Origin of the sequence: Streptomyces asoensis (assembly GCF_013085465.1) — a bacterium.
GTDB lineage: Bacteria > Actinomycetota > Actinomycetes > Streptomycetales > Streptomycetaceae > Streptomyces > Streptomyces cacaoi_A.
On sequence record NZ_CP049838.1, the window covers coordinates 1,768,435 to 1,825,098 of the forward strand.

Here is a 56,664-nt window from a genome sequence, read left to right on the forward strand (position 1 = left end):
TGGGAGGGGTTCTCGATGGACTGGCACAGCTGGTCGCTGACGTGCCCGGGGACGGACGCGACCTGGTTGCAGAGCTGCTCGTACGCCTCGAGGAACTGCTGCTGGGCCCCGTCGTAGACGTCGACCAGAAGGACGACGCGGAGCCGGGAACCGTCGAACACGGACTGGGAGACACGTTGCGACGCCTGTCGCGCCCGCGAACCTGCAACACGTTCGGACGTGGTGGTCATCCTGCGCACATCTCCTTCGCGGAGGGGATAAGTGAACGTCGGCCGCGGTGATGCGACGTCAGCGTTCCTCGATCCTGTGCCCGTCCCCGCAAGCGCGCGACTCGGATGAACTACGTGGGTGACTGGGCGGCCGGCCGTCAGACCAGATGAGCGAAGACGACCAGGTTCTCGGTGTAGTCCTTGACCCGCCGGTCGTAGGCCCCCGCGCAGGTGATGAGCCGCACCTGCGCCTCGGAGGTGTCGCTGTACACCCGTTCGCTGGGGAAGTCGGCCTTCTCGAAGGTCTCCACGCTGTCGACCCGGAAGGACGCCTTGCTGCCGTCGGCCCGCAGGACCTGGAAGCCGTCGCCCTTCGCCAGTGCGCTGAGCCCCGCGAAGACGGCCGGGGAGGTCTTGGTGTCGACGTGCCCGGCGATGATCGCGGTGCCCGTCTCTCCGGGTGAGGCTCCCTTGGCGTGCCAGCCGACGAGATTGACGTCTTTCGCGGGGGGCGGCTCCAGCTGGCCGGTGGGGGTGATGGCGAGGTCGACGAAGGGCGCGTCGACCGCGATCTTCGGGATGAACAGCCGCACGGGCCGGGAGCGCGGCAGGTGCTTGCCCACCGGGTGCCGGGTGTCCGGCTCTCCCGCGTTCGCCGCGCCCGGTGCACGGGCCGCCGGGACCGACCCGGCGGCGGGCGGGGCGTGCGGCGGGCCGGCGATGCCGGTCGACGTGTCGATGCCGCCGCCGAACAGGTTCAGCGCCAGGAGCACCGCGACCGCGGCGCAGATCATCATCACGCCGGCGCGGGAAGTTCCCTCTTCGGTGGACGCCGGCTCGTTGCCGGAGGGTTTGGCGGGGGCGGGGGCGGGGGCGGAGGGAGGAGGGGCGGAAGAAGTGGGAACTGCCATCGGGGACCACCTCATTCGGGCGCGGCAGCGGGGCGGACAGAGCACGGGGAGCGAGCCGGGCCGCCACGCGGGGGTACCGGTGGCGGCCGCGGCTTCGCTATCGCGTCCGGCATGGGTCAGGCCACACCCCCCACCGTCTTCTTGCGGCGCAGGGCGTAGAGGCCGGTGCCGGCGACGGCGAGGACGCCGAGTCCGGCCGCGGTCGCCGAGGGGGTGGCGAGGGCGCCGCCGCCGGTGTGGACGCCGCCGCTGGGCTTGTCGTGCTCCTTGCTCCAGCCGCCGGACTCCTCTTCCTTCCCGCCGTTCCAGGAGTCCTTGCCGTGCTCGTCCTTGTCCTTGTACGTCTCGGGGTCGTACTTGGGGTCCTTGGCCGCGCTGTGGTCGCCGCTGTCGCTCACCGAGGCGAGGGCGCCGCCGCCGGTGTGGATGCCGCCGTGCGGGGAGTCGTGGTCCTCCTTGCCGTGCTCCTCCTTGCCGTGCTCCTCCTTGTCGTGCTCCTTGCTGTACGAGGAGCTGTCCTCCTTGCTCCAGGACGAGTCGTCGTGGTCCGTGTCACCGGCGGCGTAGGCGCCGGAGGCGCCGGAGGCGCCGATGGCGAGGGCGGCCGAAGCCGCCGCGGTGGCCAGGATCATGCGAGCTGAACGCATCTGATGGTCCTTCCGTCACGACCGGGCAGCCGACACCTCGTCAGCTCACCTGACCCGACCGGGACGTGATCCACCGTCAGCCGCCCGTCGCCGCGGCACCACTCGGGGCGTTCACACGGGTGAAGCCCGCGGGGTCAGGCGAGCCCCAGCCCGGTCTTCAGGACCCGGCGCAGCGCCGCCTCGGCGTCCGCGTCCGGACCCGGCGACCGCCATACGACGAACCCGTCGGGCCGGACGAGTACGGCGCCTCCGCGTGCCGTGCCGTGGCGCTCCGCCCAGTCGGCGTCGCCCTCCGGCACCAGGTCCGCGTCGGCTCCCGTGCCCACCCGGTACGACTTGAGCGGGAGGACCAGTTCCTCGGCGAGGCGGGTGGCGGCCCCGTGCCATCCGCTCGGCTCACCGGCGTCGCTGAGCAGGACCAGGGACCGCTCGTACAGGTCGAGGGTCGAGAGCCGTTCGTTCCCGCGGCGGACCCACAGGTGAGGTGCCCTGCTGCCGGGTGCGCCGGTCAGGTCGAGGTTCTCCGGCACGACCGGGACCTCGGGATCGGCGCCGACGACAGCGCCCTGCGGGTAGCGGTAGCCGAGGGCCACGCTGAGGATGCCTCGCTGGGGGCCGCCGCCGCCCGCTCCGGGCGGCGCGGCGAACCCGGGGTGGCTGTGCTCGGCCGACCGGGCGGCGGCCCGGGCGCTGGTGGCCTCGGCCACGGGGCGGCGCTCGGCGTCGTAGGTGTCCAGCAGCGCCTCCCCCGCCCAGCCGTCGAGGACCGCGGCCAGCTTCCAGGCGAGGTTGTGCGCGTCCTGGATACCGGTATTGGAACCGAAGGCACCGGTGGGGGACATCTCGTGGGCCGAGTCGCCGGCCAGGAACACCCGTCCCGACCGGTAGCTGCGGGCCACCCGCTGGGCGGCGTGCCAGGGCGCCTTGCCGGTGATCTCCACGTCGAGGTCGGCGACCCCGACCGCCCGGCGGATGTGCTCGACACACCGCTCGTCGGTGAACTCCTCGAGGGTTTCGCCGTGTTCGGGGTGCCAGGGGGCGTGGAAGACCCACTTCTCGCGGTTGTCCACCGGCAGCAGGGCGCCGTCGGCCTCCGGGTTGGTCAGGTAGCAGACGATGAAGTGGCGGTCGCCCACGACGTCGGCGAGGCGGCGGGAGCGGAAGGTGAGGCTGACGTTGTGGAACAGGTCGCCGGGTCCGCTCTGGCCGATGCCGAGCTGCTCCCGGACAGGGCTGCGGGGGCCGTCGGCGGCGACGAGGTAGTCCGCGCGGATGGTGGTGTGCTCACCCGTCTCACGGCTCTTGACCACCGCGGTGACACCGGTGGCGTCGCTGTCGAACGACATCATCTCGGTGTGGAAGCGCAGGTCACCGCCGTGCTGCTTGGCGTGGTCGAGGAGGACCGGCTCGAGGTCGTTCTGGCTGCACAGGCACCAGGAGCTGGGACTGAAGCGGGCCAGGCCGCCGCCCGGGTCGATGTCCCGGAACAGCCACTCGCCCGCGTCGCCGACCAGGGTGGGTGTCTGGAGGATGCCGTGGTTGTCGGCCAGGGTGGCGGCGGCCTCCTGGATCGCCTGCTCGACACCCGCCACCCGGAACAGCTCCATCGTGCGGACGTTGTTCCCGCGGCCGCGCGGATGGATGGAGGTGCCCGCGTGGCGCTCCACCAGTACGTGCGGTACTCCCAGCCGTCCCAGGAACAACGAGGTCGCCAGGCCGACCAGGGAGCCGCCGACGATGAGGACCGGGACCCTGATGGTGTGGGGGCCGGTCTCTTCGGCTCGTTCTTTCGTCACTCTCGCCTCCAGCGCGTCGATTCCGCCGACCCGGCCGGATACGGCGGAGATCCTCATGCATGCCCCGTGGAGGTGACGGCGGCTCAGGCTTCACCCGCCTGCGTCGCGGCGCCGGACGGGCCCGCCCGGTGCCTCTTGAACCGTCGGACCCCGCACACCTTCGGGTGCACGGGGAACGGTTCGGATCGGCCGGGGTCCCGGACGGACTCCCGGACGAGGTCTCGGACGGGCTCTCAGCGGCCGAGGTAGAAGCGGACGGTGGTGCCCTCGTCGGAGGTGTGCAGACGGACCAGGTCGGACACGTAGTGGACCAGCATGAGACCGCGGCCGCCGATCTGACCGCGCTCGGGCGGTCTGCGGCCGGCCAGCGGATCGGACAGTCGGCCCGCGTCCCGGACCTCGCACACGACCTGTCCCGCCTCGGCCCAGACGGCGAGCGTTCCCCGTCCGGCGCCGTGCACCACGCTGTTGGTGGTCAGCTCCGCCACCGCCAGCTCGGTGTCGTCCAGCCGCTGCCCGGCGAGGCCCAGCCGTTCGGCCTCTCCGACCGCGAAGGCGCGCGCCGCGTAGAGCTCGTCGGCGCCGAACGAGAACACGGCGGCGTCCGGCGCGGGCACCAGCGCCTCGTTGTAACGGACGACGACGGAACGCCAGTCGTAGACGTCGCTGGTCCCCTCCTTGTCGCGGGTCACGATCGTCGGGTGGGTGATCCTCGCGTCGGCCAGGACCTCCTCGTCCAGGCGTACCTCGTCGTACGGGCAGAGGATGGTCACCGCACGACCCTCGAAGGCCGCGTTGATCAACGCCTCGTGCTGCGCGCACGCCGGGTACTCGACCGCGCTGCGGCCCGCCCAGATCGGCTCGCCGATGATCCGTACCCGCCCCCGCTGATGGGCGTCGGCGAACGCGCGTAGCACTCCGGGAATGATCCTGCCCGGGTTGCGGCCCGCCACCGTCATGTCCAGCAGGCGAACGGCCTGGGCGTCCGGGCCCAGTCCGGCCCTGATCAGCTCCAGGTTGGGTCCTGGCACCGCCACCGCCACCGGCTCGCCGAGGTCCAGGCCCTCCTGCACGAAGGACACCGTCTGCTCCACGTACTCCTGTTCGGTGCGGTAGAACAGCGCGGGGTGCTCGAACGCCTCGTGGGTCGCCACCGTGTTCATCGCGGCGCCACCTCGATCCTGCCGAGGCCCGGCCAGAACAGGCTCAGTACGCGGGGCACCTGTGGTGGCGGATGCTCGACCACCACCCGGCCCCCGGGCAGGCCCAGTGCCGTGACGGCGAGCGCCGCGACCCCTGCCACGTCGACGAACGCCACTTCCGACAGCTCCACATAGGACACGTCGGCGTGCTGCCGGGCCAAGCCCGCCAAGGCCTCTTCCCAGGGCGAGCGAGTGATCTCGCTGATCTCGCCCCGGGCACGAATGCCGGGCCGACCGGACAACGGGCCCACCTCCAGCACGGCCGGGCCGTGCACCAGGCCGAGTCCGTCGTCTCCCTGCGAGACGTCCACCACCCGCGGTCTCCTTCGCTGTCTGCCGCTCACCGGGACCAGCGTAACGCGGCCCCTCACACCGTCGGTGCGCTACTCGAACAGAGGCGTCGGCCCGGCGGCCGGTGGATTTCCGGAGGCAGGACGTAACCTGACGCGCACCGCACGACGAGGCGGATGCGGACGACGGCCGAACCCATGGTGACGTGATGTGTTGGAGTGCGACGGCCGACCTGGTGGCGGGCGCCGGTGTGGCGGCCGTCGGCGTGGCCTGTGTGACGCACGTGCGCGACCGCCGGGATCTTCCCCTCGCCGCACTGCCGCTGCTGCTCGGGGCTCATCAGGCCGTGGAGTCGGTGGTCTGGGCCTCGGGCGGGGGCAGCGGGCCCGCCACCGTCGTCTGGGCCGTGATCGCGCTGCCGCTGCTGGCGGTGTGGGTGCCGGCGGCGGTGCGGTGCGCCGCCCCGCCGGCCGCCCGGCGCAGACTGACGTTCCTTCTCGCGCTCGGCGTCGCGACCGCCGGGGCGCTCGCGGCCGCTGTCGCCACCGGGCCGGTGACGGCCGAGATCCGCGGCCACACGGTCGGGTACTCGGTCCACCTTTCCCACCCGGCCGTGCTCGTCGCGGGCTATCTCCTGGCCACCGTCGGTTCCCTGCTGCTGTCCGGCGACCGGCGACTGCTGGTCCTCGGGGTGCTGGTCGGCGTGGGCGCGGCGGCCTGCTTCGCGCTGTGGCGGCTGGAGTTCGTCTCGACCTGGTGCGCGTTCGCGGCGCTGTGGTCGGTGCTGCTGCTCGACCGGGTACGCCACCGACCGGACTCCGCACAGCTGTCCCCGGGCCGGACGCGCGACTCCGGCGCCCGCCGGTGAGCGTGCGCACGGCCACCGGACCTCTTGCGTCGAGGCCGCCCCGCCTGACGCGTCGGTCCACGCGTCGGCGCACGATGACGTTGTGCCGGCCGGTGACCGTGCCGGGCTAAGCCTCGCGCCTGCCGCCGAGCGCTGTCAGCAGCATCGCGGCGAAGGCGAAGGCGCCGGCCGCGAGCATCACGGGGCGCGGGCCGGAGGAGTCGACGATCAGGCCGCCGATGAACGAACCCACGCCGATGGCTCCGTTGAAGGCGACCACGTACAGCTGCCCTCCTCGAACGGCTCGTCGGTGGCGTACACCCACATGCGGTCGACGCCGCCGCTGTAGGCGTGCCGGTCGCCGAGGTCGAGGTTCCAGGGCTTCTGCCAGCCGTACGTGAACGCTCAAGCTCCGGCACGGCCTCACCGGCACCCTCACCGTGCTGCTGGACGACGGCACCCGCGCCCGCACCCACGACCTGGGCGACGGCGTGCTCTCCATCGACCTCCCCCGGGGACGCGAGGTGCTCGTCCATTCCGGCTCCCGGCCCGACCTCGTCATCGCGCCCGTCGCCGTGAGCGAACCGGGTGCGGCCTGGGGACTGCCGTAGCAACCGTCCGTCCGCCCGCACCACCGGAAGGGTTCCCATGGCTGTTCCGATCAGAACGGCGGTCGCCGCGCTCTGCGCCGGGCTGGTGGCCGCACTCCTCACGACCGTTCCCGCACGCGCCGAGCAGCAAGAGCGGGTCTGGGCCGTCTCGACAGCGGCCCACGCACCCCGGGCGCGGATATCCCTGGACGACACCACCGGCACGGTGCACCTCGCGGTGTCCCGGGACGGCCGTAAGGTCGTCGAGCCGTCGTCCGTCGGCATCGTCACCGAACAGGCCGACCTCTCCCAGGGGTTGCGCTTCCTGCACCGCAAGGACCGGACGGTGGACGAGCGTTACCTGACCAGGTCCGGAAAGCGCCTGGACCGCAGGGTTCATATGAAGGAGACCCGGCTGTCGTTCGCCACCGCCGCCGGTGCCCGGCTCGACCTCGTCGTCCGCGCCTCCGCCGACGGCGTCGCCTACCGGTACGTCCTGCCCGCCGGGCACGGCGACGTGCTCGGCGAGACCTCCGCCTTCACCCTGCCGCCGGACGCGAGCGCGTGGCTCAGCACCTACCGGGTGGACAACGAGGGCCGGTTCGCCCGGTACACCGCCGCGACCGCTCCCACCGGCGCCTACTCCGACCAGGCGCTCTTCGCCACCCCCGGCGGCTACGCCCTGCTCGCCGAGTCCGACCTCACCGGCAGCTGCTCCGGCGCCCGGCTCGACCACACCCAGGGCACCGGCACCTACCGGATCCAGCTCGCCGACGAACGGGTCCGCGCCGACGGACCCCTCGCCACGCCCTGGCGGGCGATGGTGACCGGCGACCTCGCCACCGTCACCCGGTCCACCTTCACCGACGACCTCGCCCCCGCCTCCGAGGTCGCCGACCCCGCGTGGATCCGGCCCGGCACCGTCCTGTGGACCTGGCTCGCCGGCGGCCGCGCGGCCGGCCAGAGCCTCGCGGCGCAGAAGGCCTACGTCGACTACGCCGCCGAACGGAACTGGCCCTACGAGGCAGTCGATTCGGGCTGGTACTTCAAGAAGGACGAGTGGGACGTCACCGACCCCGACTGGCAGACCAACAGCTGGATGCCGGAACTCGTCGCGTACGCCCGGGCCAAGGGCGTCGGGATCGTCGTCTGGATCCACCGGCGCGACCTCGACACACCCGAGGAACGCGACCGGTGGCTGCCCACCCTGGAGCGGTGGGGCGTCAAGGGCGTGAAGATCGACTTCATGAACTCCGAGGCGCAGGCCATGCTCCGGTGGTACGACACCATCCTGTCGGAGACCGCCGCGCACCATCTCATGGTCGACTTCCACGGCTCCACGATCCCCAAGGGCATCCAGCGCACCTGGCCGCAGGTGATGACCCTGGAAGGCGTCGGCGGTGAGGAGAAGCGGACGAACACCGCCGCCCACCTCACCACCCTGCCGTTCACCCGCAATGTCATCGGCTCCATGGACTTCACCCCGGGCGCCTTCCAACGCGTCGGCCTGCGCCCCAACTCCGACGCGGCCGAGGTCGGACTGGCCGTCGCCTACGAGTCGGGGCTCCAGATGTTCGCGGGCACCCCCGAGTCGTACGACGAACGGCCGCTCGCCCGGGCCTTCTTCGACCAGGTACCGGCGGCCTGGGACGACACCCGGCTGCTGGCCGGACAGCCCGGGCAGGAGGCGGTGCTCGCCCGCCGCAGCGGCGACCGCTGGTTCCTGGGCGGGGTGTACTCGGGCGCCGCCCGCACGGCCCGGGTCCCGCTGACCCTCGGGCCGGGCAGATGGCTGGTCGAGACGGTCGAAGACAGCACCGTCGGCGCCGACGGCCTCGTCCAGGACCGGCGGGTGCTGCGCGGCGGGGACACGCTCACCGTCGACGTCGTCGCCCAGGGCGGTTTCGCCGCCCTCGCCTGCCCCTGGCGGCCGGGCGTCACCACCTGTCACCGCCCGGTCCTCAGGTGACGGGCAGTCCGTAGGCCCGGTCGAAGTGCTGGGCCACCAGGTGTCCGGCTCCGTCGCAGGAGAGCTGCCAGTCGTTGACACCGGTCTCACGGCCGTCGGTGAAGTTCCACAGCAGACGGCCCGAGGCGGTGTCGATCGCGTAGAAGCCGTTCCGGTTCTCGAAGGCCGGAACGTAGACGGCGTGCGCCCCCACCGCGATCGGGTGGTCGACGTTGATCCGGGGGGTCTCGCAGAACCAGCGCCGGGAGCCGTTCGCCGCGTTGAAGGCGTGCACGCCGTAGGGGTCGGTTCCCGTGACGTAGACCGTGTTGCCCGCCGCCCCGAGGGAGGCGAACATGCCGCGTTCCGCCTTCGCCTTCCAGCGGAGCCCTCCGGTGCCGAGGTCCAGGGCGATGAGCTCGGAGCCGATGGCGAAGACGGTCCCGCCGAGCACCGCGAGACCCGGCCGGAGGTCGTAGCCCACCGGGTGCCGCCAGCGCAGGCTGCCGCCGTCGCGGGTGTAGCGGACCGAGATGTTGCGCAGTCCGTCGGCGTAGACGAAGTAGTCGGAGGTGACGACGGGCTGGAGAGGGATGCCGACGTCCTCGGGGTCGATCGGTATGACGAGGGCCCGGCGGGCCTCGAGGTCGACACCGAAGACCGCGCTGGTGGAGGTCGCCACGCCCTGTTCCGTGGACCGGCGCTGGAGCTTGGCGCCCAGGACCGAGACGGCGTAGCCGTCGTAGCCGCCGAGCAGTTGGTCGAACTGGAAGTCCTGGCCGAAGTCGAGGGTGAACCGCTCGGTGCCGTCCGCCGGGTCGACGCCGATCAGCGTCGCACCGGTGCCGAGCGCGACCGCGGCGCCGTAGACCAGCAGGACGGGGCTGGGCGAGAGGCTGATGCCCTGGTACACCCACTTCGGCCGGGCGCCGTTCTCGAGGTCGAGGCAGATCATGGTGCCGGGGCGGGACTTCATCAGGGCCGTGCCCTCGTGGAAGACGGCCGGGGCCTGGAGCAGCGGGCCGCCGCGGTAGACCCAGGTCGGTTCGGGGGCCGGGCCGAGCCTGGGAGCCCGCTGCCCGCCCCCCGTCCTGCCTCTGGTGACGAGGGCCGTGCCTCCGACGAGAGCCGCGCCCGCGGTCACGGCGAGGAGGGCGCGCCGGCCGACACCGGAACGTTCGGGGGCGCGGCGGTGCGCGGGTGCGGGTGCGGGTGCGGGTGCGGGTGCGGGTGCGGGTGCGGCGGAACGTTCCGGCACCGGTTCCGTCCGTTCCACCCCTCCCGCCGGGGCGCCCGGGACCCGCTGTTCCGGCGGGTCCGCGGTGGGCCCCACGCCACCGGCGTCCTCGGCTCCACCGGCGGCGCGGTCGCCGACGCCGCCGGCTCCGTGGGCGCGGTCCGGGTCTGCCGCGCCGCCTGCGTCATCGACGGTGTCGTACGCCGCTCTCTCCACCGGTGCCCGGCCCGGCTCGTATCCGCCGTGCGCGGGCGCCTCGGGGGCGGGTGGGCCGGCCGAGGGCCGCGCGGGGGCCAGGGTCCGCGCGAGGCGGTCGAGGTCCGTCGCGGCCGCCCGGCGCTCGGCGACCATGGCGGCCACTCGCGCGGGCAGCCAGCCCTCCGTCAGCACCTGTTCGGCGCCGCCGGGCGCACAGGCCGCGGAGAGCCGGTCGGGGCTGATCCGAAGCGCCGGGTCCTTGGTGTGACAGAGGCTGATGATCTTGTCCAGCGGTTCGGGCACCTGGGTCAGGTCGGCCGAACCGTGGACCACCTGGTAGAGCAGGGCGGCCACCGCGGCTCCACCGAACGGCGGGTGTCCGGACGCGGCGAACGCGAGCACCGAGCCGAGGCAGAAGACGTCTCCCTCCGGTCCCACCGGATCGCCGGTGGCCTGCTCGGGACACATGTAGTCGAGGGAGCCGAACAGGGCTCCGGAGCCGGTGAGTTCGTAGCCGTCCCGGGCCCGGACGATGCCGAAGTCGATGACGCGCGGACCGTCCGCGGCGAGCAGCACGTTGGACGGCTTGAGGTCGCGGTGCACCAGTCCCTCGGCGTGCACCGCGATCAGCGCCTCGGCGACACCCGCGCCCAGCGCGAGCACCGTCTCCACCGGCAGCGGCCCGTGTGCGGCGACCGCCTCTGCCAGGGTGGGGCCGGGTACGTAGGCGGTGGCGAGCCATGGCGTCTCGTCGTCCGGCGCGGCATCCACCACGGGTGCCGTGTACACACCGCCGACCGCCGCCGCCGCGGCCACCTCGCGCCGGAAGCGGATACGGAAGTTCTTGTCCTCGGCCATCTCGGGACGGATGACCTTGACCGCGACGGTGTGGCCGGCCGGCGACGTGGCCAGATAGACCCGGCCCATGCCGCCTGCGCCGAGCCGGGCCACCGGACGGTAGGGACCTAGCTGCTCGGGATCTTCTGGGCGCAGTGGTTTCATGCCCTCGGCCGCCTGTTCTCGGTGGTACGGGCGGGAGTCCCGCCCACGCCGCGGGGGAAGGCCCTGTGGGGGGTCTGGCAGCAGAGTAGAGGCTGGAGTGGCGGACGAGAGCCCCTCGCGGCAACCACGGCGACTGCCCCGGAGGGAACTGTTCCGCCCTACTCGTGCCCCGCGACGGTGATGTGACGTGGCGTCAGGGGTCGGGTGACACGTGCCCGTCCTGCGGGAACAGTGCGCGATGAGCAACAGCGGAGCGAAAAGTGCAGGATGAAACCACCGGCGCGGGCGAAGACCTCCGATGTGCCGAAGGTCACCCCGCGTTCCCGGCGCCCGCCGGACCTACTGCGGGTCTTCGGCGGCGGCTTCGCAGGTGATCTCGTCCCGTGGGGTGTAGTGGGTGCGGAACGGCTCCCGGCGCACTTCCCTGCCGTCGTTGTAGAAGACCCGATCGACGGTGACGTCGAAGCCCTCCAGCGGGGTCTGCGGCACGCACTTCTCGTCCGTGCTCACCTTCCGCTCCGGCTGCCGCACCTGGGTGCGGGGTCCGGTGACCGACTTGATCTCGTCGTACTTCCTGGTGCCGAGGAAGGTGACGGTCACCGAGGTGTCGGTGGCCTCGGCCTGGATGTAGAGGGCGTGGCCGGAGTCGTTGGCGAACTTCAGATCGAGGCTGCCCCAGGCGACCGTCGCCTCGCGGCCCTCCGGATAGCGCTCGATGTAGAAGGAGTGGGCGCCGTACTCCACGGGCTTGACGCCGGCGAAGAACATCGCGTTGAACATGGTCGTGGCCATGGTGGAGACACCGCCGCCGGGCGCCTTGGTGAACTCGCTGTCGAGGATCATGATGCCCTCGCCGAAGCCGTTGGCCTCGGTGCGCTGCCCCACGGTGCGGTTGAAACTCCAGGTCCCGCCGGGCATGACGACGGAGCCGTTGATGAGCTGTGCGGCCCGCCCGATGTTCTTCGTGCGGTACGCGGCCGGTTCGAAGTGGACGGTGAAGGAGGACATCTTCTCCGTCAGCCCCAGCCGCGCGGCGCTCTCGCGGGTCACCTGCGGCTGGGTCCTTCGCGCGGCCACTTCCCCGGTGCGGGCCGCTCCACCGGACCGGGTGAGCAGCGGCAGCACGGCCTTGCTCAGCGCCTTGTCGGTGATCTGGACGCCGGTCCGGGCGTCGTCGGCCACCACGACCCGGGCGCCGTCCAGCCGCAGGGCGGCGTTCGCGGGGGTGGTGGTGATGCCGGCCAGGGGGCGGGCCACCGAGGGGGCCGCGCGCAGTCCCTTGCCGTCCAGCTTCGGTACCAGCCGGCCGGCGGCGTCCGGCCGCATCGTCAGATGCTCGCCCAGCACCGTCTGCCCGATGGTGAACCGCTTGCCGCCCGTGGTGAGGGTGACGGGCGCCGACATGGCCGGCCGCGCGAACTCGCGCACCGCGCGTCGCACCTCGTCCGCCGTGACCTTCGGCTGTGTCGCGCGGGCGGGCAGGGCCGTGACCGCGCCGGTCTCGCCGCGCAGGAAGGAGGCCCGCAGGGTGCCGACGGCGGCATCCACGTCCAGTGCGTAGCCGGGGTGCGGGACGACCTGCTCGACCCGGCCGTTGGCGAAGCCGACAGCGCCCTCGCGGACCTGCTGGTCGAGGGTCTTCGCCAGCTTCCCCAGGGCGGTGCGGGCCTTGTTCTCGTCGAGTCGTACGACCGGCTCCTCGGCACCGCCCGAGCCGAAGAGCCCGCCGATCAAGCCGGCCGGATCGGACCCGACGCGGGCCGCCCGGTCGACCGTGCGCTCGGCGTCGAAGGTGAGTCCGGCCTGCCGCGGGTCGACGGTCCCGGTGCGGTCCCCGACCCGCACGGTCAGCTCGCGCGAGCCGGCCGCCGTCAGCTGCTCGTCCAGCTTGCGGACGGCCTCCGCGCGGCTGAGGCCGCCGATGTCCACGCCCCGCACCGTCGTGCCCGACTCGATCTCACCGCCCGTGAGCAGCAGCCCGGTCAGGTACAGCGCGCCGACGCCGACGGTCAGCGCACCGCCCGCCAGGGCGAGGGGCGGCACGGAGGCTGTTCGGCGGCGCATGGGTCTCCTGGACGGACGATCGGCGGGTGATCGCCCCGCTGCGCGACGCCATACACGGGACAGCGCCGAATACAGGGGGGCAAGCACCCCAAGCTACCCAAAGCACTCGATGAGCTCATATGTCACAGAACACCTATGTTTCGGATCACGTCCACCGCGGGGACACCGGGCCCACGGAGACCGGTGAGGAGCAGCGTCTTCGTGTCGAGCGAGTCCGCGCTCAACGTCCCGCCGGGGATGGTGCACTACCGTGCCACCAAGATCGCCCAACTCGGCATGGCCCGCGGCCTCGCCGAGTCCTACCCGGCCTCCGGCGTCCTCCGGAGCGCCCACCCCAACCTGCTGCTCGGCCGCTTCACCGAGTGGGAGGAGGTGGCGAACCTCATCGCCTACCTCGCCTCGCCTCTGTCCACCACCACCAACGGCGCCGCGCTGCGCGTGGACGGCGGCGACATCCGCAACGTCACCTGAGCCGCGCCCCGGTCCCGGGGACGGTCAGGCGCCGAGGGGTCCACCGTCCGGATCGGTCGCCGGGGCGGCCACGTCTGCCGCGATCCGGCGGTAGGCGGCGCGGGCCTGGATGATCCGGGCGAGCACGGTCCCGACGAGGGTCGCGGCGCACAGGCAGGTGAGCCAGAAGGTGTCACGGTGGCCGGCCCAGGTGAGCGTGCCTACGGGCGGGATGGCGAAACCGTTGAGGGTCAGCCAGCACAGGACGGCCGTACCCGGGGCCGCGGTGAAGCGGGCGCAGAGACCCAGCAGAGCCGCCAGGAGAGACAGGGCGGCCAGCGCGAACCCGGGGCGGTCCGAGCCCACCAGTATGTTGTGCACGGCCACCAGGACCAGCGCGCCGCCGAAGGCCGTGGCCCACACCACCGGGGTGGCGACGGGCTGGGGCACGGGCCGGGCGCCGGCCCTGAGGGACACCCACTGGATCATGCTGCACGCTTCCTTCCGGTCCCCCATGCCCCCGGAACGCCGGCCGCCACGGCAGCGTGGACCTCGACGCGCATTCTCCCACCCGGTCGCCGAGCACACTCCCGTCGCCCCGTTCCCTGTGCTGACTAGGGTGGCATCGACAGGTGTTCGAAGGAACGCTCCAACCAGACAGGGGGCGGCCGTGGGTGCTCCACGCCTGAGCAGTACGCCGTTGCCGGGGATCGGCGTCCGCTACGACCTGACCACACGCGAGCGACGCCGCCTCTCGGTGGTCGCGCACCGCGACGGGGCACGCACGCTGAGCGCGTACCAGGAGGACGATCCGGACGCCTGCGCCCTGTCGGTGCGGCTGACCTCCGGCGAGGCGGCGGCGCTCATCGACGCGATGTTGCCGGCCCACCACAGCCCCAGCCTGCTGTCCACCACCGAGCTGGGGTTGGTGGCGGAGCGCGTCGAGCTGCCGGGGACGTCGCACTGGAACGGGCGGCTGCTCGGCGAGACCCGGATGCGCACCGAGACAGGGGTGTCGATCGTGGCGGTGCTGCGCCGCGCCGAGGCCATCCCCTCACCGAAGCCGGACTTCCGGCTGACCGGCGGGGACACGCTGATCCTCATCGGCACGAGGGAGGGCGTGGAGGCGGCCGCGGCGATCCTCGCGCGGGAGTGAGGCGCGAGCGCCGTGTCTCTAGAAGGAGACCTCGGCCGGCTTCAGGGGCCTGGTCGGCCAGTCGAGCAGCCGGGCGCCGATGACCGCGGTGTGCAGGGTGTAGCGGTGGGCGGGGTCGGTGGGGTCGGTGCCGGTCAGGGTGTGGATGCGGGCCAGGCGGTAGGTGAGCGCGCGCACGCTGAGCGAGAGCCGCCGGGCCGTGGCGGCGGCCACACAGCCGGTGTCGAAGTACGCGGTGAGGGTGTCGAGCAGGGGCTGTGCCCCGCCGCGTGCCCGTTCCAGCGGCCCCAGAGCGCTCTGCACCAGGTCCACCAAAGCCTGCCGGTCCCGGACCAGGACGGGGAAGACCAGCAGGTCGGAGGCGCGTAGCAGCGGCTCGTCGAGGCCCATGCGCTGGGCCACGTCCAGGGCGTTGAGGGCCTCTTCGTAGCTGTGCCCGATGCCGACGGGGCCCGGCCTGGGCCGCCCGATGGCGACCTGGGCCCGGCCGGCGGCGGCGCGGGCGTGCTGGGCGAAGTGGGTGAGGACCTCGTCCTGGTTCGCGGGGGCGATGCACACCATCCGGCCGTCCTTGGTGGTGAACAGGATGCGGCGGTTCTCGAAGCGGCCGAACAGCTCGTCCGCCACCTGCCGGGGAACGGGGTCGGTCTCGTCGTACTTCTCCGGTCCCTCGGCCACCGCGACCGCGTGGGCGCGGGACAGCCGTAACCCGAACCGTTCGGAGCGCTCGGCGAGTTGGCCCGCGGGCCCACGCCCGTGGAGCAGGTCGTCGATGAACTCGCGGCGGGCCGCCTCCTCTTTGCGGATCACCAGCCGCTGCGCGCGCTCGTAACCGTCGGCGAAGGCGTCCACGGCCTGTTCGACGACGGCGAGGACGCTGTCGGGATCGGCGTCGCGCGGACGGCCCTCCCGGCCGGCCGCGAGATGCGCGCGGACGAGCCCGCGCCAGCCGCGTCCGGCCTCGGCCGCCTGTGCGCCGAGCGCCCGGCGGGACTCGATCTCGTCGCGGGTCAGCCGGCGTCCCGTGATCGAGGCGTCCGCCAGGATCCGGTCGAATCCGTCGAGGAACCGCTCGGACGAGTGCGGGCCGGTCATGGTCTCCCCGTTCGGATCGAGCATTGTCGGACACATGTTCCCACCGGGCGGTACGACGGTGGAGTGCCCGGGGTGCGTCCGGCGTGACGTCCGCGCACCGGTTCTCAGCGGCTCGCGTGGACGGCCTCGGCGGGCTCCGCCGGCGTGACCGGCACGGGCGGCGCGCTCCGGGTGCGCCCCGGGGCGAGGCGGCGGGCGAGGGGTTCGGTCCAGCGGGCGGCGAGCGGCCCCATGACGACCAGGATCAGCACGTACGCGGTGGCCAGCGGGCCGATGCGCGGTTCGACGCCGACGGCGAGTCCGGCGATGACGATGGAGAACTCGCCGCGCGCGACCAGGGTGCCGCCCGCCCGCCACCGGCCCTTGGCGGAGATCCCGGCCCGCCCGGCCGCCCAGTAGCCGGTGGCGATCTTCGTCAGGGCGGTGACGGTGGCCAGTGCCAGCGCGGGGAGGAGGACGGGCGGGATGTCCGCGGGGTCGGTGTGCAGACCGAAGAAGACGAAGAACACCGCGGCGAACAGGTCCCGCAGCGGGGTGAGGAGGCTGCTGGCACCCTCGGCGACCTCGCCGGACAGCGCGATGCCGACGAGGAAGGCGCCCACGGCCGCGGAGACCTGGAGCCGCTGGGCGATGCCCGCGACGAGGAGGGTGAGACCGAGGACGACCAGCAGGAGCATCTCGGCGTTGTCGGAGGAGACCGCGCGGCTGATGAGACGGCCGTGGCGCAGCGCCACGTACAGGACGGCCCCGACGGTCCCCAGGGCGATCAGGAGGGTGACGGCTCCGCCCGCGAGGCTCACCCCGGCGAGCAGGGCGGTGAGGATGGGCAGGTAGAGGGCCATGGAGAGGTCTTCCAGGACCAGGATCCCGAGGATGACCGGGGTCTCGCGGTTGCCGAGCCGGCGCAGGTCGCCGAGGACCTTGGCGATGACGCCGGAGGAGGAGATCCAGGTGACTCCGGCCAGGGCGACGGCGGCGACCGGGCCCCAGCCGAGCAGCAGGGCCGTCGCGGCGCCGGGGGCGGCGTTGAGCGCGAAGTCGACCGCGCCGGAGGGGTATTGGGTCTTCAGGCTGGTGACGAGTTCGGAGGCGCTGTACTCCAGACCGAGCAGGAGCAGCAGGAGGATGACCCCGATCTCGGCGCCGGTGGCGACGAACTCCTCGCTGGCTTCCAGGGGCAGGATGCCGCCGTGACCGAACGCGAGCCCGGCCAGCAGATAGAGGGGTATGGGTGAGAAGCCCACCCGTCCGGCGAGGCGTCCCAGCAGGCCCAGGACGAGGATGATCGCCCCGAGTTCGATGAGCAGGGCGGTGGTGTCGTGCACGGGCGTCTGACCTCCGTCGGTCGAAGTCGGTGGTGGCGTCTGTGCCGTACGGGCGTGCGGGTGTCCCGAAGTGGCTCGTCGCTGTGTCAGGGAGCCGGAGAAGAAGGTGAGTTGCCGCAGTGGGCGGCGTCACGCGTGAGGCGGTACCGACCGTGGGTCTGCCTGTTTCCACCGCGCGGGGCGAAGGACGCGTCAGCGCACGGGGTGGTGGCTCAGGGCGGTACCGCCGATATCGGGGACGCCGTCGCGAGCGGTGTTGTCGACGCGCACGTGGACGACTCGACCCATGTCACGCCCCCCATCACGTCGGCGGCGACCGCCGGCCCATTACTCCACGACTGCGCGGATCGGCGCCCAGCGGAGTGTAAGCGCTTGGTAAAGGATCCTAGCGCACGCCAAAAGGTGAAAATCACAGAAATGCATATACAGGTGGGGTGGAGTCCGGCACGACGGTGGTCATGGCCACCCACGACGTCGACCTGGCCCTGCACCGGGCCGGCCTGCGGCTGCCATGGGGGGCGCGGCCGCCCAACTGCCTAGTGCCCAGGGCCTGTTGACCGACACCTCGACAGGCCCGCGGACCGCGGAGGAACCGGCCGCGCCGGTCGCGACGCCCGATCCCCCGATCGCCCGATCCCCCGATCGCGATTCCCCTCCCCGCCGGTCAAGCCCTGGCGCTCCCGCCGGCTCGCCAGGTTGTGGATCCACTCGAAGAGCGGCTCGGCGCCGTCGCCTCCCGGGTTGTCGAGGGTGACGTCGGTGCCGGCCGCGTAGCCGTCGCCCTCGCGTCGATCGGGAACCGGCACCTTCGACACGCCCGGACGATTTCGGGCAACCCGGCGAATCTCCGCCGTCGAGGACGAGTTGGGTTGACGAAGACCCACCCGTACATGTTCCGTCACCCTGGGGCCGCCCGGCGGGGTGTCTTGCGGGGTGGGTACCTCGACCTTGCTCACCGCCGACGCCTCTCGCTCCTGCGGTTCCGACCCATGAATGGTTTGATATTCAACTATGACTCGACGGATCTTCATAGACAAGCAGAGCCCCAAGGCCTACCACGCCCTGGTCCAGACGTCCGAGGCCGTGCGGGCGACCGCCGCCGACGCCGGCCTGGAGCGCACCGTCGTGGAACTGATCAACCTGCGCGTCTCGCAGCTCAACGGCTGCGCGTTCTGCCTCGACGTGCACACGAAGGCGGCCCTGCGCGCGGGTGAGGACACCCGGCGGCTGGGTGTCCTCGCGGCCTGGCGGGACACCGACCTCTTCAGCCCCCTGGAGCGCGCCGCCCTGGCGCTGGCCGAGGCGACCACCGTGCCGTCCGACGCCGCCGCACAGGAGGCCGCGTACGCCGACGCCCTGGAGGTTCTCACCGAGGACCAGATTTCGGCGGTGATCTGGGTGGCGGTCACCATCAACGCCTTCAACCGGGTGTCCGTCCTGAGCAAGCACCCGGTCCACTAGCAACCCGCCGCCCCCGTGGGCACCGGCGTGCCCACGCCTCGGTGCAGGGTCGCGCGCCCGGACGCCGGTCGGCACCGTCACCCCGTCCGCCCGCAGCGCGTCGCCGCCAGGTCCCCCGCCTCCGGCCCCTCCCATGCCGGAAGCCGGCACCCCCTGTGGGGAGGTACCGGCTTCCGGCCGTGCTTCGGCGAGTGCCCTTCGTCAGGCCGTCACCCACCCGGCCCGGGGTGGGCGCCGGTGGTGCGACGGGCTTCCGATGGGCTCAAGCACCGAGGAACATCCTGCACGTCCCCGAACGTTCGAAGACCGCTCCAACGACCTTGGGCAGCTTCGTCCCCTTCGCCCGAACGTAGGCCGGGGAGGCATCCGGCGTGAACCCCGCGTCCATGACGTCCGTCAGCACTTCGTCGGGGGTCTTCTTCCCGGCGGAGGCGAGCCGGTTGTCCTGGACGAACGCCGGAACATCGTCGCACGGCATGGAGAACTGGACATTGAACGGGTATCCGTCCAAAGCCTTGAGGGCACCGTAAGTGATGTCCTCGGCCCCCTTGGGCAGGCGGACACCGTAGTCGGACAGGGCCTGGTCGAGGCTGACGTCGGCGGCGTCCGACGGAGACTCGTACGGGAACGGCCCGGCGTGCTCGGCGGAGTTCAGGCCGTCCGGATCACAGGCGGCAAGACCCCCGACCAGCAGCACACCCACGAACAACGCCGGCATCCGGGTCAGGCGGTGGAACACGATTTCTCCTAGCCGACGTTGAACGTCTGGTGACCGACGACATCGAAGTCACGAGCCAGCCCGACCGAGTTCAGACGAGCCATGTCGTTCTGCCGCAGCGGCTTGAAGGGCCCCACACCGAGGTCGCCCCGAGGCTTGCCGCCTCCGATGTTCCCCCAGTTGTACCGCTTGTAGACATCCACGGTGACGGTGCCCGTGACCTGGCCCCTCTTCATGACCGTGTCTCCGCGCACCCGGTACTGGTACCCGTTGAGTGCGAAGTAGTAGTCGTCGGCGTCGGCACCCTTGTTCATTCCGTGCTCACGCCCCCTGGCGACGCTGCTGCCATGCCAACCGCTGTCGAAATGACCCAGCTTGATCTGCTGACCGACCTGCTTCCGCATGTAGGAGAGGCTGGCCATCATGTCCGCGACGTCGACCTCGGCCGTCTCGCCGCCGTTCTCCATCCAGTGCTCCATGAGGTTGAAGCCGCGCTGCCACCCTCTCATCGCGACATAGGACAGGGCCATGGAGCCGGCCAGGAAGAACACGCTCTTGTCGTGCGCGTCCGTCTTCAGGGTGCCCCACCCCGGACGGTTGGCGTCCTCGGCCTGGACCGGGGGGTACTCGTAGGCCGGGCCGCCGGCCGGCATCTTCTTCGGGTCGAAGCCGGAGCAGTTGTTCGGGTTGCACAGGGAGCCGAAACCCTGCTCGTTGGCGAGGTCCTGGCTGATGGGCGTCCCGCCCTTCTCCACCGGCTTGTTCATGGTGGGGTCGGCCCACCAGTTGTCCTCGCCCGTCGGGTCCCAGCCCATCAGCGGGCTGTTGTCGGCGTAGGCGTACCCGTTCAACGACTGGGCGTCGGAGGTGTCCAGCAGCGGGTCGACGCTGAGGAACTGGCCGAGCAGCGGGTCGTATTCGCGGGCGCCGACGTGGGTGAGGCCGGTGGCGGGGTCGGCGGGCTTGCCGAGGAACTTCTTGTCGTCGGGCCAGGTGGTCACCGCGGTGCCGCGGTCGGCGCCGAAGGGGGTGGTGTAGCGCTTGGTGATGGCCTGGTCGCCGGCGGCGAGAGCGAGGCTCGCGGTGTTGTGCCGGTCGGCGGCGAGCCAGGTGAGGGTGGAGGTGCCGCTCTGGTTGGTGCGCACCGCCACCGCGGTGCCGCCGAGGGAGTAGGTGCGCTGGGCCCACTTCTTGCCGGTCGTGGCGTTGTAGTGGACCTCGGTGGCACCGAGGTAGAGGACGGTCTCCCCGCCGGTGTTGCGGCGGACGAGGAGGCTGCCGTCGGTGTCGTAGACGTATCCGGTCGTGCTGGTGGTGGAGCCGGCCGTCTCCTTCAGGCTGCCGAGCCGGCCCTCGCCGTCCCAGGTCAAGGACTGGGTCGCGGTTCCGTCGGGGCGCGTGGTGGTGTCACCGGCGGCGTCGTAGCCGTAGGCGGCGGTGACCCCGGTGCAGGCACCCGCGGCGGTCCCGGAGGGAGTGACGGTCAGGGTGTGCGGCTGGGCGGTGTTGTTGTAGCAGTAGGTGCGTGAGGTGGTGCTGCCGGAGGTGCTGTGGTTGGTCTCGGTGGTGCGCTGCCCGGCGCTGTTGTAGGTGTAGCTGTTCCAGTAGGGGGCGGGACCGCCGAGGCCCGCGGCGGTGCGGCCGGAGGCGGCGCAGTCCGCCGTCCTGGGCGTCCACGCCTCGGTCAGACGCTGGTAACCGTCGTAGGCGAAGCACTGGTTGTCGGCAGTGCTCGCACCGCCCAGGGTGGTGGGGTCGGTGAGCGAGGTGACGTTGCCCGCCTGGTCGTACGCGTAGTTGAGCTGCTGGAGCTGCCAGGAGTGGGTGTCGTCGGTGACCACGGACTGGGTCAGGCGGTCCGTGCCCTCGTCCCAGGTGTTGGTCAGGTAGGCCTTCTTGACGCCCGCGGCGTCGGAGACCCCGAGGGTCAGCTGCTGGACCTTGTCCGTGGCGGTGAAGTCGCTCGCGAGGACGTAGTTCTGGGTGCCGCTGAGGGTGGTGGGAAGGCCGTGGTCGTTGTAGCCGGTGTCGATGATCTCCTTGGGCAGTCCGGCGACCGCGGGCTGGACGTCCTGGTCCTGGGCGCCGGTGAGGTCGTAGTGGTCGCTGAAGGACAGCGTCGCGGACGGTACGGCACCGGAGCTCACCAGCGGGTCGTCGGCGGGCAGTGTCAGCGTGGAGTCCAACGGGTGGTAAAGGCTGTCGTAGCTGATGACCTTGCGCGTGTAGGCGTGGGCGGTGTCGGTGGCGCCGTTGGTGTACCGGGTCGACGAGGCCAGCCGGCCCTTGTAGCCGGTGGCGTCGTAGGCGAGGGCGGTGAGCTGGTTGGCCGGGATCTGCTCCTCGGTGGTGGAGGTCAGGTCGGCGTCGGCGGCCGCCTTGTAGGTGGCGGTGGGGCGGCGCAGCTTGTCGTAGGCGGTGATGACCACCCGGCCGGCGCCGTCCTTGGTCCACGACGGCAGGTCCCGGCTGTCGTAGCCGGTGGTCTCGGTGCCCTTGTCCGGGTCGGTGCTCTTCACCTGACGGCCGAACAGGTCGTAGATCCAGGTCCAGGAGCTGTTGTCCGGTCCGGTGACCTTCGCCTGCTTGTCGTCCAGGGTGTACGCGAACTTCGTCGAGGTGTAGAGGGTGCCGGTGCCGCCGCCGTAGGCCGCGTCGTCGGGGGACGGGGAGGCGTACTGGCGGGTCTCGACCGCGCGGCCGAGCGCGTCGGTGATCGTGCGCTTCGCCGAAGCTCCCTCCACGCCCGAGGTGGCCGTGGAGTCACCGGTGTAACTGGTGGTCGTGGACCAGCGCTTCACGCCGTAGGTGTAGAAGGTACTGGTCTCCGGGCGTTCGGCCCCGTCGAAGGTGACCGAGGTCTGCTTGGCGGTGCCGCCGTACTCGGCGCGGCTGTAGGTGCCCGAGGGCTGGTTCTTGCTGTCGTAGACGTCCGCGTAGGTCTCGTAGGCCAGGCCCCGGCTGTCGTAGCGGGTGTCGGTCAGGATCCGGCCGCCCTCGACGCTGCGCTTCTGCGTCTGGATCGGCCGCAGTTGGGCGTCGTAGAGGGAGAAGACGGTCTCGTAGGTGTCGCCGTCCGCCTTGATGGCCCCGGTCGAGGTCCAGGACGCGGCGGTGTTGCTGACGCTGTACCCGTAGACGTAGCTGGCGGGCAGGTCACTGGTGCGGTTGGGCAGCCACACGGCCGTGACCCGGCCGAGGGCGTCGTAGGTGTACTGGGTCTGCTTGTTGTTGATGTCGAACGAGCGGATGACGTTGCCGCGCGCCGGCTCGTAGTAGGTGAACGTCTTCTGCGTGGCCGCGTTGGTCGCGATGGCCATGGTCAGCGGACCGCCGGCGGTCGGCGTGTAGGCCGTGGTGGTGGAGTTGCCGGCGGCGTCGGTGACGGTGGTGGGGCGGCCCAGGGTGTCGTAGACGGTCTTGGCCGTGGTCTGCCAGGTGGTGGGGTTGCGCTCCCCTCCGCTGGAGGAGGCCGGATAGGCGGCTGCCCGTCCGGTCCAGGAGGCGTCGCCCAGGGTCGGCGTCTGGCTCGCGGTCCAGGCGGTGGCGGCGGTGTTGTCGAAGACGGTGGCCTTGTCGGAGAGCACGTCTCCGCGGTCGGCGACCTTGGCGGGCAGGTTGAGCTGGTCCTCGCCGGTGGCGCAGGTGCGGCCGACGGTGCGGCTGCGGGAGACGAGGTCGGAGATGCCCTTGGCGGTGTTGCGGGCGTACCAGGTGCGGGTGCAGATCTCGTCGCCGCTCTTGGCGACGTCGCCGGCGTCCTCCTCGGTGGCCTTCATGCCGTAGGAGTCGAAGGTGGTGGAGGTGGTGTGCGTGCGCCAGGAGTCCTTGACCGTCAGGTACGTCGACGTGGCGGTCCCGCCCGTGCGGACGAAGTACGCCTCGGTGTCGGCGTAGGACGCGTGCTGGGTGGCGGTCTTCTTGGACCAGGGGTCGTTGACGGTCACCGAGACGGCCTGGCTGCCGTCGTAGGTCACCTGCTGCCGGGTGAAGCCGGTGTACTGCTCACTGTCGGTCTGGTCCGCGATGCTCAGCCCGGGGACGGCGAGCGCCTCCACGCTGACGTCCTTGCGGGCGGTGGGGTCCAGCTTGCCGTCCGAGCCCTGTACCCGGTCGCCGTCCATGCCCTGCATGTAGACGGTGACCGTCTTGGACCTGGTGGCGTCCGTGCCCTTGACGGTGGTGACCTTGCCGTAGCCGCGCCACTGCGACCAGGTCCGCTCGGCCTGCGGGGTCAGCGGGTTCTCGTCGTAGTGCCAGGCGGGGTCGGCGTAGGTGTAGTCGGTCTCGGTCGTGGCGTTCTTGCCGGTGGGGTCGGTGCTGGTCACCGCGAGGACGCGGTACTTGTGGAACCAGTCGAGGCCGGCTTCCTCGGCGCCGTTGATGTGCCAGTACACCGGGTAGCACGAGGTGTGGTCGTCGTCCTCGTCAGGGGTGTGGCCGCGCACGCACTCCGGGTCGGAGAGGGTCACGGTGGTCACCGCGCCGGTCTCCGAGATGAGGGTGCGGATGCGGGGCCGGTAGAGCGGCACGATGTCGTCGGTGCCGTCGACCCGGTTGGGCCGCTTGTCGTAGGTGAACGTCACCGGCGGCAGAGCGATCGCGGTGCCGGCCTTGCCGGTGTGCTTGATCGAGTCGAGCACCAGCACCTGGTCGGAGGTGTCCCCCAGGTCGCCGCCGTCGAAGAAGTGCTGGGCGAGATCCCAGGAGTCCACGGCGTCGTAGGTGTTGCCGGCCGCGTCCCAGGAGAAGGAGTTGACCCCCGTCAGCCGCTTGCGGGTGAAGAAGGACGGGCTCTCGGCGTCGCAGTCGTCACCGCTCTTGCAGAGGGAGTCGAAGGGCACGTCGGGCCAGTTGTCGGCCGTGGATTCCTTCAGGTCCGAGCAGTCCGAGGCGGTGCAGCGCTCGCTGTAGTCGAAGGTCACCTTGTGCGAGGCGGTGCCGGAGAACAGGGCGTCCTTGCGCTGACCGTAGAGGATCTTGGTCAGGTAGCCGCCGCGGGTGTAGGTGGCGGTGGCGGTGTCCGCCTTGTTCTTGGCGTAGGAGTTGGTCTCGGCGGTGTACCAGTACGACATCGCGTTGCCGTGCAGGTCCTCGACGTAGTCGAGGTTCCACCGCCACGCCTGCGTCAGCGCGCGGTCGGCGAACGCGGTGCCCTTGCTGTAGCCCGGCTCACCGGAGTCGTCGCCGAAGACGGGTACGGTCCAGGTGGAGTTGGTGCGCTCGGTGCCCGCGCCGTCCAGCTTGTTCTGGCCGAAGACGTACTTGGTGCCGTTGCCGGTGGTCACCGTCCAGTACTCGCCGTCGTCGTCGCCGTTGTCCGCGCCGGTGCCGTGGGTGACGACGGAGGCGTCGTCGTCCTTCAGCCGCCAGGTGCCGGTGGTGTCGTCCTTCACCAGGGTGGTGGACTTGCCGTTGAGCACGAGGGAGGCGTTGTCGTACTTCCAGCACATGTCGTACTTGTCGTCCTGGCCGTCGTCGTCGCAGGAGCCGTACGAGCGCTCCACGTACGAGGAGGACGACAGGTCGAATCCCTCACCGACGGCGCTGCCCTGGTTGTTGGTGTTGGCGGTCCGGCCGTCGATGGAACCGGAATCGTAGGACAGCGTGACCGACGGGGTGGGGCCGGCCGCCGGAGCGGGCGGGGTCATGGGGTACGACCAGGTGAAGGAGCCCGAGGAGCCGCCGGCCTGCCAGGACGACGACGCGCTCAGCGGGGTGGCGGTGTAAGCGCCCGCCCCGGACGCCGACTCGCCGGCGGCCGCGGCGAGCGCCACCACGGCGGTGGCCGGTGCCGCCGCCGCGCGGGCCGACATCGGCACCTGCGCGGAAACGGTCTGCTCGCTCACGTCGTTGTGCGTTCCGGCCAGCGGTGTCTCGACGCGACAGGACGCCTTCTCCGGCGTGGTCAGCGCGCACTCGGGCAGCCGCACCAGGCGCAGCCGGCCCGCCCAGTCGCCGCCGTAGGCCGAGGCGAACGACGAGTAGTCCACGTCAAGTCCGGTGGTACCGGCTTGCTTTGTGGTCACCGACAGCAGAATGCCCTTGATCCCGGCGGCGGTTGCCTCCTTGCGGCCCAGTACCCGCACGGTCGCCGCGGTCGCGGACGTCGCCGACCGGACCGCGGGCGCGGTGAGGGTGACGGGCAGACCGCCCACCTCGGCGCGTTTGCCGCGGACGAGTTCGGCGCGGCCGGCGGCGGGCCAGGTGGCCTGCTGCGCGGCCAGGGCCTTGGCGCCCTGCGCGCGGTTCTCCGCCTGGGCCTTGGCCAGGCGGTCCCGAGCCGCCTTCGCCGTGGCGGAGTCGGCGGGGATCATCTTGGCGCTGCGGGTCTTCGGTGTGCCGGGCCTGCCGAGCGCGTCGGCCGCCTGGGCGACCGGGGCCAGGCCGATCGGCACGCTCAGAGCGAGAACGAGTGAGCCGACGGTCAGGCGAAGTGTGCGGCTGACGGTGGCCGGGCGGCCGTTCCGTCGTCTTCGCGGACGGAAGAGCATGGTGTGGTCCCACCCCTTGGCGTTCGTGCACGGATGTTGCATGAGGACGCCGGGTCCGCCGGACGTGGAGTTCGCCGGACGCCGGAGGGCCGGGTCGCGGCGCGGCGCGGCCCGGCCCGGCGGTTGGTAGGGGCCCGGCCCTCGCGGCCGGGCCCCGACGGCGGCTAGCCGCCGATCATGTTCTCCACCTGCATGTCGTTGGCAGGTGCCCCGACCCAGATCCGCAGATCGCTGATCTTCTCGGGCAGGTAGTTGCCCCACGCCTTGTTGACGTAGGCCCGGCCGGCGGAGAAGTCCCCGTTTCCGGCGACCGCGGTGAAGGCGGTCGGCACGTCGTTGGGTGTGGCGTCGAGATACAGGCTGATCGTCCCGTCCTGGGCGTTGTAGGCGCCGGTCAGCCGGACGCGTTCGTCGGTCAGGGCGGTGCTTTCGGAGCTGACGGCGGTGTAGGTCCTGCCGTCGGCCGCGAGGCGTCCGAAGCGCCAGTACCCGACGGGTACGTCCTTGAGGGTTCCGTCGTCCTGCGGGACCTGTTCGGTACCGGTCTGGTTGAACCACAGGCCCCAGGCGGACCCGTCGGCCGTGCGCTGGCCGACGACCTGTCCGCTGTATCCGGCGCTCTTGCCCGCCAGGGCGGCGCCGTCGAGTTCCACCTCGGTGGTGACGGTGAAGGAGCCGGTGTCGTCCACGACCGGGCCGGGTACGGTGACCGCGTCGTCGACGCCGTCCAGGGAGACGGCCTCACCGTCGAGCGTGGCGCCGCCGCTGAGGGTCATGGTCCGGCTGTAGCCGCTGACCGAGTCGGCCAGGGTGCTGCCGGTGGCGCCGTCCGGGTTCCACGCGCCGACCAGTTCCACGGCGGTGCTGCCGGTGTCCGGGTCGATCAGGCCGGCCTCCTGGGCCATCTCCCTGTCGGACAGGGCCCGCTGGAACACCGCGACCTCGTCGATGCGACCGCGCCAGTAGTTGTTGAACCCGCCGCTGTAGCCCGCTCGCCCGACCTGGAGGGCGCCGTCGCTGGTGGTCGGCTTGCCCGAGGTCCCCAACGCCACCGGGGTGCCCTGCGGGCGGCCGTTGACGTAGAGGGTGATGGTGCGGTCGGTGGCGCTGTAGACCCCGCCGACGTGCGTCCAGGCCTTCAGGGGCACGCCCTGGGCCGAGGCGTTGGCGCCGATGTACTTCCGCACGCCGTTCTCGTACCAGGACCACAGGAACACCCAGCGCTGGATGCCCGAGGAGTAGTACAGCGACCAGCCGGTGTTGTCGGAGTTCTGCTGGGAGGCGATGCAGTGGTAGTCGGTGCCTTCCGTCAGATAGGCCCAGGTCGAGACGGAGAAGGAGGCCTGCGTGTTGATCGCCGGTGACGCGGTGTCGGCCCAGGCGGTCTGGTTGGCGGCCACGGAGGAGTCCAGCCAGAAGGACCGGTCCAGGTCGCCCCGGCGGGCCAGGCTGGAGAAGCCCGCGCCGGCGGTGTGGAAGGTCAGGGGGTGGCGGGTGCCGGCCGTGGTGGCGGAGTCGGCCGCCGTGACCACTCCGGAGCCGGGCGCCGCGTCGTCGAAGTGCCAGCGTCCGGAGGCTCCTTCGCCCTCCGCGACCTTGAACAGGAAGCTGGTGGTCGCGCCGGGGCGCCCGGAGCCGACGTTGTCCTTGGCACGGACCTGGAGGATCTGCGTGCCGGGCAGCTCCGGCGTGATCAGCCTCGTCGGCGCGGAGCCCGTGACGGAGTGCCAGGTGGGCCAGGTCGGCAGCCGGTACTCGTAACCGGCGATGTTGGTGTCACCCGTGGCGGGCTTGAAGTAGAAGTTCCCGCCCTGGCCCGGTCCGCCGCCGGCGGCACAGGCGTTGGCCGTGCACAGGCTGTACGTCCCGTCGGTGGTGACGGTGGGTGCCTTCGGCGCGGTGGTGTCGACCTTGAAGTAGCACCAGCCCTTGGTCGTCACCGAGCTGTGGGTCGACTCGATCGCGTGGTCGTCCCCGCTCCAGTAGGACCGGGTCCAGGCCGACATCCGGGCCAGGGCCCCGTCCGTGAAGGTCAGCGGCGAGGTCACCTGGACCTTGGCGTTGTCGGTGACGAAGCCGCTGGACGGACGGATGGGTTCGGTGACCGTGGTCCAGCTGCCGTCGGTGTTCTTCCTCTGCACCACGAAGTGGGCACGCAGGGTGGCGCCGCTCTCCCCGCCGGACTCCGTCTGGACGTTGGCGAGGAAGTCGGGGGTCGGGTCGGAGATGATCGCCGGGTCCGTCTCGCCGGTCTCGCAGGTGGTGCCGCTGCCGGACAGAACGCCGGGGCTGGTCGGCGGCGCCGGGACACCGACGTAGTCGACGTCCAGGACGGCGTCGTCGTCGAAACGCTTCCAGCCGTTGGGGTCGCCCTCGTCGCCGGCCTTGAGCATCAGTGTCAGCCGGGACATGTCACCGGCCGCGAAGGACTGCACGGTCTTGGTCAGGTTCTCGTACGACTGGCTCGGGTCGTCGTTGAACTCGATCGGCTTCGCCGGCTGGCTCGGGTCGCAGTTGGAGCCGCGGCCCGCGGACACCGTGCGGTCGCCCATGATGTCCCAGTTGGCGGTGGGACCGGGCCAGCGGGTGGAGGAGGAGATGTCACCGGTGCGCACCAGCTGCACCACGGTGGCCGTGCAGGACATCGACCAGCGCTCGGTCACCCGGAAGGTGGCGTCGAGCACCTTCTTGCCCTTCAGCGCGGACGGCGAGAACTCGAAGTACATGCGCTGCTTGTACGGGGTTCCGGTGGTGCAGGGGTAGCCGAAGCCGCCGGTGTAGTAGATCGAGCACAGGCCCACCCCCTTGCCCTCGTCGCCGCCGGTGAAGTTGTAGAAGGCGTCGCCGTCGGAGGAGAGCACCGTGCGCTCGGACTCCGACCAGGAGACGTCCGGGTCGATGTAGAGCGGGTAGACGGTGTCCTCGTCCTTGAGCTGACCGGCGTCGGGGACGACGGTGATGGCGCTCTGGGTGACCGAGATGTCCAGCGGAACGGCGGTGGCGCCGTCACCGGGGCCCTCGGCCGGGTCGGTGACACCCGACTCGTCGCCCTCGGCCGCGGATCCGGCCGCCTGGGTGTCTCCGTCCGCCGCGGCCACGGCGGACGCGGTGTTCGTGGACGTCGTCGAGGCGGTCTTGGCCGAGGAGGAGCCCGAGGGCTTGGCCTGAGTGGCGGGGGCGGTGGTGCCGTCATGGCCCGCGGAGTCCCACTGGCGGGCCGTCGGGGCCCGGAACACGGTGACGCCGTTGTCGTCCACCGCCTGCAAGGACTGGCCCGCGCCCTCCCTCAGCACCAGGCCGTCGGCCCGCACCGGCAGGTGCAGCGCGGTCAGTGCCGGGTTCGCGGCGGCCTGAGCCGTCTTGGCGACGAGGACTTCGCGATAGCCCTCGGTGGTCGCCGTCATCCGCAGGTCCACGTCCGGCAGGACGTTCGCGTAGACGGCCGAGTCGCCGTCCAGCGTGGGAGCGGGCAGCGAACCGGGCCAGCCCACCGCCAGGGTGTGGCCGTCCTCGGTGATGCTCACCAGGTCCTTGCCGTCGCCGCCGCCGGAGAACGACACACCGGCGACAGCCGCCTTCGGGGCGATCCGCTGGTCTTCACGACGGGTCAGGGTGGCGTCGGGCGGCACCCAGGCGCCACCGGGCTGTGCCACCCGGACGGGGACGACCGACTGCTTGAGGTTGAAGGTGGCGCCGTCCGGATTGGCGTACGTGGTCGAGTACTCGGTGCGCTCGGAGACCACCTCGACCGGCTTCCCGGTGGCCACCGCCTGCGCGGACGCCCGCGTTGCCGCAGACGCTGCGGAGGCGTCCTGGCCCGGCGCCGCGGCGGCGGGAGCCAGCGGCAGGACGGGAAGTCCGCCGAGCAGCAATCCCGACAGTGCCCCCGCCACCGTCGTGCGCATTCTCGGTCTGTGTCGTGTGCTGCCCATCGGTATGCCCCACCCCGCCATTCCCTGGCCTGTCGGCCCGCGCGCACGAAGGGCCCGGTCGGGGCTCGTGACGGCGGCGCCGAAGAAAACTCAGCAAAGGAAAGCGTGACCCGGGTGGGTCGTCAACTGACTATTTCTGCGGAAAAATTGACTGGTCATTGGGCGGAAGGAAGCATGCAAGACATATCCGAATACCCTCCTCTCCTGCCATACGCACTGAATCGGACGAAGCATTTCGTCACGTCGCATCAAGAGAGGAACCGGCACCTCCGTTTGAATGCCGGACAGGCCGCGCCAATGAAGATCAATCCCATTCCGGCAAAGACCGGGAACGGTGGCGCCGGCCGCGTCGGCGAAAGAGAGGGGGCGGCTTCTTCATTTAACCCGCGAGACACCTTTTCACGGGTGGACGTTCATATGGAAGTCGATCAGATTTCATCCGGCACACACGTACCGATCGTGGCTCCACGGACGGTGTCCCTGCGCTGTTATGCCGCCCCGAGCATGACCGCTCGGGCGACCGAATAGCACAAGGAGTCGGGCGGCGCGGTCGAACGGCGGTGCAAGCCACCCGGAATCGTGCGTTTCCTCACCCGTTCCGGGGGTGTTCCCGCTCACCCCCCTGGCGGGAGTTCCCGCAGGTCATGAGAAAGTTGCGGCCCAAACTACCCAGGGGGGTCTGTGACACGACATCAGAAGCGGTTCGGGGTGCGCAGAAAGTCTGTGACGCTGCTCGTCGCGCTCGGCACGATGGCCGGGGCGGCGCTCGCGGGGGCGGCCCCGGCCGACGCCGCGACCTGGACCACCGTGGCGGCGGGCGTGGCGTACCGACAGTACGACCTGCCGGCGGCCGCCGGGACGACGCATGTGCATGTGCTCAGCGTCGATCTCAGCAACACCCATGTGCGCCTCGGGCTGTTGTACCCGGGGGCGGTCGCGTCCCGCGCGGCGATCTCCTCGCTGGCGAACAGCCAGAAGGCCGTCGCCGGCATCAACGGCGACTTCTTCAACATCAGCGAGACGCAGCACCCGGGCGTCGCGGCGACCGGGGCGAGCGTGGGGCCGGCGGTCGTGAACGGGAAGGCGCTCAAGGGCGCGGTCCCGAACGGGCAGCGGTTCGGGCCCGCGCTCCCGCCGGGCACGAACACCAAGGCCGTGGTCGGTGTAGGCACCGACGGCAAGGCCCGGGTGGACAGCCTGTCCCTCAACGGAACGGTCAGCGTCCTCGGGCGACGGCTGCCGTTGGGCGGCGTCAACCAGTACGCGCTGGCGGAGAACTCCATCGGCGCGTACACCTCGGACTGGGGCAGCGTCTCGCGCAAGCGGGCCACCTGCGGCACGGACACCGAACGGGCCGCGGCGTGCAGCACCAGCACCTACGAGGTGACGGTGAAGAAGGGCCGGGTGGTGTCGACGTCGACCACGCCCGGCAGCGGCACCATCACGGCCGGCACCACGGTCCTCGTCGGGCGGGAGGCGGGCGCTGCGCGCCTGAAGAAGCTCGTCAAGGGCCAGCCGGTGGCGGTGCGCTACGGGCTGACGGCCGCGTCGAAGTCCGCGTACAGCTTCGCCGTGGGCGGCTACCCGATCCTGTCGGCCGCCAAGCCGCTGTCCGGCCTGGACGGGTCGGTCTCGGCGGTGCGTACGGCCGTCGGCATCGGCAACGGCGGGAAGCGGGTGTACCTGTTCGCGCTGGACGGTGCCACCGCGTACCGCAAGGGGCTGACGATCGCCGAGGTCGCCGCCGCCCTGAAGAGCCTCGGCGCGACCGAGGGCTTCAGTCTGGACGGCGGTGGCTCGTCGACCCTGGTGGCCCGTCCCGCGGGCTCGACCAAGGTGACGGTCCGCAACCACCCGTCCGACGGGTACGAGCGCCCCGTGGCGAACGGCATCGGGGTCTTCACCAAGTAGTCGCCCAGGTCATGGGTGACCCCGCAGTGGCCTCACGGTCGAAGGCTGCCGACGATGTCGGCCGTCGCCGTGAGGCCACTGTGGATGGTGGGGGCCATGCCGGTGCCGGCCAGGAGGAACCCGAGCAGCAGGCAGACCAGCGCGTGGGAGACCTTCAGTCCGCCGTTGCGCATGAAGATCACCGCCAGGACCAGCAGAAACAGCACCGCGGAAATCGAAATGGCCACCGTCAACCTCCTCCGACACGTCCGTTTTAACGGCGTTCGGCCGCAAGTGTGGCCTAACGGAGGGTTCGTCCGTGCGGCTGACCTGTCCGCCGAACGAGTGGTGTCAGCGAGTGCCGCTACGCCGTCCGGTGGGCGTCGAGGAACGCCTCCAGGCCCGCCAGGTCGTCCGTGTTGAGGTAGTCGACGTCGGCGGCGAGGAGTTCGGCCCACAGCGCGTCCCGGGCGGGGCCCGCGAGATCGGGCGTGGCCCAGAACCGCACCTGCTGGCCGCGTGCGTGGGCCGCGCCGACGATGCTCCGCAGCTTCTGCCGTTCCGCCTCGGGGAAGGCCCCGACGCCGAGCCAGGTGAAGTTGAGCGTCCAGTTGTCGCTGATCAGCGAGGCGAACGAGGAGTCGGAGGTGCCGAGGTCGGCCAGTCGGCCGTCGTAGAAGGCCCGGCGGACGCTCTGGGCCTCCATGGGCGTACGGGCCGCGCGGTCGCCGGAGATGACGGCGGTCACCGGTCCGGGGTGGACGCGGCCGTGCGCGTAGGTGGTGAACAGGCCCTTGTGGCGCCTGAGTTGCCGGTCGAGTTCGAGATACGTCGAGGAACCCTCGGTCTTGATGTCGATGAGCAGCTGAAGGGGCTGCCGGTGACCCCGGTACACCGAGCCGTGGTTGGCCTTCACACGGGCGGCGAGCGGGGCGAGGTAGAGCGACTCCAGGGTGCGGGTGGGGTCGAGTTGGTCCGCCGAGTGGGCGATGAGGAGTTCGCCGTCGACGAGGAAGATGTCGGCCTCGAGGCTGCCGAAGCGATGATCGAGGGCGTCGAGGAGGGGGCGGGGATGCTCGTAGTCGTTGTGGGCGTGGGCGCGCCACAGCGGGCGGGGGCCGTGCCTCTGTCCGTCGGCGAACGCGCTGCCGGCGGGCGGGGCGAGCACCGCGGCGACGGTGGCGCCGAGGCCGGTGAGAACTCTGCGGCGGGTGACGAGAGCCATGTTGTTCCTCCCTGTGGGGCGGGTCGGGACCACAGGGAGTATGGGGCTGTACGAGCCGCAATGAACCTGTACATGCCAGGAGTTGGCCGGACCGCCGCCGCTTGTTCACTCCTTCCGGCCAGGGCCACGAAAAAGCCCGCCCCAGATGGGGCGGGCTTCACCGGGTGACGGTCAGGGGGCCCGCAGATCGACGAGTTCGGCCACGGCGGTCCGGTGGGCACCGGCGCTGCCGTAGGCGATCGAGTCGGCCTTGGCCCGCTTGAGGTACAGGTGGATCGGGTGCTCCCACGTCATGCCGATGCCCGCGTGCAGCTGGAGCGCCTCCTCGGCGGCGTGCACGGCGACCCCTGCCGCGTAGGCCTGGGCGACGGCCACCGCGAGGTCGGCGTCCTCACCGCTCGCCAGCGCGTCGGCCGCGCCCCGGGCGACGGCCCGGAGGTTGACGACCTCCAGCCAGAGCTGGGCCAGCCGGTGCTTGATCGCCTGGAAGCCGCCGACGGGCCGGTTGAACTGCTTGCGCTCCTTCAGATAGCGCACGGTCTCGGTCAACGCCCATTCGGCGAGACCGAGTTGCTCCGAGGCGAGTAGTCCGGCACCGGCCCGCAGACCACGGCGGACGGCGGGTTCGGCGTCGCCGAGGCGGCGGCCGGGGGCGTCGGCGAAGGTGAGCGTGGCGAGCGGGCGGGTGAGGTCGAGGGAGACCTGCGGGGTGATGGTTACGGCCGAGGCGTCGACCGCGTACAGACCGCCGTCGTCCGCGGGCACGAGCAGCACGTCGGCGGCGGCCGCGTCCGCGATGCCGGACAACTCGCCCTGGAGGAGGCCTCCTTCGACGTGCACGGCCTGGACGGCGGCCCCCGGCGCGGTGTGCAGCCCGACCGCCAGCGCGCCGATCGACCGCCCGGACGCCAGCCGGCCGAGCAGCTCCTCGTCCCCGAGGGCCAACAGCGCCTCGGTGGCGACGACGGCACTGGTCAGATACGGCACAGGGGCGACGGCACGACCCAACTCCTCCAGCACCACGGCGACTTCTCGATGGGTGGCACCCTGACCGCCCAGCGACTCGGGCACCAGCAGGCCTGCGAGGCCCATGCCGTCGGAGAGCGCCTTCCAGGCCGCGAGGTCGTGCGGCGCGTCCGACTCCGTACGCGCGATGACTCCGGGCGCGTCGCAGTGGTCGGCGAGCAGGTCACGGACGGCGGCGCGCAGCGCCTCTTCCTCCTCGGAGTAGAGAAGATCGGGCTGTGCGCTCATCGGGCCAGGTCCTTCCAGGCGACGTCCTTGTCGGTGCGCGGCTCGGACGGCAGGCCCAGGACGCGCTCGGCGACGATGTTCAGCAGGACCTCGCTGGTCCCGCCCTCGATGCTGTTGCCCTTGGAGCGGAGGTAGCGGTATCCGGCCTCCCGGCCGGTGAAGTCCACCAGCTCCGGGCGGCGCATGGTCCAGTCGTCGTACAACAGACCCTCCGCGCCGAGGAGTTCGACCTCCAGGCCGCTGATCTCCTGGTTGAGCCGGGCGAACGCGAGCTTCATGCCGGCGCCCTCGGGGCCGGGCTGGCCCGCGACGAGCTGCTGGCGCAGGCGTTCGGCGGTGAGGCGGGCCACCTCGGCCTCCACCCACAGTTTCAGCAGGCGCTGGTGCAGATCATGGGTGCGCAGTTCGGGGCGCTCGCGCCAGGTCCCGGAGACCGGGCCGATCATGCCTCCCTCGCGGGGCAGCCGCATGCCGCCGATGGCGACGCGTTCGTTGTTCAGCGTGGTCTGCGCGACCCGCCAGCCGTCACCGACCTCGCCGAGGCGGTGCGCGTCGGGGATGCGGACGTCGGTGAGGAACACCTCGTTGAACTCGGCCTCACCGGTGACCTGACGCAGTGGCCGGACCTCGACGCCGGGGTCGGTCATGTCGCAGAGGAAGTAGGTGATGCCCGCGTGCTTGGGCAGGTCCGGGTCGGTGCGGGCGATGAGGATGGCCCAACGGGCGACGTGGGCGCTGGACGTCCACACCTTCTGCCCGTTGACCACCCAGTCTCCTCCGCTCTCACGGACGGCGCGGGTGCCGAGTGCGGCCAGGTCGGAGCCGGCGCCGGGCTCGCTGAAGAGCTGGCACCAGACCTCCTCGCCCACCCACAGGGGCCGCAGGAAACGCTGTTTCTGCTCCTCGGTGCCGTACTTCAGGATCGTCGGCGCGGCCATGCCGAGGCCGATACCGATGCGGCGCGGGTCGTTGTCGGGGGCGCCCGCGGCCTCCAGCTCGGCGTCCACGACGACCTGGAGGGAGCGGGGCGCGCCGAGTCCGCCGAGGCCCTGCGGGTAGTGGACCCAGGCGAGCCCCGCGTCGAAGCGGGCCTTCAGGAAGTCGAGCCGGTCCGTGGTCGCGGGTGGGTGCGCGGCCAGCAACTCAGCTGTGCGGCGCTGGAGTTCGGCTGCGTCGATGGTCATGCGGTGGCTCCGTTCTCCAGCGTGGGCACCACGGTGACCCGGCCTGTGGTGACGCCGTCGCCGACCCGCTGCACGGCGGCCGCGGCCCCGTCGAGCGGTACGCGCTCACTCACCAGCGGCCGGATCGCGCCCCGGGCGGCCAGCTCGGTGAGCTGCTCGTGGCAGTGCTGGACCAGCTTCGGGTTCTTGGTGTTGTACAGGCCCCAGTGCAGGCCGAGGATCGAGTAGTTCTTGACGAGGGCGTGGTTCAGCGCGGGGCTCGGGATGGTCCCGCTCGCGAAGCCGACGACCACGATCCGGCCCTCGAAGGCGACGACCTTCGCGGACTGGGTGTAGGCCTCGCCGCCGACGGGGTCGTAGATCACGTCGGCGCCCCGGCCGCCGGTGGCCTCCTTCACGGCTCCGACGACGTCCTCGGCCCGCCGGTCGATCACCACGTCGCAGCCCAGCTCCCGGGCCACGGCGGCCTTCTCGGCGCCGCCCACGACGCCGATGACGGTCGCGCCCGCCGCCTTCCCGAGCTGCACGGCCGCGCTGCCGACCCCTCCGGCGGCAGCGTGGACGAGCAGCGTCTCGCCGGCCTCCAGGTGCGCCCTGCGGTGCAGACCGAACCAGCCCGTCTGGTAGCCGATGTGCAGCGCGGCGGCCTCGGCGTCGTCGAGCGACTCGGGCGCGGGGAGCAGGGCGGCCGCGTCGGCGACGGCGTACTCGGCGAAACCGCCGTACGGCAGCGCCGGGTTGGCGATCACGCGACGGCCGTCCTCGGTCTCGCCGCAGATCTCCACACCGGGTGTGAACGGCAGCGGGGGCCGCACCTGGTAGTGCCCCCGGACCATCAGCACGTCCGGGAAGTTGATGTTCGCGGCACGCACCCTGAGCAGGACCTGGCCGTCGCCGGGCGTGGGCCGCTCCACGTCCTCGAGCCGCATCACCTCGCTCGGCTCGCCGTTCTCGTGCACCTGCCATGCCTGCATGCGGAGCCTCCACGGGACTGCGTCGTCCGACCGGCGTTCCGACCGGTTCGATTCGCATACTAAGCGGTCGCTTGCCAGGAGGGAACAGACGACGGACGAAGAGTCGCCTCTGTCACCCCTTCCGAGGCCTCGCTCGCACATGCATCCGCTCACCCTGCGGTCCGAACAGGCTCAGGAACTCGGCCGGCCCCTCCCCCGTCGACCCGAACCAGTGCGGCACCCGCGTGTCGAACTCCGCGGCCTCGCCCGCCGCCATCACGACGTCGTGCTCTCCGAGCACCACCCGCAGCCGCCCGGACATCACGTACAGCCATTCGTAGCCCTCGTGGGTGCGCGGCTCGGGCTCCTCGTCGCTGCGGGGTACCAGCACCTTGAACGCCTGGAGTCCGCCGGGCTGGCGGGTGAGCGGCCAGAAGGTGCGTCCGTGCCGCACGATCGGCTCGGCCCGCACCCGCGGATCCCCCACCGGCGGCGCCCCGACCAGCTCGTCCAGCGGCACCTGGTGGGCCTGGGCGATCGGCAGCAACAGCTCCAGGCTGGGCTTGCGCAGCCCGGACTCCAGCCGCGAGAGGGTGCTGACGGAGATGCCGGTCGACTCGGACAGCGCCGCGAGCGTCACCTCCCGCTCCTTCCGGAGCCGCCGCAGCCTCGGCCCGACCTCCGCGAGTACCTCATCGGTCGTCATGCCTCCATATTGCCGAAGCGGCAAATATGTTTGTCAATCCCGAGCACGCCCGGCGACCGTGGTCGCGGAGGTGGTCACCGTGACCGAGAAGACCGAGGCATACGAAGTGATCGTCGTCGGCGGGGGTGCCGCCGGCCTGTCCGCCGCGCTCGTCCTGGGCCGGGCCCGGCGCCGCACACTGGTCGTCGACGCGGGTGAGCCGCGCAACGCGCCCGCCGCCCATATGCAGGGCTATCTGTCGCGGGACGGCATGTCACCCGCCGAGTTCCTCGCCGTCGGCCGCGAGGAGATCGCGCGGTACGGCGTGGAACTGGTCCGCGACCGGGCGGTGGACGTCACCCGGGGTGAGGGCTTCGCCGTACGGCTCGCCGGCGGTACCCCCTCCGGGGGAGGCCGGACCGTGCGGGCCCGGCAGCTCGTCGTCGCGACCGGCCTGAAGGACGAGCTGCCGCGGGTCCCGGGCATCGCCGAGCGCTTCGGCCGGGACGTGCTCCACTGCCCCTACTGCCACGGCTGGGAGGTCCGCGACCAGGCCTTCGGCGTACTCGCGAGCACCCCGATGAGCGTCCACCAGGCGCTGATGGTGTCCCAGTGGTCGAAGGACGTGACCCTCTTCCTGCACACGGTCGCCGAGACGGAGCCGACCGACGAGGACCTGCGCAGGCTGGCCGCGGCCGGCGTGCGTGTCGTCCCCGGCGAGGTGGCCGGGCTGGTCGTCGAGGACGACCGGCTCACCGGGGTCCGGCTCCGGGACGGGCAGGTGTACGACCGCGAGGTGGTGTTCGTGGCGCCCCGGGCGGTGCCGCGGACGGATCTGCTCGCCCGGCTGGGCGCCGAGATGAGCGAGACCCCCTTCGGCACATACCCCGTGGTCGACGGGCGGGGCCTGACGACCGTGCCCGGCCTGTGGGCGGCCGGCAACGCGTCGGGCTTCGCCGAGCAGGTCGTGAACGCGGCCAGCCGTGGCTACCGGGCCGGGGCGGCGATCAACGGGGAGCTGCTGATGGCAGACCTCGACCGGGCCGTCGCGGCCGAGGCGGCCCACGCGGACGGGGCGGCGGTGCGGATGTAACCCGGCCGTCGGCGTTGCACCATGGCTGCATGCTGCTGACCCGGCTCGCCGACGTGTCCCGGGAGGTCGCCGCCACCTCGGCGCGCTCCCGCAAGATCGCCCTGCTCGCCGAACTCTTCCGGGACGCGGAGGCGGACGACGTGCCGATCGTCATCCCCTATCTGGCCGGACGGCTCCCCCAGGGCCGGCTGGGCGTCGGCTGGAAGGTGCTGAGCCGGCCGGTCGCCCCGGCCGACGGGCCGACCCTCACCGTGCGGGAGGTGGACGCCCGGCTCACCGAGCTCGGCAAGGTGTCGGGCACCGGCTCGCAGGCCGAACGGACGCGTCTGGTCGGTGAGTTGATGGGAGCGGCCACCGCGGACGAACAGCGCTTCCTGCTCGGCCTCATCACCGGCGAGGTCCGGCAGGGCGCGCTGGACGCCGTCGCCGTGGAGGGCCTGGCGCAGGCGACCGGGGCGCCCGCCACGGACGTACGCCGGGCGGTGATGCTGGCCGGGTCGCTGCGGACGGTGGCGCAGGCGCTGCTCGCGGACGGACCTGCGGCGCTGGAGGCCTTCCGGCTCACCGTCGGCCGGCCGGTCCTGCCGATGCTCGCGCACACCGCGTCCGCCGTGGCCGAGGCGGTCGGCAAGCTCGGCGTCTGCGCGGTGGAGGAGAAGCTGGACGGGATCCGCGTCCAGGTCCACCGCGACGGCGAGGACGTCCGCCTCTACACCCGCACCCTCGACGACATCACCGACCGGCTGCCCGAAGTGACGGACGCGGCACGGCGGTTGACGGGGTCGCGGTTCATCCTGGACGGCGAGGTCATCGCCTTCGACGGGACGGGCCGCCCCCGCTCCTTCCAGGAGACGGCCGGCCGGGTCGGCTCCCGGGTGGATGTGACGGCGGCCGCCGAAGCGGTCCCCGTCGCCCCCGTCTTCTTCGACGCCTTGTCCGTGGACGGCCGGGACCTGCTCGACCTGCCCTTCGCCGAACGGCACGCGGAGCTGGCCCGGCTGGTGCCCGAGCCGATGCGGGTGCGCCGCGCGGTCGTGTCCGGGCCCGAGGACGTCGAAGCCGCGGAGGAGTTCGCGAGGGAGACCCTGCTGCGCGGTCATGAGGGAGTCGTGGTGAAGGCCCTCGACGCGCCCTACAGCGCAGGCCGGCGCGGCGCGTCCTGGCTGAAGGTCAAACCCGTGCACACGCTCGACCTGGTGGTGCTGGCCGCCGAGTGGGGCCACGGCAGGCGCACCGGCAAGCTCTCCAACCTGCACCTCGGCGCCCGCACCGCGGACGGCGGCTTCGCCATGCTCGGCAAGACCTTCAAGGGTTTGACCGACGCCCTGCTCACCTGGCAGACCGAGCGCCTGAGGGAACTGGCCGTCGACGAGAGCGGCTACGTGGTGACCGTACGCCCCGAACTCGTCGTGGAGATCGCCTACGACGGCCTTCAGCGCTCCACCCGCTACCCGGCCGGCGTCACGCTCCGCTTCGCCCGCGTCCTCCGCTACCGCGAGGACAAGCGCCCGGAGGAGGCGGACACCGTGGAGACCCTGCTCGCCGCCCACCCGGAGGTGCACCCGTGACCCCCGCGACGCCCAAGCGCAGCGCGGGCCTGCTGTTGTTCCGGCACACCGACGACGGTCCACAGGTGTTGCTGGGCCATATGGGCGGTCCGTACTTCGCGAAGAAGGACGCCGGGGCGTGGACCGTCCCGAAGGGCGAGTACGAGCCCGACGAACCGGCCTGGGAGGCGGCCCGCCGCGAGTTCCGGGAGGAGCTGGGCCTGCCGCCGCCCGACGGCGAGGCGATCGACCTCGGCGAGGTCCGGCAGACGAACGGCAAGGTCGTCACCGCATGGGCGATCGAGGCGGACCTCGACCCGGCGGCGATCGCGCCCGGCACGTTCACCATGGAGTGGCCGCCGAGATCCGGCCTGACCCAGGAGTTCCCGGAGCTGGACCGGGTGGCCTGGTTCGGGCTCGACCGGGCCCGCGAGGTGATCGTCACGGCACAGGCCGCGTTTCTCGACCGCCTGGCGGAGCACTCGGCCTAGGGACGCGTCTTTCGGCCCACCCCGGGGCCGCATGGTCTGGCACGCACATCTGCCGCGTTGCGGCCCCGGGTCCGGCGCGGGAAGGTCGAAGCACAGTCAGCTCTTCAGGAGGTCGGTCATGCCCATCGCGACGGTGAACCCGGCGAACGGCGAGACGCTCAAGACGTACGAGGCCATGGGCGAGGAGGAGCTGGAGCGTCGGCTCCAGCTCGCGGAGGCCACGTTCCGTACGTACCGGACGACGACGTATCCCGAACGCGCCCGCCTGCTCAACCGGGCCGCCGACCTCCTCGAGGAGGACCAGCGGGACATCGGCCGGGTGATGACCACCGAGATGGGCAAGCCGGTGAAGCAGGCGCGCGCGGAGGCCGCGAAGTGTGCGAAAGCGATGCGCTGGTACGCCGAGCACGCGGCGGAACTGCTCGCCGACGAGGAGCCGTCCGCCGTCGACGTCAAGGATTCCGGCGCCGCGCGCGCCCTGGTCCGCTACCGGCCGCTGGGCCCGGTGCTCGCGGTGATGCCGTGGAACTTCCCGCTGTGGCAGGTGGTCCGGTTCGCCGCGCCGGCGCTGATGGCGGGCAATGTGGGCCTGCTCAAGCACGCCTCGAACGTCCCGCAGACCGCCCTGTACCTGGAGGACCTGTTCCACCGGGCCGGCTTCACCGAGGGCTGTTTCCAGACGCTGCTCATCGGCTCGGGCGCGGTCGACGAGATCCTGCGCGACGAGCGGGTGAAGGCGGCGACCCTGACCGGGAGCGAGCCGGCCGGCCGGGCGGTCGCCGCCACCGCCGGGGAGATGATCAAGAAGACGGTGCTGGAGCTGGGCGGCAGCGACCCGTATGTGGTCATGCCGTCGGCGGACGTCGACCGGGCCGCGCAGGTGGCGGTGACCGCGCGCGTGCAGAACAACGGGCAGTCGTGCATCGCCGCCAAGCGGTTCATCGTTCACACGGACGTGTACGACGCGTTCACCGAGCGGTTCGTGGCGGGCATGGCGGCGCTGAGGGTCGGCGACCCGCTGGAGGAGGAGACCGACGTCGGGCCGCTGGCGAGCGAGCAGGGGCGGTCGGACCTGGAGGAGCTGGTGGACGACGCGCGCCGCTTCGGCGCCGCCGTGCTGTGCGGGGGCGAACGGCCCGACGGGCCGGGCTGGTACTACCCGCCGACCGTGCTCTCCGGGATCACCCGCGAGATGCGCATCCACCGGGAGGAGGCGTTCGGGCCGGTCGCGACGCTGTACCGGGCGGCCGACCTGGACGAGGCGGTGCTCATCGCCAACGACTCGCCGTTCGGCCTGAGTTCCAACGTGTGGACGCGGGACGAGGCCGAGGTGGACCGTTTCGTACGGGACCTGGAGGCCGGCGCCGTGTACGTCAACGGGATGACCGCGTCCCATCCGGGATTCCCGTTCGGCGGGGTGAAGCGGTCCGGGTACGGCCGTGAGCTGTCCGGGCACGGAATCCGGGAGTTCTGCAACATCACCACGGTTTGGCACGGTGCGTGAGCGCCGCGCGGCTACGATCCCGGATGTGAACCGCGAAGTGACTCTGCCTCTGATCGTCGATGACCGCGGGACCTTGCAGGTGGCCGCGGCCGACGTGAGCAAGCTGCTCCGCACGTTGGGCGGTCGATGGCTGCATCTCGTCGAGGCCGGGGCGGACGGGCTGGACGAGGACACCGTCGCCGCGTTGACCATCGAGCTCGCGAAGCTGGCCGACCGGATCGACGTGGCGTGCATCGCGCACAGCAGCGGGGGTGCGCCGTAGGGGGCACCCCTGAGGGGTGCCGCCGAACGGCACCCCAGGGCGTTACTTCACGTTGCCCGCGAAGATGGACGTCTCGGAGTCGAAGTCGGGAGCCACCTCGATCTGGAGGTACTTCTCGCGCTTGGGGAGTTCGCATCCCCAGGAGAACGACAGGGAGCGACCGGCCAGGATGTTGGTGTCGGGGGTGCCGTCGAGACCGTCGTCGAAGATGGCCTCGGCCTCCTTGCCCTCGTCGCCGTAGGCGCAGTTCACGGTCATGCTGGTGGCGTCGAAGGTGCTCGTCGAGCTGTTGAGGACCTTGATCGTGAACTTGACGTAGGGCGTGTTCTCGGGGGACGCGTAGTCGTGGGAGACGCCCCGGGAGAACTTGGACAGGCTGATCTCCACGTCGTTCTCGTAGGCGACGGTGTCCGAGAGGGCGTAGGCGCCGTCCTCGGTCTCCTCGGCCGCCGGCTCGTCGCCCGCGTCCGTCTCGGCTGCCGGAGCGTCGCCGTCCGCGAACTCCGTCTCGGTGACGGTGACGGTGGGAGCGGCCTCCGTGCCCTTGTCACCGTCCCCGGTGACGCTCATCGTGACGGCGGATGCCAGGACCGCGGCGACCACGGCCGCGGCCACGGCGATGAGGACCGTGGTCGTCTTCTTGGGCGGCAGGGGCTGCGGCGGAGCCGGGATCGGCGGGCCGTAGCCGGGCATCGGCGGTGGCGTGAATTCGTTGCTCATGGTCCCCCCAGGACTGTTCGGTTGAAGAGTGAATGATCTCTTACCGGAGGTCGGATGGGGAGTCCCGGGACGGGAGCGGCCCCCGGGGGTCCTCCCCGGGGGCCGGATCACGCCGTCGTCCGGCGCTCTAGCGGATCGGCATCCCCGACAGCGTGCGGGCGATCACCAGACGCTGGATCTCGCTCGTGCCCTCGAAGATCGTGTAGATGGCCGCGTCGCGGTGCATGCGCTCCACCGGGTACTCCCTGGTGTAGCCGTTGCCGCCGAGAATCTGGATCGCCTGCGCGGTGACCTGCTTCGCGGTCTCGCTGGCGTGCAGCTTGGACATCGAGCCCTCGGCGGCGGTGAACGGCTTTCCGTTGATCGCCATCCAGGACGCGCGCCAGACCAGCAGCCGCGCGGCGTCGATCTGGGTACGCATGTCCGCGAGCTGGAAGGCGACGCCCTGGTTGTCGATGATCGGGCGGCCGAACTGCTCACGCGTCTTGGCGTAGTCGAGGGCCACCTCGTACGCGGCACGCGCCGTGCCGACCGCCATGGCGCCGACCGCCGGCCGCGACGCCTCGAAGGTAGCCATCGCCGCGTTCTTCACGCGCTCGCCGCCCGTCCTCGCCCGCTCCCGGGCCCGCGCCAGCCGCTCGTCCAGCTTCTCCTTGCCGCCGAGGAGGCAGGAACCGGGGATCCGCACGTTGTCGAGGATCACCTCGGCGGTGTGCGAGGCGCGGATGCCGTGCTTCTTGAACTTCTGCCCCTGGGCGAGACCCGGGGTGCCCGGCGGGACGATGAAGGAGGCGTGCCCCTTGGAGCCGAGTTCGGTGTCCACGGCCGCGACGACGACATGGACGTTGGCGATGCCGCCGTTGGTCGCCCAGGTCTTGGTGCCGTTGAGCACCCACTCGTCCTTGGCCTCGTCGTACACGGCACGTGTGCGCAGGGAGGCCACGTCGGAGCCGGCGTCGGGCTCGGAGGAGCAGAAGGCGGCCACCTTGACGTCGCTCGCGTCGCCGTACATCTGGGGGATCCAGGTGCCGATCTGCTCCTCGGTGCCGTTGGCGAGAACGCCCACGGCGGCGAGGCCGGTGCCCACGATCGACAGGGCGATGCCCGCGTCGCCCCAGAACAGCTCCTCCATGGCCATCGGGATGCCGAGGCCGGTGGGGTCGAAGTACTGCTGCGCGTAGAAGTCGAGGGAGTAGATGCCGACCTTGGCGGCCTCCTGGATGACCGGCCAGGGAGTCTCCTCACGCTCGTCCCATTCGGCGGCCGCGGGGCGGATGACGTCGGCCGCGAAGCCGTGCAGCCAGTCCCGGACCTCCTTCTGTTCGTCGTTGAGCTCCATGGTGAACTCGGCCATGTCCCCTCCAGGGCGGAACGTGCATGTTACTAGCGGTAACGCGAGTCTGTTACTGGTCGGTAGGAAAAGTCAACTCCTGCTGACGGCCCGGGAGCCCCCCGGCCCGTTCGATGTCAGGCTGCTGCCAGGTGTTAGTTTGCGCAGGCGTCACCGAATCAGCACGGGTGGGGAGAGCTCATGGACACCACGCAGCGGACCGAGCAGCAACGGTCCGCCGACCGCCGAAGGCGCGAGCTGCTGGAGGCCGCCGACCGGGTGGTGCTGCGCGACGGCCCGCAGGCCTCGATGAACGCGATCGCGGCGGAGGCGGGCATCACCAAACCGATCCTCTACCGGCACTTCGGCGACAAGGGCGGACTCTACGCCGCGCTCGCCAAACGGCACACGGACGCGCTGCTGGACTCGCTGCGGGCCGCGCTGGACGCTCCCGCCGAGCGGCGCGAACGGGTGGAGGCCACGCTGGACACCTACCTCGCGGCGATCGAGGCCCGGCCCCAGGTCTACCGGTTCCTGATGCATCCGTCGGACGGGTCGCCGGGCGAGCAGGGCTTCGACGTGGGCAAGCACTCGGCGCCGCTGCTCCGGCGGATGGGTGAGGAGCTGGCCCAGGTCATCGAGGACCGGGTGGACCTCGGACCCGGCAGCCAGCAGCTGGCCCGGGTGTGGGGACACGGGATCGTCGGCATGATGCACGCGGCCGGGGACTGGTGGCTGGGCGAGCGGCCCTGCACCCGTGCGGAGCTGGTGCGGAGTCTGGCCGATCTGCTGTGGGGTCGCCTCGCGGCGGCCGGGGACAAGCTCGGCGGACCCGGGTTCTGACGTTCGCCCGCCGGGCCCGGGACACGGGTGGGCGCTCGCGCCCACCCGGCCCGCCGTACGGCAACACCCCCGCCCTAGGCGGGACCGGCCTCCCGGCTCCAGGCGGCCCGTGCGACCTGGCGCGTGAGTTTCCTCTTGCGCCACCCCGTCACGCGGTCCGCGTACACCGTGCCCTCCAGGTGGTCCGCCTCGTGCTGCAAGCATCTGGCAAAAAATCCGGTCCCGTGCACGGTGATCGGCTCGCCCGTCATCGTGAACCCCTCGACCACCGCGTGGTCGTGGCGCTCCGTGCCCGCCTCCAGACCCGGCAGGGACAGACAGCCCTCCGGGCCGCGCAGGACGATGCCGTCCGCCTCCAGCAGCCGGGGGTTCACCACATGGCCCAGGTGGCGGACGTCCTCGTCGTCGGGACAGTCGTAGACGAAGACCCTCAGCGGCTCGCCCACCTGGTTCGCGGCGAGGCCCACGCCCTGGGCCGCGTACATCGTGGCGAACATGTCCTCGACCAGGCGGGCGAGTTCGGGGCCGAAGTCGGTGACGTCCTCGCAGCGGGTGTGCAGGACGGGGTCGCCGAGCAGGGAGAGGGGCCGGACGCGCCCGTGGGCGCCCGGGATGGAGCCGTGTCGCATGGCGGCAAGGGTACGGTCCTTTCTGACACGCGCATGCCGCACACGGGCGTGAGGTGGTGCCGGGATTCGGGAGTGCGAATGGATCTCGATAGGCTGACCACCCACCACGTTGCCGTACGGCAGAGGCGCGGCGCGTACGCAAGGAGGATCGAGAACTGATGGCAGGCAACTCGGACCCGCTCACGCCGCGGGCCAAGATCGCCGTGACCGCCGGCAAAGCGGTCGCGGCGGCGTCGCGCGCCGCGGGGCGCGGCAGCGGTTCGGTGATCGGCGGCCGGGTGGCGCTCAAACTCGACCCCGACCTCCTCGCCCGGCTCGCCCAGAACCTGGACGTCATCCTCGTCTCGGCGACCAACGGCAAGACCACCACCACGCGGCTGATCGCCGAGGCACTGCGCGCCGCCGGTCCCGTCGTGTCCAACGCGCTCGGCGCCAACATGCCGGCCGGCATCACCTCGGCCCTCGCGGGCGGCTCCGAGGCCCGCTACGGCGTGATCGAGGTCGACGAGAAGTACCTCGCGGGCGTGGCCCGGGACACCGCCCCCAAGTGCATCGCGCTGCTCAACCTCTCCCGCGACCAGCTGGACCGCGCCGCCGAGACCCGCATGCTCGCGGAGAACTGGCGTGAGGGGCTTGCCGGTTCGAAGGCCGTCGTCGTCGCGAACGCCGACGACCCGCTGGTGGTGTGGGCCGCCTCCTCCTCCCCCAACGTGATCTGGGTCGCCGCCGGGCAGATGTGGAAGGACGACGCCTGGTCGTGCCCGTCCTGCGGTGGTGTCATGCAGCGGCCCGGTGACGACTGGTTCTGCGGCGAGTGCGGGTTCCGGCGTCCGACGCCGAGCTGGGCGCTGTCCGGGGACCACGTGCTCGACCCGCACGGGTCCGCCTGGCCGATCCACCTCCAGCTGCCGGGCCGCGCCAACAAGGCCAACGCCGCCTCCTCGGCCGCCGTGGCCGCCGTCTTCGGGGTGCCGCCGCAGGTGGCGCTGGAGCGGATGTACCAGGTGCAGGCCGTCGCCGGTCGCTATGACGTCGTCCAGTTCCAGGGTCGTGACCTGCGGCTGCTGCTCGCGAAGAACCCCGCGGGCTGGCTCGAGACGTTCAGCCTGATCGATCCGCCGCCCACCCCGGTGATCCTCTCGGTGAACGCGCGCGGTGCCGACGGCACCGACACCTCCTGGCTGTGGGACGTCGACTACACGCGTCTGACCGGCCACCCGATCTTCGTCGTCGGTGACCGGAAGCTGGACCTCGCGGTGCGTCTGGAGGTCGCCAACCAGCACTTCCAGGTGTGCGAGAACCTCGACCAGGCCGTGCAGCAGGCGCCGCCGGGCCGGATCGAGGTCATCGCGAACTACACCGCGTTCCAGGACCTGCGCCGCCGCGTCGGCAACTGACCACTAAGGACGTTTCCATGAGCGACAACCAACTGCGGCTGGTGTGGATCTACCCGGACCTGCTGAGCACCTACGGCGACCAGGGCAACGCCCTCGTCGTCGAGCGCCGCGCCCGGCAGCGCGGTCTCGACGTGGCACGCCTCGACGTGCGCAGCGACCAGCCGATCCCGACCTCCGGCGACATCTACCTCATCGGCGGCGGCGAGGACCGGCCGCAGCGGCTCGCGGCGGAGCGGCTGCGCCGCGACGGGCACCTGTACCAGGCGGTGCAGAACGGCGCGATCGTCTTCGCGGTGTGTGCCGGGTACCAGATCCTGGGCCAGGAGTTCGTCAACGACCTCGGCCAGCGTGAGCCCGGTCTCGGTCTGCTGGACGTGACGACGACGCGTGGCGAGGGCGAGCGGTGTGTCGGCGACGTCCTCGGGGACATCGACCCGCGGCTCGGTCTGCCCCCGCTGACCGGCTTCGAGAACCACCAGGGCATCACCCACCTCGGCCCGACCGCCCGCCCGCTCGCCCGCGTCTCGCTCGGCAAGGGCAACGGCACCGGCGACGGCACCGAGGGCGCGTACAACGACACCGTGTTCGGCACGTACATGCACGGCCCGGTGCTCGCCCGCAACCCGCTGATCGCGGACCTGCTGCTGAAGCTGGCGCTCGACGTGAACGCGCTGCCGCCGATCGACGACCGCTGGTACGAGGCGCTCCGCAACGAGCGCATCTCCGCGGCGCAGCAGCCTGCGTAAACGCTGCCGCGCGCAGCCTGCGCGGACACGGTTGCGCGGCAGCCCGCGCGACCGTGTGTTCACCTGATTGTCAGGGTGTCGTCAGCAGCCCGTCTGACGGTGCATCCGCACAGGTGAGCAGGCACGTCCAGCAGGCGGACGCGTGCTTCGGCCCCGCCCCCTCATGCCGCTAGGGTGGCGGGATTCGAGCCGGACAATGTGGTCCGGACCGGCCCACGTGGAGAAGGTTGTTTCGGGCTATGCGCATTGGTGTCCTCACGTCCGGCGGCGACTGCCCCGGCCTGAACGCCGTCATCCGGTCCGTCGTGCACCGTGCCGTCGCCGACCACGGCGACGAGGTCATCGGCTTCCGGGACGGCTGGAAGGGCCTCCTGGAGTGCGACTACCTCAAGCTCGACCTCGACGCGGTGGGCGGCATCCTCGCCCGCGGCGGCACGATCCTCGGCTCCTCCCGGGTCCAGCCCTCGCATCTGCGGGACGGCGTGGAGCGGGCCAGGGGCCATGTAGCGGAGCTCGGCCTCGACGCGATCATCCCGATCGGGGGTGAGGGCACGCTCAAGGCGGCGAAGCTGATGTACGACAGCGGGCTGCCCATCGTGGGCGTGCCGAAGACCATCGACAACGACATCGCCGTCACCGACGTCACCTTCGGTTTCGACACGGCGGTCGGGGTCGCGACCGAGGCGCTCGACCGGCTGAAGACCACCGCCGAGTCCCACCAGAGGGTGCTCGTCGTCGAGGTCATGGGACGCCACACCGGCTGGATAGCGCTCCAGTCCGGCATGGCGGCCGGCGCCCACGCCATCGTCGTACCGGAACGGCCCTTCGACATCGAGGAGCTGGCCCGCCGGGTCGGCGAGCGGTTCGAGGCGGGCAAGCGGTTCGCGATCGTCGTCGCGGCGGAGGGCGCGAAGCCGAAGGCCGGCAGCATGGCCTTCGACGAGGGAGCGAAGGACATCTACGGGCACGAGCGGTTCGCCGGGATCGCCCGGCAGCTCTCCATCGAGCTGGAGTCCCGGCTCGGCAAGGAGGCGCGGCCGGTCATCCTGGGGCATGTGCAGCGGGGCGGCACGCCTACCGCGTACGACCGGGTGCTCGCCACGCGGTTCGGCTGGCACGCGGTGGAGGCGGTGCACCGGGGCGAGTTCGGGAAGATGACGGCGCTGCGCGGGACGGACATCGTGATGGTGCCGCTGGCGGAGGCGGTCGCGACGCTCAAGACCGTTCCCGAGGACCGGTACGCGGAGGCGGAGACCGTGCTCTAGCCGTCCGGCGGGCGCGGGGCCGTCATGAGGCCCCGCGCCGCCGGGCAGAGCCGTTCGCCCCCGGTGACAGAGGTCGCCGGGGGCTTCTCTACTCTTGTGGGCGGCAGGAAACGTACAACCCCCCACGAATCAGGAGCCGGCGGCATGGGACACAGCGGGCACGGCATGCCCATGGATCTGCCGCCGTTCACGCTGGGGCGGGGCCTTCAGTGGTCGGCGGACCCGTTCTTCCTCGTCGGCTGTCTGGTGGCGCTGGGGCTCTACGGCTGGGGCGTCCTGCGGCTGCGCAGGCGCGGGGACGCGTGGCCGGTGGGGCGGACCGTGTCGTTCGTCGTCGGTGTGCTGACCATCGGGCTCGTCATGTGCACCAAGTTGAACGACTACGGCATGGTCATGTTCAGCGTGCACATGGTGCAGCACATGGTGATCAGCATGCTGTCGCCGATCCTGATCCTCCTCGGCGCGCCGATGACGCTGGCGCTGCGCGCGCTGCCGGCCGCCGGCCGGGGTCGCAAGGGGCCGCGTGAGCTGCTGCTGATGCTGCTGCACAGCCGCTACATGCGGATCGTCACCCATCCCGCGTTCACCATCCCGCTGTTCATCGCGAGCCTGTACGCGCTGTACTTCACGCCGATCTTCGACTTCCTGATGGGCTCCAGGGCGGGGCACCTCGGGATGATGGTGCACTTCCTCGCGGTCGGTGTCGTGTTCTTCTGGCCGATCATCGGCGTGGACCCCGGTCCGAACCGGCCCGGCTATCTGATGCGGATGCTGGAGCTGTTCGCGGGCATGCCGTTCCACGCGTTCTTCGGCATCGCGCTGATGATGGCCTCGCAGCCGATGGTGAAGACGTTCGAGAACCCGCCCGCCTCGCTCGGCATCGACGCGCTCTCCGACCAGAACGCGGCCGGCGGGATCGCCTGGGCGTTCAGCGAGATCCCGTCCGTGCTGGTGCTGATCGCGCTGCTGTTCCAGTGGTACGGCTCCGAGCAGCGGCAGGCCAAGCGCAAGGACCGGGCCGCGGACCGCGACGGCGACCAGGAGCTGGAGGCGTACAACGCCTATCTTGCGTCGCTCAACACACACGGACGCTGAACCCGGGGCACCATGGAGGGGACGCGCCCTGCGGAGGGCGGCCCCGAGGAAGGTGTCGCGATGGCAGGTACCACGGACAGTTCCACGAAGACCATGGGGGTGCTCACCGTCGGCGGACTCGTCGCGGTGACCGCCTACACGGTGGCGCTCGGCAGCAACGGCTGGCTGTGGTTCGGCTGGGTCGTGCTGGGACTGATCACGCTCGCCATGGTCATGACGCGGCCCGGCCCTGGCCACCGGTGAGGCGGGCCGCCGAGTGCACGCCCGGCTGGTACTTCGGCAGCCGGGCGGTGATCTTCATCCCCGCCCCCAGGGCCGTCTCGATGACCAGGCCGTAGTCGTCGCCGTACACCTGGCGGAGCCGGTCGTCCACGTTGGACAGGCCGATGCCCCCCGACGGGCTCACCTCGCCGGCCAGGATGCGGCGCAGCGCGACCGGGTCCATGCCGGCGCCGTCGTCCTCGATGACGACCAGGGCCTCGGCGCCGGCGTCCTGCGCGGTGATCTGGATATGGCATTTGTCGGCCTTGCCCTCCAGTCCGTGCTTGACGGCGTTCTCGACGAGCGGCTGGAGGCAGAGGAAGGGCAGGGCCACCGGGAGGACCTCGGGGGCTATCTGGAGGGTGACGGCCAGCCGGTCGCCGAAGCGGGCCCGGACCAGCGCCAGGTAGTGGTCGATGGCGTGCAGTTCGTCGGCGAGGGTGGTGAAGTCGCCGTGCCTGCGGAACGAGTAGCGGGTGAAGTCGGCGAACTCCAGGAGCAGCTCGCGGGCGCGTTCGGGGTCGGTGCGGACGAACGACGCGATCACCGCGAGCGAGTTGAAGACGAAGTGCGGGGAGATCTGGGCGCGCAGGGCCTTGATCTCCGCCTCGATCAGTTTCGTACGGGACTGGTCGAGGTCCGCCAGCTCCAGCTGGACGCTCACCCAGCGGGCCACCTCGCCGGCCGCCCGGACCAGGACGGCGGACTCACGGGGGGCGCAGGCCACGAGGACGCCGTGCACCCGGTCGTCGACGGTGAGCGGGGCGAGGACGGCCCAGCGGACGGGGCAGTCGGCGTGCTCGCAGGTCAGCCGGAAGGCCTCGCCCCGGCCGCTCTCCAGGGGACCGGCCAGCCGTTCCATGATCTCGGTGCGGTGATGTGACCCCACGCCGTCCCAGACCAGCACCTCCGTCTCGTCGGTCAGGCACAACGCGTCCGTGCCGAGCAGGGTGCGCAGTCTGCGGGCCGATCTGCGGGCCGTCTCCTCGGTGAGGCCCGCCCTGAGCGGAGGCGCGGCGAGCGAGGCGGTGTGCAGGGTCTCGAAGGTGGCGTGCTCGACGGGGGTGCCCAGGCCGCCGAGGTTCTCGGGGCGGGCGGTGCGGCGGCCCAGCCAGAAGCCCGCGGCGAGGAAGGGGAGGATCGCGATGCAGACGCCCGCCAGGAAGCCGCTCATGCCTTCGCCTCCGCCGCCCGCAGCTCTTCCGTGCGCAGTTCCTCGGGCAGGTGGAACCGGGCCAGGATCGCCGCCGTGCCGGCCGGGACCCGCCCCGGGGTCGCCAGGGACACCAGGATCATGGTGAGGAAGCCGAGCGGTACGGACCACAGCGCGGGCCAGGCGAGCAGCGCGTGCAGGCCGCCCGTGCCGGGGAAGCCCGCCATGGTCGCGGCGACGGCGAGGAACGCCGAACCGCCGCCCACCAGCATCCCGGCAGCCGCGCCGGGCGGGGTCAGCCGTCGCCACCAGATGCCGAGGACGAGGAGCGGGCAGAAGGAGGACGCCGACACCGCGAAGGCCAGCCCGACCGCGTCGGCCACCGGCAGCCCGCCCACCAGCAGGCTCGCGGCGAGGGGTACGGCCATGGCGAGCCCGGTGCCCAGCCGGAAGTGCCGGACGCCGCGGGTGGGCAGGACGTCCTGGGTGAGCACGCCCGCGACGGCCATCGTCAGCCCGGACGCGGTGGACAGGAACGCGGCGAAGGCTCCCCCGGCGACCAGCGCGCCCAGCAGGTCGCCGCCGAGGCCGCCGATCACCCGGTCGGGCAGCAGCAGCACGGCCGCGTCGGCGTCGCCGCCGAGGGCGAGCTCGGGGGCGTAGAGGCGGCCCAGGGCGCCGTAGACGGGCGGCAGCAGGTAGAAGGCGCCGATCAGGGCGAGGACGGCGACCGTGGTGCGGCGGGCGGCGACCCCGTGCGGGCTGGTGTAGAAGCGGACGACGACGTGCGGCAGGCCCATGGTGCCGAGGAAGGTCGCGAGGATCAGGCCGTAGGTGGCGTACAGGGGGCGTTCCTCGCGGCCGGCGGCGAGGGAGGTGGACATGCCGCCGTTGCTGCCGCGCTCGGCGACGGGGACGGCGGCGCCCTCGGCGAAGGTGAGGCGGGTGCCCCGCTCGATGTGGTGGGTGCCGACGGGGAGCCGGAGCACGGCGTCCCGGTGCGGGCGGCCGTCGACGCGGCCGTCCACCGTCACGGTCAGCGGGCGGTCCAGTCTGAGGTCGAGGGTGTCGTCGACCCGGACGCTGCGCTGGTCGCGGAAGGTGGCCGGTTCCCCGAAGGCGTCGCGGGGCGCGCCGTCGCCCTGCCAGGCGAGGACGAGGAAGAGGGCGGGGACGAGGAGGGCGGTGAGCTTGAGCCAGTACTGGAAGGCCTGCACGAAGGTGATGCTGCGCATGCCGCCCGCGGCGACGGTCGCGGTGACGACGACCGCGACGATCAGCCCGCCGAGCGAGTCGGGGGCGCCGGTCAGGACGGTCAACGTCAGCCCCGCGCCCTGGAGTTGGGGCAGCAGGTAGAGCCAGCCCACGCCGACGACGAAGGCGCCCGCGAGCCGCCGGGACGACTGGGAGGCGAGGCGGGCCTCGGCGAAGTCGGGGAGCGTGTAGGCGCCGGATCGGCGCAGCGGGGCCGCGACGAAGAGGAGCAGCACCAGGTAGCCGGCGGTGTAGCCGACCGGGTACCAGAGCATGTCCGGCCCCTGGACCAGGACCAGCCCCGCGATGCCGAGGAAGGAGGCGGCGGAGAGGTACTCGCCGCTGATGGCGGCCGCGTTGAGGCGCGGGCCGACGGTGCGGGAGGCGACGTAGAAGTCGGAGGTCGTGCGGGAGATGCGCAGGCCGAAGGCGCCGACGAGGACGGTCGCGACGACGACGAGCGCGACGGCGGGGACGGCGAAGGCCGAGTTCATCGGTCCTCGACCAGGCGTATGAGGTCCCGCTCGTTGCGTTCGGCGCGGCGCACGTACCAGCGGGCGAGCAGCACGAGCGGGGCGTAGAGGCAGAAGCCGAGGACCGCCCATTCGAGGCGGTGGGCGTCGGGCATCGCCGCGAAGAGCAGCGGCAGCGGGCCCACGAGCAGGGTGAGGACGGCGAACACCGCGAGGGCGGCGCGCAGTTGGGAGCGCATCAGGGAGCGGACGTAGGTGTGGCCGAGGGTGGTCTGCTCGTCGATCTCGGTGCGCGGCCGGTAGTAGCCGGAGGCATGGGGGTAACGCCCGCGGGAGCGAAGCCGGGCGTGCGGGACGGTACGGCGGGCGGGGCCGGTGACGACGACACGCCGTTCGGCGGGGTCCTGGTTCGGCACGGTCAGGGCCTCCTCATCAGCAGGTCCCGCAGTTCGCGGGCGTGGCGGCGGCTGACCTGGAGTTCCTCGCCGCCGACCAGGACGCTCACCGTGCCGGCGTCCAGGCGGAGTTCGCCTATGTGGCGCAGGGCGACGAGATGGCGGCGGTGGATGCGGACGAAGCCGCGGGCCCGCCAGCGCTCCTCCAGGGTGGACAGCGGGATCCGGACCAGGTGGCTGCCGCGCTCGGTGTGCAGCCGGGCGTAGTCGCCCCGGGCCTCGACATGGGTGATGTCGTCGACGGTGACGAAGCGGGTCACACCGCCGAGCTCGACGGGTATGTGGTCCGGGTCGGGCTCGTGCACGGGGATGCGTGGAGCGGCTCCGCGACGTTCGGCGGCTCTGAGTTCGACGGCGCGCCGGACCGCCTCGGCGAGCCGTTCCTTGCGGACGGGTTTGAGGACGTAGTCGACGGCCTTGAGGTCGAAGGCCTGGACGGCGAAGTCCTCGTGGGCGGTGACGAACACGACCAGGGGCGGCCGCGCGAAGCCGGTGAGGAGGCGGGCGAGGTCGAGGCCGTCCAGGCCGGGCATCTGGATGTCCAGGAAGACCACGTCGATGGCCTCGGGGCCGTCGGGGCCGGACTCCAGGGCACGGTTGATGCGGCGCAGCGCCTCGGTCGCGTCGCCTGCGCCCTCCACGGTGCCGATCCGGGGGTCCGCGGTGAGCAGGTACAGCAGCTCCTCCAGCGAGGGGCGTTCGTCGTCGACGGCGAGGGCGCGCAGCATGAAGGTGGAGTGTAGGGGCGATCCGCACGACTGGACATGTACCGGGGTGTGGACGTATGCGCTGGATACAGTGCCCGCATGAACAGCACGCCCGCCCCTTTCGACGAGCTCGACCGGAAGATCATCACCGCTCTGATGGCGAACGCCAGGACGAGCTTCGCCGAGATCGGGACGGCCGTAGGTCTGTCCTCGACGGCGGTCAAGCGCCGGGTGGACCGGCTGCGGGACACCGGGGTGATCACCGGGTTCACGGCCACCGTGCAGCCGTCGGCGCTGGGCTGGCGCACGGAGGCGTACGTGGAGGTGTACTGCGAGGGCGCCGCGCCCCCGAGGCGCCTCGCGGAGGTGGCGCGCAACCATCCGGAGATCACCGCGGCGATGACGGTGACGGGTGGGGCGGACGCGCTGCTGCATGTGCGGGCGCGGGACGTGGAGCACTTCGAGAACGTGCTGGAGCGCATCCGGTCCGAGCCCTTCATCCGGAAGACGATCAGCGTGATGGTGCTGTCCCATCTGCTGCCGGACAGCCCGGAGGCGGGCGCGAGCCAGCCTGCTCCCGAATAAACCTGCGACGGCGCAGTGAACCTGCGTCGACCAGGCATATCGCGCAGCATTCCTGCGTCAAGACGCAATGCTTGTTCCTTGTCGGGCGTCCCGGTCAGTTCCTACCTTGGTGTCAACCCCCAGTCGACTCCGTAGGGAATATGGAAAGGTGGAGGTACCTCACTGTGACCGAAACCCGTGTGCGGCGCCCTCGGCGCTTCCTCGTCTGTGAACCCAGACATTTCGCCGTGCAGTACGCGATCAACCCCTGGATGCGTCCCGACAGCCCCGTCGACGTCGATCTCGCCCAGGAGCAGTGGCAGGGGCTGATCCGCGCCTACCGGGCCCACGGCCACACCGTGGACACCGTGGAGCCGGCCCCCGGTCTCCCGGACATGGTCTTCGCCGCGAACTCGGCGGTCGTGGTGGCGGGCCGGGTCTTCGGCTCCCTGTTCCACGCGCCCGAGCGGCGGCCCGAGTCCGTCCACTACGACACCTGGTTCAAGGCGGCGGGCTACGACGTCCACCGGCCGGAGTCCGTCTGCGAGGGCGAGGGCGATCTGGTGTGGACGGGCCGGTACGTGCTGGCCGGCACCGGCTTCCGGACGACCCGTGAGGCGCACCGGGAGGTGCAGGAGTTCTTCGGTCACCCGGTGATCAGCCTGACCCTGGTGGACCCGCACTTCTACCACCTGGACACGGCGCTGTTCGTCCTGGACGACGACAACATCTCGTACTACCCGGAGGCGTTCTCCTCCGGCAGCCGTGAGGTGCTCGCCCGGCTGTATCCGGACGCGGTGCTCGCCACCCGCGACGACGCCATGGTGTTCGGTCTGAACTCGGTCTCCGACGGGCGCCATGTGTTCATCGCGCCCCGGGCCGAGGCCCTCGCCTCCCGTCTCACCGAGCGCGGCTATGTCCCCGTCCCCGTCGACCTCTCGGAGTTCCAGAAGGCCGGCGGTGGCATCAAGTGCTGCACGCAGGAGATCCGTTCATGACCGCACCCGTCGTCCCGACGCGCACCTCCGCCGATCTGATCCGCGCCGAGGAGCCCGTCCTCGCGCACAACTACCATCCGCTGCCCGTGGTCGTCGCGAGCGCCGAGGGCGCCTGGGTGCAGGACGTCGAGGGCCGCCGCTACCTCGACATGCTGGCCGGCTACTCGGCCCTCAACTTCGGCCACCGGCACCCGCTGCTGATCGAGGCGGCCCACCGCCAGCTGGACCGTCTCACCCTCACCTCCCGTGCCTTCCACAACGACCGCCTCGCCGAGTTCGCCGAGCGGCTCGCGGAGCTGACCGGCCTGGACATGGTCCTGCCGATGAACACGGGCGCGGAGGCGGTCGAGAGCGGCATCAAGGTGGCCCGCAAGTGGGCGTACGAGGTGAAGGGCGTACCCGCCGACCGGGCGACGATCGTCGTCGCCGCCGAGAACTTCCACGGCCGTACGACGACGATCGTGAGCTTCTCGACGGACGAGACGGCGCGGGCGGGCTTCGGGCCGTTCACTCCGGGCTTCCGGATCGTGCCGTACAACGACCTGGCCGCGCTGGAGGCGGCCGTCGACGAGACGACGGCGGCGGTGCTGATCGAGCCGATCCAGGGCGAGGCGGGCGTCGTCATCCCCGACGACGGCTATCTGGCCGGGGTGCGGGAGCTGACCCGCCGCAGGAACTGCCTGTTCATCGCGGACGAGATCCAGTCCGGGCTCGGCCGTACCGGGCGGACGCTCGCCGTGGAGCACGAGGGGGTCGTGCCCGACGTGCTGCTGCTCGGCAAGGCGCTGGGCGGCGGGATCGTGCCGGTGTCGGCGGTGGTGGCCCGGCGGGAGGTGCTGTCGGTGCTGCGGCCGGGCGAGCACGGGTCGACGTTCGGCGGCAATCCACTGGCCGCCGCGGTCGGCACGGCGGTGGTGGAGCTGCTGGAGACGGGTGAGTTCCAGCGCCGGGCGACCGAGCTGGGCGCCGTCCTGCGGGACGGGCTGACCGGGCTGGTCGGCAAGGGCGTCGTCGGCTTCCGGGCGCGCGGGCTGTGGGCGGGCGTCGACGTCGACCCGGCGCTGGGCACCGGCCGCGAGGTGAGCGAGCGCCTCATGCGCAAGGGCGTCCTGG

49 protein-coding genes and 1 pseudogene (2 of these 50 cut by a window edge) are annotated in these 56,664 nt (G+C 71.6%); 22 read left to right on the plus strand and 28 right to left on the minus strand.

Annotated elements, in window-relative coordinates:
* From G9272_RS07755 to G9272_RS07780, 6 genes are all read right to left on the minus strand, one after another.
* Positions 1 to 230, minus strand: the 5' end (the start) of a protein-coding gene (locus G9272_RS07755; protein ID WP_171395851.1) for a SchA/CurD-like domain-containing protein. The gene continues 925 nt to the left of window position 1, outside the view; only the first 230 of its 1,155 coding nucleotides appear in the window; it begins with the start codon at positions 228 to 230; its stop codon lies beyond the left edge, outside the window.
* Positions 231 to 367: 137 nt separating this feature from the next.
* On the minus strand, positions 368 to 1,120 hold the full coding sequence (locus G9272_RS07760) for a class F sortase (protein WP_437184258.1): 753 nt from the start codon (positions 1,118 to 1,120) through the stop codon (positions 368 to 370).
* Positions 1,121 to 1,236: 116 nt separating this feature from the next.
* Positions 1,237 to 1,767: a hypothetical protein gene (locus tag G9272_RS07765; RefSeq protein ID WP_253267754.1), complete on the minus strand. Its 531-nt coding sequence runs from the start codon at positions 1,765 to 1,767 to the stop codon at positions 1,237 to 1,239.
* A gap of 134 nt (positions 1,768 to 1,901) precedes the next feature.
* The gene (locus G9272_RS07770) at positions 1,902 to 3,620 is read right to left on the minus strand and encodes an FAD-dependent oxidoreductase (protein WP_253267755.1); all 1,719 of its coding nucleotides are present in this window, start codon (positions 3,618 to 3,620) and stop codon (positions 1,902 to 1,904) included.
* A 176-nt stretch (positions 3,621 to 3,796) separates the two neighbouring features.
* Complete coding sequence (locus G9272_RS07775; protein WP_171395853.1) at positions 3,797 to 4,726, minus strand: anti-sigma factor RsbA family regulatory protein; 930 nt, start codon at positions 4,724 to 4,726, stop codon at positions 3,797 to 3,799.
* Entirely contained in the window at positions 4,723 to 5,079 is a 357-nt protein-coding gene (locus G9272_RS07780) for an STAS domain-containing protein (protein WP_171395854.1), read from the minus strand. The genes G9272_RS07775 and G9272_RS07780 overlap by 4 nt, the downstream gene beginning before the upstream one ends.
* Before the next feature lie 185 nt (positions 5,080 to 5,264).
* Between G9272_RS07780 and G9272_RS07785 the strand changes: the two genes are divergently transcribed.
* A complete protein-coding gene (locus G9272_RS07785) occupies positions 5,265 to 5,924 on the plus strand; it encodes a DUF6629 family protein (RefSeq protein ID WP_171395855.1) in 660 nt (219 codons plus the stop codon).
* Between the two features lie 106 nt (positions 5,925 to 6,030).
* Here G9272_RS07785 and G9272_RS07790 read toward each other — a convergent pair whose 3' ends face one another.
* Positions 6,031 to 6,183, minus strand: coding sequence for a hypothetical protein (locus G9272_RS07790; RefSeq protein WP_171395856.1), 153 nt, complete (start codon positions 6,181 to 6,183; stop codon positions 6,031 to 6,033).
* A 124-nt stretch (positions 6,184 to 6,307) separates the two neighbouring features.
* Here G9272_RS07790 and G9272_RS07795 point away from each other — a divergent pair.
* Together G9272_RS07795 and G9272_RS07800 are read left to right on the plus strand one after the other, a co-directional pair.
* Positions 6,308 to 6,514: pseudogene (locus G9272_RS07795) on the plus strand (hypothetical protein); the annotation flags it as partial.
* A 37-nt stretch (positions 6,515 to 6,551) separates the two neighbouring features.
* Entirely contained in the window at positions 6,552 to 8,462 is a 1,911-nt protein-coding gene (locus tag G9272_RS07800; RefSeq protein WP_171395857.1) for a glycoside hydrolase family 97 protein, read from the plus strand.
* On the opposite strand, the gene G9272_RS07805 is transcribed toward G9272_RS07800, so the two are convergent.
* Positions 8,455 to 10,878, minus strand: coding sequence for a protein kinase domain-containing protein (locus tag G9272_RS07805; protein ID WP_171395858.1), 2,424 nt, complete (start codon positions 10,876 to 10,878; stop codon positions 8,455 to 8,457). The genes G9272_RS07800 and G9272_RS07805 overlap by 8 nt on opposite strands.
* A gap of 339 nt (positions 10,879 to 11,217) precedes the next feature.
* Positions 11,218 to 12,942 carry a VanW family protein gene (locus tag G9272_RS07810; protein WP_171395859.1) on the minus strand — a complete coding sequence of 575 codons (1,725 nt, stop codon included), beginning with the start codon at positions 12,940 to 12,942 and terminating at the stop codon, positions 11,218 to 11,220.
* A gap of 201 nt (positions 12,943 to 13,143) precedes the next feature.
* Between G9272_RS07810 and G9272_RS07815 the strand changes: the two genes are divergently transcribed.
* On the plus strand, positions 13,144 to 13,413 hold the full coding sequence (locus G9272_RS07815) for an SDR family oxidoreductase (RefSeq protein WP_216377812.1): 270 nt from the start codon (positions 13,144 to 13,146) through the stop codon (positions 13,411 to 13,413).
* A gap of 24 nt (positions 13,414 to 13,437) precedes the next feature.
* Here the strand turns inward: G9272_RS07815 and G9272_RS07820 are convergent, their stop codons facing one another.
* Positions 13,438 to 13,881, minus strand: a complete 444-nt coding sequence (locus G9272_RS07820; protein WP_171395861.1) for a hypothetical protein — start codon at positions 13,879 to 13,881, stop codon at positions 13,438 to 13,440.
* Positions 13,882 to 14,062: 181 nt separating this feature from the next.
* On the opposite strand from G9272_RS07820, the gene G9272_RS07825 reads away from it, so the two are divergent.
* Positions 14,063 to 14,548: a cation:proton antiporter regulatory subunit gene (locus tag G9272_RS07825; protein ID WP_171395862.1), complete on the plus strand. Its 486-nt coding sequence runs from the start codon at positions 14,063 to 14,065 to the stop codon at positions 14,546 to 14,548.
* Between the two features lie 18 nt (positions 14,549 to 14,566).
* Here the strand turns inward: G9272_RS07825 and G9272_RS07830 are convergent, their stop codons facing one another.
* Both G9272_RS07830 and G9272_RS07835 read right to left on the minus strand, forming a co-directional pair.
* Positions 14,567 to 15,643 (minus strand): PucR family transcriptional regulator, encoded by a 1,077-nt coding sequence (locus G9272_RS07830; protein ID WP_171395863.1) that lies wholly within the window; start codon positions 15,641 to 15,643, stop codon positions 14,567 to 14,569.
* 104 nt (positions 15,644 to 15,747) lie between these two features.
* On the minus strand, positions 15,748 to 16,968 hold the full coding sequence (locus G9272_RS07835) for a cation:proton antiporter (protein WP_171395864.1): 1,221 nt from the start codon (positions 16,966 to 16,968) through the stop codon (positions 15,748 to 15,750).
* A gap of 434 nt (positions 16,969 to 17,402) precedes the next feature.
* On the opposite strand from G9272_RS07835, the gene G9272_RS07840 reads away from it, so the two are divergent.
* Positions 17,403 to 17,525, plus strand: a complete 123-nt coding sequence (locus G9272_RS07840; RefSeq protein WP_437184259.1) for a hypothetical protein — start codon at positions 17,403 to 17,405, stop codon at positions 17,523 to 17,525.
* Positions 17,526 to 17,979: 454 nt separating this feature from the next.
* Entirely contained in the window at positions 17,980 to 18,429 is a 450-nt protein-coding gene (locus G9272_RS07845; RefSeq protein WP_171395865.1) for a carboxymuconolactone decarboxylase family protein, read from the plus strand.
* A 262-nt stretch (positions 18,430 to 18,691) separates the two neighbouring features.
* Here G9272_RS07845 and G9272_RS07850 read toward each other — a convergent pair whose 3' ends face one another.
* The 3 genes from G9272_RS07850 to G9272_RS07860 all read right to left on the minus strand — a co-directional run bounded on the left by G9272_RS07850 (position 18,692) and on the right by G9272_RS07860 (position 29,546).
* Entirely contained in the window at positions 18,692 to 19,168 is a 477-nt protein-coding gene (locus G9272_RS07850) for a hypothetical protein (protein ID WP_171395866.1), read from the minus strand.
* An 8-nt stretch (positions 19,169 to 19,176) separates the two neighbouring features.
* Positions 19,177 to 25,545 carry an RHS repeat-associated core domain-containing protein gene (locus tag G9272_RS45895; RefSeq protein ID WP_301272123.1) on the minus strand — a complete coding sequence of 2,123 codons (6,369 nt, stop codon included), beginning with the start codon at positions 25,543 to 25,545 and terminating at the stop codon, positions 19,177 to 19,179.
* A gap of 260 nt (positions 25,546 to 25,805) precedes the next feature.
* Positions 25,806 to 29,546 (minus strand): LamG domain-containing protein, encoded by a 3,741-nt coding sequence (locus G9272_RS07860; protein WP_171395868.1) that lies wholly within the window; start codon positions 29,544 to 29,546, stop codon positions 25,806 to 25,808.
* A gap of 708 nt (positions 29,547 to 30,254) precedes the next feature.
* Here G9272_RS07860 and G9272_RS07865 point away from each other — a divergent pair.
* Positions 30,255 to 31,484, plus strand: coding sequence for a phosphodiester glycosidase family protein (locus tag G9272_RS07865; protein ID WP_171395869.1), 1,230 nt, complete (start codon positions 30,255 to 30,257; stop codon positions 31,482 to 31,484).
* Between the two features lie 32 nt (positions 31,485 to 31,516).
* On the opposite strand, the gene G9272_RS07870 is transcribed toward G9272_RS07865, so the two are convergent.
* From G9272_RS07870 to G9272_RS07895, 6 genes are all read right to left on the minus strand, one after another.
* Positions 31,517 to 31,711, minus strand: coding sequence for a hypothetical protein (locus G9272_RS07870; RefSeq protein ID WP_171395870.1), 195 nt, complete (start codon positions 31,709 to 31,711; stop codon positions 31,517 to 31,519).
* A 116-nt stretch (positions 31,712 to 31,827) separates the two neighbouring features.
* Complete coding sequence (locus G9272_RS07875) at positions 31,828 to 32,688, minus strand: phosphatidylinositol-specific phospholipase C/glycerophosphodiester phosphodiesterase family protein (protein ID WP_171395871.1); 861 nt, start codon at positions 32,686 to 32,688, stop codon at positions 31,828 to 31,830.
* A 171-nt stretch (positions 32,689 to 32,859) separates the two neighbouring features.
* Positions 32,860 to 33,942: an acyl-CoA dehydrogenase family protein gene (locus G9272_RS07880; protein ID WP_171395872.1), complete on the minus strand. Its 1,083-nt coding sequence runs from the start codon at positions 33,940 to 33,942 to the stop codon at positions 32,860 to 32,862.
* Positions 33,939 to 35,126: an acyl-CoA dehydrogenase family protein gene (locus G9272_RS07885; protein ID WP_171395873.1), complete on the minus strand. Its 1,188-nt coding sequence runs from the start codon at positions 35,124 to 35,126 to the stop codon at positions 33,939 to 33,941. Before G9272_RS07885 ends, G9272_RS07880 begins: the two co-directional genes overlap by 4 nt.
* Entirely contained in the window at positions 35,123 to 36,100 is a 978-nt protein-coding gene (locus G9272_RS07890; protein ID WP_171395874.1) for an NADPH:quinone oxidoreductase family protein, read from the minus strand. The genes G9272_RS07885 and G9272_RS07890 overlap by 4 nt, the downstream gene beginning before the upstream one ends.
* Positions 36,101 to 36,212: 112 nt before the next feature.
* Positions 36,213 to 36,785, minus strand: coding sequence for a helix-turn-helix domain-containing protein (locus G9272_RS07895; protein WP_171395875.1), 573 nt, complete (start codon positions 36,783 to 36,785; stop codon positions 36,213 to 36,215).
* Positions 36,786 to 36,855: 70 nt separating this feature from the next.
* Between G9272_RS07895 and G9272_RS07900 the strand changes: the two genes are divergently transcribed.
* From G9272_RS07900 to G9272_RS07920, 5 genes are all read left to right on the plus strand, one after another.
* A complete protein-coding gene (locus G9272_RS07900; RefSeq protein WP_171401900.1) occupies positions 36,856 to 37,857 on the plus strand; it encodes an NAD(P)/FAD-dependent oxidoreductase in 1,002 nt (333 codons plus the stop codon).
* A gap of 29 nt (positions 37,858 to 37,886) precedes the next feature.
* Complete coding sequence (locus G9272_RS07905) at positions 37,887 to 39,425, plus strand: ATP-dependent DNA ligase (RefSeq protein ID WP_171395876.1); 1,539 nt, start codon at positions 37,887 to 37,889, stop codon at positions 39,423 to 39,425.
* Complete coding sequence (locus tag G9272_RS07910; RefSeq protein ID WP_171395877.1) at positions 39,422 to 39,895, plus strand: NUDIX domain-containing protein; 474 nt, start codon at positions 39,422 to 39,424, stop codon at positions 39,893 to 39,895. Before G9272_RS07905 ends, G9272_RS07910 begins: the two co-directional genes overlap by 4 nt.
* Before the next feature lie 118 nt (positions 39,896 to 40,013).
* Complete coding sequence (locus G9272_RS07915; protein WP_171395878.1) at positions 40,014 to 41,399, plus strand: NADP-dependent succinic semialdehyde dehydrogenase; 1,386 nt, start codon at positions 40,014 to 40,016, stop codon at positions 41,397 to 41,399.
* Between the two features lie 25 nt (positions 41,400 to 41,424).
* On the plus strand, positions 41,425 to 41,661 hold the full coding sequence (locus G9272_RS07920) for a DUF6213 family protein (RefSeq protein ID WP_028807142.1): 237 nt from the start codon (positions 41,425 to 41,427) through the stop codon (positions 41,659 to 41,661).
* Between the two features lie 42 nt (positions 41,662 to 41,703).
* On the opposite strand, the gene G9272_RS07925 is transcribed toward G9272_RS07920, so the two are convergent.
* Both G9272_RS07925 and G9272_RS07930 read right to left on the minus strand, forming a co-directional pair.
* Positions 41,704 to 42,381: a hypothetical protein gene (locus G9272_RS07925; RefSeq protein ID WP_171395879.1), complete on the minus strand. Its 678-nt coding sequence runs from the start codon at positions 42,379 to 42,381 to the stop codon at positions 41,704 to 41,706.
* Between the two features lie 127 nt (positions 42,382 to 42,508).
* The gene (locus G9272_RS07930) at positions 42,509 to 43,735 is read right to left on the minus strand and encodes an acyl-CoA dehydrogenase family protein (protein WP_171395880.1); all 1,227 of its coding nucleotides are present in this window, start codon (positions 43,733 to 43,735) and stop codon (positions 42,509 to 42,511) included.
* Between the two features lie 177 nt (positions 43,736 to 43,912).
* On the opposite strand from G9272_RS07930, the gene G9272_RS07935 reads away from it, so the two are divergent.
* The gene (locus G9272_RS07935) at positions 43,913 to 44,554 is read left to right on the plus strand and encodes a TetR family transcriptional regulator (RefSeq protein ID WP_020131608.1); all 642 of its coding nucleotides are present in this window, start codon (positions 43,913 to 43,915) and stop codon (positions 44,552 to 44,554) included.
* A 74-nt stretch (positions 44,555 to 44,628) separates the two neighbouring features.
* Here the strand turns inward: G9272_RS07935 and def are convergent, their stop codons facing one another.
* Entirely contained in the window at positions 44,629 to 45,183 is a 555-nt protein-coding gene (gene def / locus G9272_RS07940) for a peptide deformylase (protein WP_171395881.1), read from the minus strand.
* A 158-nt stretch (positions 45,184 to 45,341) separates the two neighbouring features.
* Here def and G9272_RS07945 point away from each other — a divergent pair, with 158 nt between their 5' ends.
* From G9272_RS07945 to G9272_RS07965, 5 genes are all read left to right on the plus strand, one after another.
* Complete coding sequence (locus G9272_RS07945) at positions 45,342 to 46,580, plus strand: MurT ligase domain-containing protein (protein ID WP_057601976.1); 1,239 nt, start codon at positions 45,342 to 45,344, stop codon at positions 46,578 to 46,580.
* Positions 46,581 to 46,597: 17 nt separating this feature from the next.
* Positions 46,598 to 47,326 (plus strand): type 1 glutamine amidotransferase, encoded by a 729-nt coding sequence (locus tag G9272_RS07950; protein WP_171395882.1) that lies wholly within the window; start codon positions 46,598 to 46,600, stop codon positions 47,324 to 47,326.
* A 239-nt stretch (positions 47,327 to 47,565) separates the two neighbouring features.
* Entirely contained in the window at positions 47,566 to 48,591 is a 1,026-nt protein-coding gene (locus tag G9272_RS07955) for a 6-phosphofructokinase (RefSeq protein ID WP_171395883.1), read from the plus strand.
* Positions 48,592 to 48,735: 144 nt separating this feature from the next.
* Positions 48,736 to 49,686: a cytochrome c oxidase assembly protein gene (locus G9272_RS07960; protein ID WP_171395884.1), complete on the plus strand. Its 951-nt coding sequence runs from the start codon at positions 48,736 to 48,738 to the stop codon at positions 49,684 to 49,686.
* 60 nt (positions 49,687 to 49,746) lie between these two features.
* Complete coding sequence (locus G9272_RS07965) at positions 49,747 to 49,929, plus strand: hypothetical protein (RefSeq protein ID WP_171395885.1); 183 nt, start codon at positions 49,747 to 49,749, stop codon at positions 49,927 to 49,929.
* Here G9272_RS07965 and G9272_RS07970 read toward each other — a convergent pair.
* The 4 genes from G9272_RS07970 to G9272_RS07985 are packed head-to-tail and all read right to left on the minus strand — an operon-like array spanning position 49,898 to position 54,010.
* A complete protein-coding gene (locus G9272_RS07970) occupies positions 49,898 to 51,121 on the minus strand; it encodes a sensor histidine kinase (protein ID WP_171395886.1) in 1,224 nt (407 codons plus the stop codon). The two genes, G9272_RS07965 and G9272_RS07970, sit on opposite strands and share 32 nt — an antisense overlap.
* The gene (locus tag G9272_RS07975) at positions 51,118 to 52,848 is read right to left on the minus strand and encodes a sodium/solute symporter (RefSeq protein ID WP_171395887.1); all 1,731 of its coding nucleotides are present in this window, start codon (positions 52,846 to 52,848) and stop codon (positions 51,118 to 51,120) included. The genes G9272_RS07970 and G9272_RS07975 overlap by 4 nt, the downstream gene beginning before the upstream one ends.
* Positions 52,845 to 53,243 (minus strand): hypothetical protein, encoded by a 399-nt coding sequence (locus G9272_RS07980; RefSeq protein WP_171395888.1) that lies wholly within the window; start codon positions 53,241 to 53,243, stop codon positions 52,845 to 52,847. The genes G9272_RS07975 and G9272_RS07980 overlap by 4 nt, the downstream gene beginning before the upstream one ends.
* Before the next feature lie 2 nt (positions 53,244 to 53,245).
* Positions 53,246 to 54,010, minus strand: coding sequence for a LytR/AlgR family response regulator transcription factor (locus tag G9272_RS07985; RefSeq protein ID WP_171395889.1), 765 nt, complete (start codon positions 54,008 to 54,010; stop codon positions 53,246 to 53,248).
* 78 nt (positions 54,011 to 54,088) lie between these two features.
* Here G9272_RS07985 and G9272_RS07990 point away from each other — a divergent pair, with 78 nt between their 5' ends.
* The 3 genes from G9272_RS07990 to rocD form a co-directional block, all read left to right on the plus strand.
* Complete coding sequence (locus G9272_RS07990; protein ID WP_020131619.1) at positions 54,089 to 54,574, plus strand: Lrp/AsnC family transcriptional regulator; 486 nt, start codon at positions 54,089 to 54,091, stop codon at positions 54,572 to 54,574.
* A 140-nt stretch (positions 54,575 to 54,714) separates the two neighbouring features.
* Positions 54,715 to 55,551, plus strand: a complete 837-nt coding sequence (gene ddaH / locus G9272_RS07995) for a dimethylargininase (protein ID WP_437184260.1) — start codon at positions 54,715 to 54,717, stop codon at positions 55,549 to 55,551.
* Positions 55,548 to 56,664 carry the 5' portion of an ornithine--oxo-acid transaminase gene (rocD, locus tag G9272_RS08000; RefSeq protein WP_171395891.1) on the plus strand. It continues 113 nt past the right edge of the window, so 1,117 of the gene's 1,230 nt are visible here — the first part of the coding sequence; its start codon is at positions 55,548 to 55,550; its stop codon lies off the right edge, out of view. The genes ddaH and rocD overlap by 4 nt, the downstream gene beginning before the upstream one ends.

Coding starts and splice junctions, on each gene's coding strand:
- G9272_RS07760 (WP_437184258.1), bottom strand. CDS start 1,120: ATGGCAGTTCCCACTTCTTCCGCCCCTCCTCCCTCCGCCCCCGCCCCC.
- G9272_RS07765 (WP_253267754.1), bottom strand. CDS start 1,767: ATGCGTTCAGCTCGCATGATCCTGGCCACCGCGGCGGCTTCGGCCGCC.
- G9272_RS07770 (WP_253267755.1), bottom strand. CDS start 3,620: ATGAGGATCTCCGCCGTATCCGGCCGGGTCGGCGGAATCGACGCGCTG.
- G9272_RS07775 (WP_171395853.1), bottom strand. CDS start 4,726: ATGAACACGGTGGCGACCCACGAGGCGTTCGAGCACCCCGCGCTGTTC.
- G9272_RS07785 (WP_171395855.1), top strand. CDS start 5,265: ATGTGTTGGAGTGCGACGGCCGACCTGGTGGCGGGCGCCGGTGTGGCG.
- G9272_RS07800 (WP_171395857.1), top strand. CDS start 6,552: ATGGCTGTTCCGATCAGAACGGCGGTCGCCGCGCTCTGCGCCGGGCTG.
- G9272_RS07805 (WP_171395858.1), bottom strand. CDS start 10,878: ATGAAACCACTGCGCCCAGAAGATCCCGAGCAGCTAGGTCCCTACCGT.
- G9272_RS07810 (WP_171395859.1), bottom strand. CDS start 12,942: ATGCGCCGCCGAACAGCCTCCGTGCCGCCCCTCGCCCTGGCGGGCGGT.
- G9272_RS07820 (WP_171395861.1), bottom strand. CDS start 13,881: ATGATCCAGTGGGTGTCCCTCAGGGCCGGCGCCCGGCCCGTGCCCCAG.
- G9272_RS07830 (WP_171395863.1), bottom strand. CDS start 15,643: ATGACCGGCCCGCACTCGTCCGAGCGGTTCCTCGACGGATTCGACCGG.
- G9272_RS07845 (WP_171395865.1), top strand. CDS start 17,980: ATGACTCGACGGATCTTCATAGACAAGCAGAGCCCCAAGGCCTACCAC.
- G9272_RS07860 (WP_171395868.1), bottom strand. CDS start 29,546: ATGCGCACGACGGTGGCGGGGGCACTGTCGGGATTGCTGCTCGGCGGA.
- G9272_RS07875 (WP_171395871.1), bottom strand. CDS start 32,688: ATGGCTCTCGTCACCCGCCGCAGAGTTCTCACCGGCCTCGGCGCCACC.
- G9272_RS07880 (WP_171395872.1), bottom strand. CDS start 33,942: ATGAGCGCACAGCCCGATCTTCTCTACTCCGAGGAGGAAGAGGCGCTG.
- G9272_RS07885 (WP_171395873.1), bottom strand. CDS start 35,126: ATGACCATCGACGCAGCCGAACTCCAGCGCCGCACAGCTGAGTTGCTG.
- G9272_RS07890 (WP_171395874.1), bottom strand. CDS start 36,100: ATGCAGGCATGGCAGGTGCACGAGAACGGCGAGCCGAGCGAGGTGATG.
- G9272_RS07895 (WP_171395875.1), bottom strand. CDS start 36,785: ATGACGACCGATGAGGTACTCGCGGAGGTCGGGCCGAGGCTGCGGCGG.
- G9272_RS07905 (WP_171395876.1), top strand. CDS start 37,887: ATGCTGCTGACCCGGCTCGCCGACGTGTCCCGGGAGGTCGCCGCCACC.
- G9272_RS07915 (WP_171395878.1), top strand. CDS start 40,014: ATGCCCATCGCGACGGTGAACCCGGCGAACGGCGAGACGCTCAAGACG.
- G9272_RS07925 (WP_171395879.1), bottom strand. CDS start 42,381: ATGAGCAACGAATTCACGCCACCGCCGATGCCCGGCTACGGCCCGCCG.
- G9272_RS07930 (WP_171395880.1), bottom strand. CDS start 43,735: ATGGCCGAGTTCACCATGGAGCTCAACGACGAACAGAAGGAGGTCCGG.
- G9272_RS07935 (WP_020131608.1), top strand. CDS start 43,913: ATGGACACCACGCAGCGGACCGAGCAGCAACGGTCCGCCGACCGCCGA.
- def (WP_171395881.1), bottom strand. CDS start 45,183: ATGCGACACGGCTCCATCCCGGGCGCCCACGGGCGCGTCCGGCCCCTC.
- G9272_RS07945 (WP_057601976.1), top strand. CDS start 45,342: ATGGCAGGCAACTCGGACCCGCTCACGCCGCGGGCCAAGATCGCCGTG.
- G9272_RS07950 (WP_171395882.1), top strand. CDS start 46,598: ATGAGCGACAACCAACTGCGGCTGGTGTGGATCTACCCGGACCTGCTG.
- G9272_RS07955 (WP_171395883.1), top strand. CDS start 47,566: ATGCGCATTGGTGTCCTCACGTCCGGCGGCGACTGCCCCGGCCTGAAC.
- G9272_RS07960 (WP_171395884.1), top strand. CDS start 48,736: ATGGGACACAGCGGGCACGGCATGCCCATGGATCTGCCGCCGTTCACG.
- G9272_RS07965 (WP_171395885.1), top strand. CDS start 49,747: ATGGCAGGTACCACGGACAGTTCCACGAAGACCATGGGGGTGCTCACC.
- G9272_RS07970 (WP_171395886.1), bottom strand. CDS start 51,121: ATGAGCGGCTTCCTGGCGGGCGTCTGCATCGCGATCCTCCCCTTCCTC.
- G9272_RS07975 (WP_171395887.1), bottom strand. CDS start 52,848: ATGAACTCGGCCTTCGCCGTCCCCGCCGTCGCGCTCGTCGTCGTCGCG.
- G9272_RS07985 (WP_171395889.1), bottom strand. CDS start 54,010: ATGCTGCGCGCCCTCGCCGTCGACGACGAACGCCCCTCGCTGGAGGAG.
- G9272_RS07990 (WP_020131619.1), top strand. CDS start 54,089: ATGAACAGCACGCCCGCCCCTTTCGACGAGCTCGACCGGAAGATCATC.
- ddaH (WP_437184260.1), top strand. CDS start 54,715: ATGGAAAGGTGGAGGTACCTCACTGTGACCGAAACCCGTGTGCGGCGC.